Origin of the sequence: Nocardia mangyaensis (assembly GCF_001886715.1) — a bacterium.
Classification (GTDB): Bacteria; Actinomycetota; Actinomycetes; order Mycobacteriales; family Mycobacteriaceae; genus Nocardia; species Nocardia mangyaensis.
This window is the reverse complement of the sequence record NZ_CP018082.1, coordinates 6,604,011-6,658,946: the sequence shown is the minus strand read 5'-3', so window position 1 is coordinate 6,658,946 and position 54,936 is coordinate 6,604,011. Positions and strand designations below refer to the sequence as shown.

The window sequence follows — 54,936 nt, the reverse complement described above, 5'->3', positions numbered from 1 at the left end:
CGGGTTTCGGCGGGTTCCCTGGTGCCGGGCCCGCTCCTGGACTCAACGGTGTTCCGGGGAACGCGCCGAGCTCGGGGCGCAACGGTTTTCCGGGCGGTGAGCCCGCTGCCGGCTTCAACGATTATCCCGGTGCTGACCGGGGCTCCGGGTTCAACGGTTTCCCCGCATCGGCCGCCGATGCCGCCCAGGCTTTTCACCACGCGCCGGGTGTCGATGACCCGCAGGTGCCGGGTGATCAGCGCCCGTCGCTGGAACGCAGGCGTTCGTCGGGCAAGTCCGGTGGGCTGCCGTCGTGGTCGGCGCGCAGGCATCGCCCGGCGACGAAGGCACCGGAGAGCGGTGGTTTCCCGACGGCCGCGTGGTCGCCGGTCAGTCAGGAACAGCCACTGGTCGCCGGGCAGTCGGTCGCCGGTGATCTGCTCCGACAGCAGGCCGACCAGGGCGCCGACGCGCGCACCGAGGTCTACCGCGTCGGTGACAAGCGCGGCGCCGAACCCGATACCGACGACTACGCCGAGTCCGATTACGTCGATCGCGATTACGCCGACAACGACTACTCCGACGCGGACTACGCCGACGGCGAGTACGACGACACCGACTACGACGACTACGACTACGAACCCGAGCCGAAGCCGACCCGGGCGAGCAGGCGGGCCGCGACCAAGGCCGCCGCGTCCAAGGTGGCCCGCCGAGCCAAGTCGCGGGCCGCGCGCGGTATGGCGGGCAGCATGGCGATCTCGCGTCTGCGCCGCGGTGGCGACGCCGACGGTGACGAGTCGACCAGCCGGGTGTCGGGCAGCCGGGCACTCGCGCGTGTGTCCCGCTTGACAGGTGGCGGTTCCGCGGAGTCCGACAACCGCCGCCAGTGGCTGATCCTGGCCGGGCAGAGCGCGGGTGCCGCGGTCGCCGGAATGTTGCTGTTCAAGGGTTTCGAGACCCTGTGGGAGACCATGCACTGGGTGGCGCTGGCCCTGGCGATGGTCGTGATCCTCGGTCTGGTGGCGCTGGTTCGGGTGCTGCGCCGCACCGACGACATCCTCAGCACTGTGATCGCCGTCGTCGTGGGCGTCTTCGTGACACTGGGACCGCTAGCCTTTCTCCTCAGTACCAGCTGAAGGCAGGGAGTGGGCTGTGGGGAACGCGCGGGTTGACATCGGCATCGGGTTGTCGACGGCGTCGGTGTATCCGGAAAACACCCAGGCGGCGTTTCGCTACGCGGCCGAATTGGGTTACGACGGTGTGGAATTGATGGTGTGGGCCGAACCGGCCAGCCAGGACATCGCGACGGTGCAGTCCTATGCCAAGCGCTACGGGGTGCCGGTGCTCGCCGTGCACGCGCCGTGTCTGCTGATCTCTCAACGGGTGTGGGGTGCCGACCCGGTGGCCAAGCTGGAACGCAGTGTGCGCACGGCCGAGGCGCTGGGTGCCGACACCGTGGTGGTGCATCCACCGTTTCGCTGGCAGCGCCGCTACGCCAAGGGTTTCGCCGAGCAGGTCGGCGAGCTCGAGGCGCATCATCCGGTGAAGGTCGCGGTGGAGAACATGTTTCCGATGCGCGCCGACACACTGTTCCGGGAGGGTGCGGTGCGCAGGCTGGAGCGACGTTCCGGGCCGGGCCCCGCGGTGAGCGCGTTCAGTCCCTCCTACGACCCGACCGATATCGGGTTCGACCACTACACCCTCGACCTGTCGCACACCGCGACCGCGGGCACCGATGCGCTCGAGCTGGCCCGGCGGATGGGGGAGGGCCTGGTGCATCTGCATCTGGCCGACGGGCGCGGCGCCGCCCACGACGAGCATCTGGTCCCCGGTGAGGGCACCCAGCCCTGCGCGCAGCTGTGTGAGCACCTGGTGCACACCGGTTTCACCGGGCACGCGGTGGCCGAGATCAACACCCAGACCGCGCGCACCACCACCGAGCGCGCCGCCCAGCTGGCCCGCACGCTCGACTTCGCCCGGCGGCACCTGACCGGTGCCACCCCCGACCCCGAGCCCTCGCACGCCGATCTGACCTGACTCCATCCCCAGCGCGGAACAGCGGGCGCGACGGCATGCTTGTACGCTGTACGAACTGCCGGGAAACTCGACCAGGAGTGACGATGACGCGAGAACTCGCGACCCACGCGCCGTTCAGTCAGGTTTGTGACCTGACCGAGCTCACCACCACCGATGCCGAGACCGGCCGCTACGTCGGCGTCATCGACGCCGCCTGGACCATCGGTTCCAAGGTGCACGGCGGCACCATGGTCGCCGCCAGCGCCGCCGCGGCGACCCGCTGGCTCACCGAAGCAGACGCCTCGCTCGCCCAGATGGCGCCCATCGCGGCCAGCTCCGACTTCCTCGGCGCCCCCGAGCCCGGCGAGGTCGAGTACGCGGTGCGCATCCGCAAGAAAGGCCGCCAGATCTGCCTGGCCGACGCCGACCTGATCCAGGGCGGTCGCACCCTCGTGCGCACCGCCTTCACCTTCGGCCACCTCGACGTCACGGCGACCCGCTGGAGCGACACCGAGACCGACATGCCCGCCGAGCCCGACGCGACTGCGCTCGAGTACACCCCGGACACTCCGATGGGCAAGATCGTGCACGTCGGCCAGGTGGCGCGGGTTCACCTCGACGCGGCCTGGGCCGACTTCGCCCGCGGCGAGACCGGCGCGCCCCGTGCGCGCCTGTGGATCCGCCCGCTCGACGGCGACGAGGCCGATCCGCGGGTGCGTGCCGCCTTCGCCATGATGGCTGCCGACATGAGCCCGCCGGTGCCGATCAACCTCGGCCACTTCGGCTGGTCGCCGACCGTGCAGATGACCACCTACCTGCGCCGCGTGCCCGCCCCGGGCTGGCTGCGGGTCATCGCGACCGCCCGTGAGGTCGGTGAGCGCATGTTCGACGAGGATCAGCTGGTCATCGACTGCACCGGTGCGGTCGTCGCGCAGAGTCGCCAGCTGGCGCTGATCCCGGCGGCGCGCTGAGTTTCCCGGCACCACTAATCTTGTCCGCATGACGAGAATTGCGGTGGTCGGTGGCGGTCGGATCGGTGAGGCGCTGGTCGCCGGATTGCTGGAATCCGGCCGGGCGACGAAGGATCTGGTCGTCGTCGAGCCGTCGGCGCCGCGGGCCGCGCAGCTCGCCGAGCGCTTCAAGGTGCGGGTGAGCGGATCGGTCGCCGAGGCGGTCGTCGGCGCCGACATCGTCGTGGTCGCGGTCAAGCCCGGCGTGGTCGACTCGGTGCTGACCGACCTGTCCAAGGCCGATCTGGACAGCGGCAGCGACCAGGTGCTCGTCTCGCTGGCCGCCGGTGTCACCACCGCCAGGCTCGAATCCAAACTGCCCGCCGGGTTCGCCGTGGTGCGGGTCATGCCCAACACTCCGATGCTGGTCGGACAGGGCATGAGCGTGATCGCGCCCGGCCGCTACGCCGATGACGAGCAGCTCGAGCAGGTCGGCGCGATGCTCGAAGCCGTGGGTAAGGTGGTGACGGTGGCCGAATCACAGATGGACGCGGTCACCGCGGTGTCGGGTTCGGGACCGGCGTATTTCTTTCTCGTCGTCGAGGCGATGATCGATGCCGGTGTCGGCCTGGGGCTGACGCGCGATGTGGCCAGCGAACTGGTCGTGCAGACCATGATCGGTTCGGCCGCGCTGCTGGACGAGACCGGGCAGAGCGCGGTCGATCTGCGGGCCGCGGTCACCTCGCCCGGTGGGACGACGGCGGCGGCCCTGCGTGAGCTCGAGCGCGGCGCGCTGCGCTCGACGTTCATCGAGGCGTTGCAGGCCGCCAGGCATCGTTCCGCCGAACATGGCGCGTCGAACGAATGACGATCGGGTACCCGGGATGAAAACCGATTTCTCACACCCGTCGCAGTAATCCCACTGGTCCCGCTAAGCTCGTAGAAGCACGTGCGTGTCTGTTCCGCCGGTGGGGAAGCCGGTGGCGCGGACGTGCCGGAGGTCAATGGTGCCATGATGTCTGCGAACAGAATGTCTGCAAGTAATCCCTCGGCGTCGGGCGGTGGTTCGGGATCACCCGGACCGCGGGCCACGCAGGGGCAACCCGTGATCGGCGGTGGCACTCATTTTCTCACCGTCGCCGAAGTCGCCGATCTCATGCGGGTGTCGAAGATGACGGTGTATCGGCTCGTGCACTCGGGTGAACTGCCCGCGGTGCGTGTCGGCCGGTCGTTCCGGGTGCACGCGAAGGCGGTGCACGACTACCTGGAGACGTCGTACTTCGACGCCGGTTAGGTTCTCGGCCGCCTCGATCTGGACCGACCGGAGGGCGCGACGAAGGAGTGCCCGCAGGGAGGGAAGATCGAGGGAACAGGCCGAGAACCCGCGGCGCCAGCCGCCACGAATACAGCGAACCCGCGGGCGCCAGCCCGCAGGCGGCTCTGTAGCATGAACCCTTGGTTCGTGTCCGCCTGCCGGTGGCACCGCTTTGTGGTGTCCGGTGCGCCCCGGCGGCGCGGTCACCAGACGACGCACGCGAACCGCGTGTGGATGCCGAGTAGAGAGAACGCGAGGAAACCCTATGGGTTCTGTGATCAAGAAGCGCCGCAAGCGTATGTCGAAGAAGAAGCACCGCAAGCTGCTTCGCCGCACACGTGTTCAGCGACGCAAACTCGGCAAGTAAGCCCGCGTGCCCTACGAGAGCCCGCCACCTTCGAGGTGGCGGGCTCTCGTTTTGAAAAGATCAGGTTTGTGAATCTCACCATGCGATGACGGGTCGTCATCGTTAAAAGCTTGTTGATCGTGGCGGCGGGTGGCGTGAATGCGGCTACTCTGGTACGCGAAACATGAGAAGCAGGGGGCTTTGAGTGGGGTCAGGTCCAAGTTCCGACACGCGAGAACCACACTCGCCGAAGGTAGTGCTGGTCACCGGTGCCAGCCGGTTCTTCGGCGGCAATGTCGCGGCCCGGCTCGCCGCCGAGCCGGGCGTCGAACGCGTCATCGCGGTCGACATCATGACCCCGAGCCGGGAGCTGCGGCGACGGATGGGCAGTGCGGAGTTCGTGCGCGCCGACATCAGGAATCCGCTGATCCGCAAGGTCGTCGAGGGCAACGACGTCGACACGGTCGTGCACGCGGCCGTGCTCACCCGGCCACCGGCCGGCGGCGGGCGTGCGGTGATGAAGGACCTCAACGTCCTCGGCGCGATGCAATTGCTCGCGGTCTGCCAGAAGGCGCCGTCGGTGCGGCGCGTGGTCGTGCGGTCCTCCTCGGCGGTCTACGGCTGCAGCGCCAAGGACCCGGCGAAATTCACCGAGGAAATGGGTGCGCGCACCCCGCCCGCGGGCTGGTTCGCGCGCGACATGATCGATATCGAGGCGCTGGTGCGCGGAATGGCGCGGCGCAGGCCCGACATCTCGGCGTCGATTCTGCGATTCGCGCCGATCGTCGGTCCGCGAATGGCCGATCGCGGGGTGCAATATCTGCGGTCGCCGATCACCCCCACCGTGCTCGGTCGCGAGGCCCGGCTGCAATTGCTGCACGAGGAGGACGCGGTCGCGGTGCTCGTGCACGCGGCTCTGCGTGCCGGCGGTGGCACGGTCAATGTCGCGGGTGACGGCGCGCTGGCCATGTCGCAGGCCATCAGACGGGCCGGGCGCATCGCCGCGCCCGTGCCGCTGTTCGTCTTCCGTTCGGTCGGGCGCACGCTGATGGGCCCGGTCATGCGCGGTTTCAGTGGCGAACAACCCGACTACTTCTACTTCGGCTGCGGGCTCGATACCACCCGCATGCGCACCGAACTCGGCTTCACCCCGCGCTGGACCACGGTCCAGGCATTCGACGACTTCATCGCGGGCGCAGCGTTGCGGCCCGTCTTCGATCCGGCTTGGATCGATGCCGCGGAAAACAAACTGCTCGGCCTCATCGGGGCCAATTCAGGAGCGCGTACATGAACGAGGGAGCGAAAGTCATTCGTCTCGACGTGAACGTCGAGACCCGACAACGACCACCGGCCCGGCGCTGGCCGGATCAGCCGATGCAACCCACCCCGGTCACCTCGCTGAGCGACCACCGGCCCGGCATGCCGGCCGCGGCGCCCAAGACCCTCACCGACATCCTGCGCGATGCCGTCGGCGAGCAGATCGAACGCACCGCCGAGTTCGCGCGTCGACGGATGACGGGCGATTACCAGGTCGACGAGTTCGGTTATGACCGCCACCTGCTCGAATCGGTCATCCTGCCCGCCCTGCGCCCGCTGTCGGACTACTGGTTCCGCGTCGAGGTCGCCGGGATCGAGAACATCCCCACCACCGGTGGCGCGCTCATCGTCGCCAACCACGCGGGCACCGTCCCGATCGACGGACTGATGCTGCAACTGGCCATCCACGACAAGCACCCTGCCCACCGCGCACTGCGACTACTGGCCGCCGACCTCATCTTCGAACTGCCCGTGCTCGGCGCGCTGGCTCGCAAGGCCGGGCACACGCTGGCCTGTCATCCCGACGCCGAGCGACTGCTGCGCTCCGGCCAGATCGCCGGTGTGTTCCCCGAGGGCTTCAAGGGCGTCGGCAAGAACTACGCCGACCGCTACAAGCTGCAGCGCTTCGGTCGCGGTGGTTTCGTCTCCGCCGCGGTGCGCACCGGCGTGCCGATCATCCCGTGCTCGATCGTCGGCTCGGAGGAGATCTACCCGAAGCTGGCCGACATCAAGCCGCTGGCCCGCCTGCTCGGCCTGCCGTACTTCCCGGTCACCCCGCTGTTCCCGCATCTTGGCCCGCTCGGCGCGATCCCGCTGCCGTCGAAGTGGTACATCGAGTTCGGCGAGCCGATCGTCACCACGCCCTTCGAACCCGAAGACGCCGACGACCCGATGACCATGTTCGAGGTCACCGATCAGGTCCGCGAAACCATCCAGCAGACCCTCTACAAGCTGCTCGCCAAGCGCCGCAACCCGGTCTTCGGGTAGCTGCTCAGTGTTCGCGGTGGCGGGCCACGGCGGCCGCCACCGCGCCACCGGCGGCACCCAGCGCCAGTGCGGTCGGGACGCCGATCTTGGCCGCCTTGCGGCCGGTCCGGAAGTCGCGGATCTCCCAGCCCCGGTTCTTGGCGACCTCACGCAGGTCGGAATCGGGGTTGATCGCCACGGCGGTGCCGACCAGTGACAGCATCGGGACGTCGTTGTGGCTGTCGGAGTAGGCGGTGCAGCGCTTGAGATTGAGGCCCTCGCGGATGGCGAGGGTGCGGACCGCGTGCGCCTTGCCGAGTCCGTGCAGGATGTCGCCGACCAGGCGACCGGTGAACTTGCCGTCGACACTCTCGGCGACCGTGCCCAGCGCGCCGGTCAGGCCGAGGCGCTTGGCGATCACATTGGCCAGTTCCACCGGGGTGGCGGTCACCAGCCAGACCTGCTGGCCGGCGTCGAGGTGCATCTGGGCGAGCGCGCGGGTACCGGGCCAGATCTTGTCGGCGATGATCTCGTCGTAGATCTCCTCGCCGAGCGCGGCGAGTTCGGCGGTCGGGCGGCCCGCGATGAAGCTGAGCGCCTTCTCCCGGCCCGAGGCCATGTCGGAGGAGTTCTCCTTGCCGGTCACCCGGAACTTCACCTGCTTCCAGGCGACATCGACCAGGTCGGAGGTCTTGAAGTACTTGCGCGCGGCAAGGCCACGGGCGAAGTGCACGATCGAGGCGCCTTGCACCAGTGTGTTGTCGACATCGAAGAACGCCGCGGCGGTGAGGTCTCGCGGGACCTCGGCGCCCGCGTCTGCGCCCTGCTCGGCCAACTCGGCATCGTGGAGGGTGAGCGCGGCGTCGGCACTGGCCTCACCGGCCAGATTGGCGCGCAGCTCCTCCTCGCTCGGCCCGAACGGGCTGCGAGGCAGCCGTGCGAACTGCTCCTGCAATTCCTGACCGAGGCGGCTGGGTTGCCACCGTGCAGGGAACTCACCGAATCGCCCTGCGACGAATCCGGCCCTAGTCACCTTCGAACGTTCCGGCACCAGTACCCTCCGCTAGTCGCGCGAACCATGTCCACAGTAACCGGCTTCACCGACAACCCGCGGCGGGCTCGAGGATTAAATAATGGTCATGACGAATCCCACACCCACAGTGACACTGTTGACCCGCGCCGGTTGCGGAATGTGCACCACCGCACTGGCGCAATTGCAAACGATCTGTGGTGATTTCGGTCTCCCTGTCGCCACGGTCGACGTCGACGCCGCCGTGGCCACCGATCCCAGCCTGCGTGCCGAGTACGGCGATCGGCTGCCCGTGGTCCTGTTGAACGGCCGCGAACACAGCTATTTCGACGTCGACGAGCCACGTTTGCGAGCAGACCTGAGCCGTTTCGCTGGTCGCGACGGAAAATGAGGCCAATTTCACCGACTTTGTGAACGCCTGCACAAGCGGTTACGGTGGTGGCACGCAATCCGCACCGCCGCCCTCAGCAGCGGCGGTGACCGGGTTTGTACAGCCCCCCATGGCACCGGTCGCTCTCTCGCAACGCAGCGACCCACACCGGTGAACGAACAACCAGGAACCGGACCGCGATCAGGCCCGGAACGAGGAGCCGACGACGTGACAGAGCAGCACGAGACGCCCGGTGGCGTCTCCGGCAAGGCTCTCGCGCGGGACATCCCGCAAGCCACGGTGACTCGTCTCGCTACCTATCTCCGGGTTCTCGCCGGGTTGGCCGACGAGGGTGTAGCCATCGTATCGAGTGAGGAACTGGCTGTCGCGGCGGGTGTCAATTCGGCCAAGCTGCGCAAGGATCTTTCCTTCCTCGGACCGAACGGCGTGCGGGGTGTCGGCTATGACGTAGCCAAGTTGCGCACCAGGATCGAAGATGTGCTCGGTCTGTCGCAGGGACATCGGGTGGTGCTGATCGGTGCGGGCAATCTTGGCCGCGCCCTGGTCGGCTATGGCGGTTTCGGGGTACGCGGCTTCACTGTGGTCGGGATCTTCGACAACGACACGGCGGTGATCGGTCAGTCCTACGCCGGTCTCGTCGTGCGCGATGTCTCCCAGCTCGGTACGCAGATTCCGGCGCTCGCGCCGACCATCGCCGTACTCGCCGTTCCCGACGAGGCCGCCCAGGACGTGTGCGATCGCCTCGTCGCCGCCGGGCTGCCGTCGATTCTGAGCTTCGCCCCGTGTGAACTGCGCGCTCCCGCCCACGTGGAGGTCCGTCGCGTCGATCTGGCGATGGAACTGCAGATGCTGTCCTTCGATGCCGCCCGCAACGACGCGCCCGCCCTCCCGGAGGCCGCCAGCGCCGGGTCGGGCCGGATCGCGCGCCGAGTGCCGCCGCAGAACCACCTCACGCACCCCGCGCCGGTCGAACCGGCGCGCGGCAGGCCGCAGCGGCGCACCGCGCCGCACTCGGCCACCCCCCACTCGGCAACGGAGCCAAGCACCAAGGGATCGGTGATCACGCCATGAGCGAGCGCCAGCGAGCGAATCAACAGTGCAGCGCGCCTACGCGCATGACGGAGCCGAGCGCTAGCGAGGTGCAGTCATGAGCGTTTTGTTGGTCGGGATTTCGCATCGGAGCGCCCCGGTCTCGGTGTTGGAGAAGGTCGCGATCAGTGAGGCCGACCGGCCGAAGCTGGTCGACCGGCTGCTCGAATCCAGTCATGTGTCGGAGGCGATGATCGTCTCCACCTGCAACCGGGTCGAGGTCTACGCCGTCGTCGACGCCTTCCACGGCGGTCTCGGCGAGGTGGGGGAGTTGCTCACCAAGCATTCCGGGCTGCCCCTGCCGGATCTGACCAAGCACGCCTACGTGCGCTACAGCGAGGCCGCCGCCGAGCATCTGTTCGCGGTCGCCAGCGGGCTCGACTCGATGGTCGTCGGCGAACAGCAGGTACTCAGCCAGATCCGCAGCGCCTACGCCAGCGCCGATGGCCAGCAAGCGGTCGGGCGCACGCTGCACGAGCTGGCTCAGCACGGCTTGCGGGTCGGTAAGCGGGTGCACTCCGAGACCGGTATCGACCGGGCCGGTGCCTCGGTGGTGTCGGTGGCGCTGGACCGGGCGCGCGGCGTCGTCGGTGATCTGGCCGGCCTGACCGCGGTGGTGCTCGGCGCCGGTGCGATGGGCGGTCTGGCCGTCGCGCACCTGTCGCGGGCGGGGATCGGCCGGATCCTGGTCGTCAACCGCACACTGGACCGTGCGCAGCGCCTCGCCGAGACCGGACGCGTCATGCACGGTGTCGACGCCCAGGCGATCGAGATGTCGCGGCTCACCGAGGCCTTGGCGAGCGCCGATGTGGTGATCACCTGTACCGGCGCGGTGGGTGCCGTGGTCACCCTGGCCGACACCCACCGCGCGCTCGCCGGTCGCCCGCGCACCGAACTCGCCGAGCGGCCGCTGGTCTTCTGCGACCTCGGCCTGCCTCGCGACGTGGAGCACGCCGTGGCCGGACTGCCCGGCGTCGCCGTCATCGACATCGAATCGCTGCAGCGCGATCCGGCTGCGGGCGCCGCGGCCGACGACACCGCCGCCGCGCGGCTCATCGTCGCCGAGGAACTCGCGAAATACCTTGCCGGGCAACGTATGGCGGAGGTCACCCCGACCGTGGCCGCGCTGCGTCAGCGTGCCGCCGATGTGGTGGAGGCCGAACTGCTCCGCCTCGACTCGCGGCTGCCCGACCTGGCCGACCCGGCTCGCGACGAGGTGGCGCGCACCGTGCGCCGCGTCGTCGACAAGCTGCTGCACGCGCCGACGGTGCGGGTCAAGCAGCTGGCTTCCACGCCGGGCGGCGACAGCTACGCCGAGGCGCTGCGTGAGCTGTTCGAACTGAAACCCGGTGCGGTGCAAGCGGTTGCCGCGCCCATGGAGGTCGCAGCGGCCGAATCCGCACTGGCCGACGACTTCACCGTAGGACACCTCGGCGATGGGCAGGACTCATGACCACGACAGTGCAGGAAGAGGACACCGTGACCGCAGGCAGCATTCGTGCGCCCTGGCGGATCGGCACGCGCGGCAGCTTGCTCGCGCTGACACAGGCGGGGACCATCCGTGATGCGCTGATCGCGGTGGGCCAGCCCGCCGAGTTGGTCGTGATCAAGACGCCCGGCGACCTGGCTCCGACGGCCCCGGTTCAGACGATCGGCGTCGGCGTGTTCACCTCCGCGCTGCGCGACGAGCTGGCCCTGGGTGGCATCGACATCGCGGTGCACTCCTACAAGGACCTCCCCACCGCGCAGGACCCGCGCTTCACCATCGCCGCCATCCCGCCCCGCGAGGACCCGCGCGACGCGCTGGTCGCCCGCGACGGTCTGGTCCTGGGTGAATTGCCCGCCGGCGCCAAGGTCGGTACCTCGGCGCCGCGCCGCGCCGCGCAGCTGCGTGCCCTCGGCCTCGGTCTCGACATCGTCCCGCTGCGCGGCAACATCGACTCCCGCCTGCGCAAGGTGAGCGAGGGCGAACTCGATGCCATCGTCATCGCGCGCGCCGGGCTGTCGCGGATCGGGCGTACCGCCGAGATCACCGAATCGCTCGAGCCGGTGCAGATGCTGCCCGCCCCCTCACAGGGTGCCCTGGCGGTGGAATGCCGGAGCGACGACCCGCAGCTGATCGAGGTGCTCTCCGGCCTGGACGACGCGGCGACCAGGGCCGCGGTCCTGGCCGAACGTTCGTTGCTCGGCGAACTCGAGGCGGGCTGCACCGCTCCGATCGGCGCGATCGCCGAGGTGGTCGAGTCGATCGATGAGGACGGCCGGATCTTCGAAGAGCTGTCGCTGCGCGCCTGTGCCGCGGCGATCGACGGCTCCGACACGCTGCGCGCCTCGATCGTCGGCGCGCCCGAGGACGCGGCGGAGCTCGGTCGCACGCTGGCGCGCGAATTGCTGGATCTGGGTGCTCGCGCACTGCTGAGCGCCGCGGACGAGCCGGAACCGGAGGACGGTTCCCCCACACAGGCGGTGAACGCTCCCGCCCAAGACTTCACCAATACCAGCCCGATGGAGAACAACCGATGAGCAGCCGAGCCACCAAGAAGCAACCAGGGCGGATCCTTTTCGTCGGATCCGGCCCCGGCGACCCGGCCCTGCTGACCGTGCGCGCCCGTGAGGTGCTCGAACGGGCGACGCTGGCGTTCACCGACCCCGATGTCGACAAGGGCGTGCTCGCCCTGATCGGCGCGGCAGTCGAGCCGGGCGAGGACGGCGAGCGTCCGGTCGACGTGCGGCCTGCCCTCGGCGAGCCCGCCGAGGTCGCCAAGACGCTGATCGCCGAGGCCCGCAACGGCCACGACGTGGTCCGCATCGTCACCGGCGATCCGTTGACCACCGACTCGGTGATCAACGAGGTGAACTCGGTGACCCGCTCGCACGTGGTGTTCGAGGTGCTGCCCGGCCTGCCCAACGGCTCCGCGGTGCCCAGCTACGCCGGTATCGCGCTCGGCTCCGGGCACACCGAGGCCGACGTGCGCGGCGAGGTCGACTGGTCGGCGCTGGCCGCCGCGCCCGGCCCGCTGGTGCTGCACGCCACCTCCGGGCATCTGGCCGAGACCGCGAGCGCGCTGGTCGAGCACGGGCTGGCCCCGCAGACTCCGGTCGCGGTGACGGTGCGTGGCACGACCCGGCAGCAGCGCACCATCGAGGCCACGTTGGCCTCGCTGAACAACGCCGCCTCCGAACTGGTCGGCCCGCTGGTCGTCACCGTCGGCAAAGAGGTCGACAAGCGGTCGAAGATGTCGTGGTGGGAATCGCGTGCCCTCTACGGCTGGACCGTGCTGGTGCCGCGCACCAAGGATCAGGCGGGGGAGATGAGCGAGCGGCTCGTCACCCACGGCGCGATCCCGATGGAGGTGCCGACCATCGCCGTCGAGCCGCCGCGCAGTCCGGCGCAGATGGAGCGGGCGGTGAAGGGCCTGGTCGACGGTCGCTACCAGTGGGTGGTGTTCACCTCCACCAACGCGGTGCGTGCCGTATGGGAGAAGTTCGCCGAGTTCGGCCTGGACGCTCGCGCGTTCTCCGGGGTGAAGATCGCCTGCGTGGGCGAGGCCACCGCGGAGCGGGTGCGCTCCTTCGGCATCAACCCCGAACTGGTGCCCAGCGGCGAACAGTCCTCCGAGGGCCTGCTGGCCGACTTCCCGCCCTACGACGACGTGTTCGACCCGGTGAACCGGGTGCTGCTGCCGCGCGCCGACATCGCCACCGAAACCCTCGCCGAGGGCTTGCGCGAGCGCGGCTGGGAGATCGACGACGTCACCGCCTACCGCACCGTGCGCGCCTCGCCGCCGCCGGCGGAGACCCGCGAGATGATCAAGACCGGCGGTTTCGACGCGGTCCTGTTCACTTCGTCCTCCACGGTCCGCAATCTGGTCGGGATCGCGGGCAAGCCGCACGCGCGCACCATCGTGGCCTGCATCGGCCCCAAGACCGCCGAGACCGCGATCGAGTTCGGCCTGCGCGTGGACGTGCAGCCCGAGACCGCGCAGGTCGGTCCACTGGTCGAGGCGCTGGCCGAGCACGCGTCGCGCCTGCGCGCGGAGGGCTTGCTGCCGCCGCCTCGGAAGAAGAGCCGCCGCAGCAGCCGCTAGGCCGCCGAGATACCTCGAAAGCCCGCCCGCAACGGCGGGCTTTCGGGGTATCAGGATCATCGGCTGTAGCGCAGCAAAGTGCGCACGAGCCGACAGGTGGCATCCGAGGGCGGGCGCAGCTCGATCTGTTCGGCGGTGCGCCGGATCGTCTCGTTGGTGGCCTGATTCGGTAGGTACACACCGGAATCCAGCAGCGCGATCGTCAACCGCATGGCCTTGAGCCGCCGGTTGTGCGCGACATACCACCGCCGCGGTCTGCCCGCGGGCAGCCGCTTCTTCTCCAACGGCACATACGGCCCCGTGATGAGCCTGGACTTCGGCGTTACGGCCATGGCGTTCATCGGCGTCCTCCCGTCGCGAACGGGTTCCGCCCCCACCGGCGGAACCCTCGAACACGCTTTCGATTATAGCGAGGGACACCGACAAGTTTCGTGAACATCTCGCGGAAGCCACTGGGCTCCAGTGTGATTCGATGTTATCCACAGGCTCGTCACGATCGACCGCGGGGTTGCTGTCGGACGGTGTGGTCGTCCGGATCTCGTCGATGGCCAAGCCGTGCACCGCCATGGCCACCAACCACCTCACCGCCGAACAGCTCGCCCGCGGCGGGCCGGGCCCGGATGACGGCGAGGCGATTCTCGGCGAGCCGTCCCGCGAGTCCGACGCTGTGTAGTCGCCGTGATGACGAATCGGGCACAGGCGTATTCTGCGGGCTATGACCGCTTTCGACCGCCCACGGCGGTTGCGCAGGACGCCCGCATTGCGTCGACTCGTCGCCGAGACCACGCTCGAACCGCGTCAGCTGGTGTTGCCGATGTTCGTCGCCGATGGCATCGATGAGCCACGGGCGATCAGCTCGATGCCGGGGGTGTATCAGCACTCGCTGGACTCGCTGCGCAAGGCGGCCGCCGAAGCGACCGCCGCGGGCGTCGGCGGGCTGATGCTGTTCGGTGTGCCGCTGCCCGAGGACAAGGACGCCACCGGCAGCCAGGCCAGCGATCCGAACGGCATCCTCAATCGTGGTCTGCGCGCGCTCGCCGAGGAAGTCGGTGACGCGACCGTCGTCATGGCCGACACCTGTCTGGACGAGTTCACCGACCACGGACACTGCGGCGTGCTCGCCGCCGACGGCGCGGTCGACAACGACGCCACCCTGCATCGCTACGTGGAAATGGCACTGGCCCAGGCGGAATCGGGCGCCGATCTGCTCGGTACCAGCGGAATGATGGACGGCCAGGTCGGCGCGATCCGGCGCGGGCTGGACGCGGTGGGGCGTACCGACACCGCCATTCTCGCCTATGCCGCCAAGTACGCCTCGGCCTTCTACGGCCCGTTCCGAGAGGCCGTCGGCTCATCGCTGGAAGGCGATCGCCGCACCTACCAGCAGGACCCGGCCAACCGTCGCGAGTCGCTGCGCGAACTCGACCTCGACCTGGCCGAGGGCGCCGACATCGTGATGGTCAAGCCCGCGATGTCCTATCTCGACATCCTGCGTGATGTGGCCGACCGCTCGACGGTCCCGGTCGCGGCCTACCAGATCTCCGGGGAGTACGCGATGATCACCGCCGCCGCCGAGCGCGGCTGGATCGATCGCCAGGGCGCGGTTCTCGAATCGCTGATCGGTATCCGGCGCGCTGGCGCGGACATCGTGCTCACCTACTGGGCGACGGAGGCGGCACACTGGCTGTCGTGATCGTTCCACCGAACAAACCTGAACCCCTTCCGATGCCGGAGGATGTCGGCACCGCACGGCAACTGTGGTGGGCGATCGCCGGACTCGGTGTCGTCTACACCGCGGCCGGGATCGTCACCATGACCGGGCAGCGCGAGGAACTGCGCACGCAGTTCCTCGACGAGATACACAAGACCGACCCGAACATCGCCGCGTCCACTGCCGACCTGATGGTGTTCGCCGCTTACGGCCTGGCCGGCGTGCTGGGCGTGCTGCTCGCGGGTCTCACGGTGCTGATCGCGCACCAACTCGGGCGCGGCAAGCGGTGGGCGCGTACGGTGCTGACGATCGTCTCGGTCTGGCTGGTGCTCGGCGCGATCACGACGATGTTCGCCTTCTCCAGCGTGTCCGGCGTCGCCACGATGGTGGCAGGCGGTACGGCGATCGTGCAGGGCGTGCTGGCCGCCGGCGCCGCGTATCTGAGTTACCGGCCCGAATCCACGAAGTACTTCGAGCTGAATCGTCGGTGAACAGCCGGTGGCGGTGGGGTGTCTTTGGTCACCGACCTGTCACCGTGTATGGTGAGGATGGTCACAGCGGGTGGGGTAATCGCCGTGACGTAACCGGTTATGGGCCGGGAGAGCGGAGGCAATGATGCGCGTGGTGATCCAGCAACCACACAGCCTGCGACGCGACCTGTTGGTCATCGGCCTGATGGTCCTGCTCGGTCTCCTCACCATCGCCCTCATTCTGCTGCCGAGCCTGGTCGGTTGACCAGCGGCGCTCCGGCGCCCCACGGTATCCCCATGGTGTTGTTCGTCGAACCCGGTGCGCGCTGGCGCGCCGTCGCCTACGGCCCTGCCCTGTGCGGGGGCCTCCTGCTCGTGGAATGGCTGACGGGCAGCACTCTGCACGGGTTCGCGCTCGGATTCTGCGCCCTCGCGCTGGGCGGATTCACCGCGCTGCAGGTGTTCGCCGGACGGACGCACGCCGGGGTCGAACTGACCGAGGACGCCTTGCGGCAGGGCACCGAGACGCTGTTGCTGTCCCAGATCGCCGAGGTCCTGCCGGCCGACGACGCCGAAGCCGGGGACGGCCGCGCGCTCGGCGACCTCAGTGGCGTGCCGCGTCGCCGCCGTGCCATCGGCTTGCGCCTGCTCGACGGACAGATCGTGCGGGCTTGGGCGATCGACCACACCGGCCTGCGCGCCGCGCTGACCTCGGCCCTGGCAGGATCGCAGAGATGAAACGCTGGATCGTCACGGCGCTGTCCGAGCTCGGTCTCGCCGTCGTCTGCCTGGTCGGTGCGGTGGTCAGTTGGGGTGATGCCCGGCGCACCACCGAGTTCGCCACCGGCGACGATCAGCCCGGATTCGTCGCGGTGCGGTACCTGCCGCCGCTGTTGATGCTCGCCACCGTGCTGGTGATCGTCGCCGGGCTCCTGGTGATCGACGCGGTCGCCAGGATCTGGACGGCCCGCCCTGTAGCGCCGAGACCGGTCGAACCGATGCGCTGAGTGAACTCGAATTCCGATGTGCGCGTCGGGGTTCGCCGATTACATCGACAGCTCGTCCACTGCGGGCGCATCGAGGAGGAACCGATGACCAGGCTCTTTGCCGGACTCTGTACCGCTGCCATCGCCACGGCGACGATCGCTCTGGCCGCTCCCGCCCAGGCCGCTCCCGCCGTGGTGCCGGTAGCCGAACCGGTCGCCGAGTTCGCCCCGGAGACCGGTTCCAGCGCGATCTACAACCTCCTCATGTGCCACCTGCACACGATCTCGGCCGAAGTGCCCTGCCGGTACACCTAGTCCGGCCACTGCTGATAGACGTCGAGAAGGCGCCCACCGCGGGCGCCCGGCGCGTTGAGGTAGACGGTGACGGTGCCGTCGGGATGACTCGCCGCCTCCGTCACCACCTGCCGGAGGGTGGCGCGGACGCCGCCGTCGGCATCGCGGCGCAGGGCCGTGTCGCTGTGCAGGCCGGCGCCGATCCGGTTGGCGGGCACGAACATCGAGGTGATCGCCGGAATCGGACCGGCACCGAGGGCGACGGTCTCCTCGCGACTGAGCTGGGCGCCGATTCGATCCGGCTGCGCCAGCGGTGTGAAGGCGGCGGCCGAGCCTGCCCCGAGGGCTAGCCCCGCCGCGGTGAACCCCGTGCACAGGGCAGTACTGGTGACGCCGAAACGCATGAAAACCCTCCCGCAGATTGCCGATGTCGAGACGCCCAGGGTCTGAGCCGCCCGCAGCGTAGCCGCAGGCCAATCGGCCCAGATCGAATTCGTCGGCGGATAGGGGCGGCGTGTCGGGCGTGTCGTCGGTGGGTCGCTGCGGTCTGGGTCACTGTGCTCCACCCTGTTGTCCGGCGCGCCGAGGCGAGCTGAGAGACTGGAATCCGTGAGTTCTTCTCCGCGCGCGATCCCGACCGGCTCAACGAAGGTGCCGGTTTCGGCCCAGCTCTTCGAGCGGGCTGCTTCGGTGATCCCGGGTGGTGTCAATTCCCCGGTCCGTGCGTTCAATTCGGTCGGCGGTACCCCGCGCTTCATCGCCTCCGCGAACGGCTACACCCTCGTCGACGCCGACGGTAACGACTACGTCGACCTGGTGTGCTCGTGGGGCCCGATGATCCTCGGCCACGCCCACCCCGCCGTAGTCGAGGCGGTACAGCAGGCCGCCACGAGCGGACTGTCCTTCGGTGCGCCCACCGAGGCCGAGATCGAGCTGGCCGAGGCGATCGCCGCGCGCGTCGATCCGGTCGAGCGGGTGCGACTGGTGAACTCCGGCACCGAGGCCACGATGAGCGCGGTGCGCCTGGCTCGCGGCTGCACCGGCCGGTCCAAGATCATCAAGTTCTCCGGTTGCTACCACGGTCACGTCGACGCCCTGCTCGCCGACGCGGGCTCGGGTGTGGCGACGCTCGGCCTGCCGACCTCGCCCGGTGTCACCGGCGCGCAGGCCGCCGACACCATCGTGCTGCCCTATAACGGCCTCGCCGCCGTCGCCGCCGCATTCGAGGCCCATCCCGGCCAGATCGCGTGCGTCATCACCGAAGCCGCCGCGGGCAACATGGGCGCGGTCGCCCCGCTGCCCGGGTTCAACGAGGGTCTGCGCACGCTGGCGCACGACAACGGCGCGCTGCTGATCATGGACGAGGTGATGACCGGATTCCGCGTCAGCGCCGCGGGGTGGTACGGACGCGAGGGCGTCGCCGGTGACCTCTACACCTTCGGCAAGGTGATGAGCGGTGGGCTGCCCGCCGCCGCCTTCGGTGGCCGCGCCGAGATCATGAACAACCTCGCTCCGCTGGGGCCGGTCTATCAGGCGGGTACCCTCTCCGGGAACCCGGTGGCCGTCGCGGCCGGGCTGGCGACCCTGCGCGCCGCCGACGCGGCGGTGTACGCCGCGCTCGACCGCAATGCCGATCGCCTCGGCGCGCTGCTGGCAAAAGCCCTGACAGAGGCCGGTGTCGAGCATCAAGTGCAGTTCGCAGGCAATATGGTGAGCGTGTTCTTCGCCGAGCGTCCGGTGACCGACTATGCCGCCGCCAAGGCGAGCCAGACCTGGCGCTACCCCGCCTTCTTCCACGCCCTGCTCGACGCGGGCGTGTACGCGCCGCCGAGCGCGTACGAGGCATGGTTCGTCTCCGCGGCACTCGACGAGGACGCGTTCGACCGTATCGCCGCCGCTCTGCCCGCCGCCGCCCTCGCGGCCGCGGCCGCCACCCCAGAAGGATCCCCAGCGTGAGCTCCGACCAGCCCGACGCAGAATTCGTCACCGCCCCGCCCGCGGACGGTGACGAGGCGCCCCACCCCGCGCCCGCCGCCGCGCCCCCCGCGCTCGACGATGTCCCGGACTCGGTGGAAACCATCGTGCATGTGCTGCGCCACGGTGAGGTGCACAACCCCAACGGCATCCTCTACGGCCGCCTGCCCGGGTTCAGCCTGTCGGTGGCCGGGCGCGGGCAGGCCGGTGCGGTCGCGCGGTCGCTGGCCGATCACGACATCTCGATGGTGATCGCCTCCCCGCTGCAGCGCGCCCAGGAAACCGCCGCCCCGATCGCGGGCGCCCACGACCTGATCGTGCGCACCGACGAGAACCTCATCGAAGCCGGCAACACCTTCGAGGGCCTGCGGGTCTCGGTGGGCGACGGCGCGCTGCGCAAGCCCCGGCACTGGTGGAAGCTGCGCGATCCGTTCACCCCGTCGTGGGGCGAGCCGTACCTGCAGATCGCCCATCGCATGCTCGCCGCGGTCAACAAGGCGCGTGTCGAGGGGGCCGGTCACGAGGTGGTGCTGGTCTCGCATCAGCTGCCCGTGTGGACGCTGCGCCGGTTCCTGCAGGGCCAGCGCCTGTGGCACGACCCGCGCAATCGACAGTGTTCGCTGGCGTCGTTGACCTCGCTGGTCTATCACGGCGATACCCTGGTGGACATCGTGTACTCCGAGCCCGCGGGCGCGTCGGATCCGTCGGTTCACGGCGCATGACCGCTCTGTCCGCATCGGGATCCGCCCGTGGCCATCGGCTGCGGGCGGTGAGCGCCGTTGTGTCCGCGCTGCTGGTGATCGCCGCCGCGGCCGGGTGCGCCACCGGTACCGACGCGGTGGCCACCGGCGGCGGGACCTTCGAGTTCGTCTCGCCCGGTGGCAAGACCGACATCTTCTACGATCCGCCCGCCTCGCGCGGCACGATCGGTCCGCTGTCGGGGCCCGATCTGATGAACGAGGGAAAGACCATCTCGGTCGACGATTTCCCGGACCAGATCGTGGTCGTCAATCTGTGGGGGCAGTGGTGCGGTCCGTGCCGTGCCGAAGCGCCCGCATTGGAAGAGGTTTACGCGGCGACCCGAGACAAGGGCGTCGCGTTCCTGGGCATCAACGTCCGCGACCACCAGCGCGACAAAGCCCAGGACTTCGTCGTGGACAACAACATCGAATTCCCGTCCGTCTACGACCCGTCGATGCGAACTCTGCTCGCGCTCGGCGGAAACTTTCCCACAAGTGTCATTCCGACCACGTTGATCCTGGATCGTCAGCACCGGGTCGCCGCGGTCTTCCTTCGCTCGCTATTGGCAGAAGATCTGCAGCCTGTGGTCGAGCGCATCGCCGCCGAGGAGAAGCAGTGAGCCGTCGTCGTCCCGGAAATCTGACCGCGTGCCGCCCCCGCCAGGGCGCCCGCCGCCATGGCGCGGGCTGGACCGTCGACGATCGTTGGGCGGGCATCGCGACCGTCCCACGCAGCGTCGCCGGTGCCGGTCTGTTCGACTTCGGTCCGGCCGAGCCGGCCGAGTCCGAGCGCACCCTGGCGTTGCCCCGCGACGAGCAGCGTGACGAGGACAGTACCGAGTGATCGTGCTCGCCGCAGTCGGGGATTCCTTCCAGCAGACCGCGGCATCGGGACCGTTGCTGTTGGCGCTGGGTGCCTGCCTGCTCGCGGGCCTGGTGTCGTTCGCTTCACCGTGTGTCGTGCCGTTGGTGCCTGGCTACCTGTCGTACCTCGCCGGATTGGTCGGTGCCGAGGCACCGCCCGCCACCGCCGCGCAGGCAGGCACGCTCACCCTGCAGCGTCGCAGCGCGAAGCTGCGCGTTGCCGGTGCCGCCGGACTGTTCGTCGCAGGTTTCACGGTGGTGTTCGTGCTGGCCACGGCCACCGTGTTCGGCCTGATCCAGACCCTCAATGTGAACCGGGAACTGCTGCAGCGCGTCGGCGGCGTGGTGACCATTCTGATGGGTTTGGTGTTCATCGGCCTGGTGCCTGCTCTGCAGCGCGACACCAGGATGGAGCCGCGCCGGATCACCAGCATCGCGGGCGCGCCCTTGCTCGGTGGCGTTTTCGCACTGGGCTGGACGCCGTGCCTCGGCCCGACGCTGTCGGGCGTGATGGCCGTGTCGGCCGGAACCGAGGGCACCACCGCCGCGCGCGGCGTCGTGCTGATCGTGGCCTACTGCCTCGGGCTCGGCCTGCCGTTCGTCGTCCTGGCGTTCGGGTCGGCGGGCGCGCTGCGCGGAGTCGGTTGGCTGCGGCGCAATTCGCGCACCATCCAGGTAATCGGGGGAATCATGCTCGTCGCCGTCGGTATCGCGCTGGTCACGGGGGCATGGGACCAGTTCGTCAGCTGGGTGCGTGACGGGTTCGTCTCCGAGGTGACTCTGCCGATCTGATGACCGAAACACTGATTCCCCCGACATCCCCCGCACCGCCGCGCAGACAGTCGCTGCCCGGCCGCGCGTTCGCCTTCGTCCGTAACACCTGGCGTGGCCTGACCAGCATGCGCACCGCACTGGTGCTGCTGTTCCTGCTCGCCTTGGCGGCGATCCCCGGCGCGTTGCTGCCGCAGCGCAGCCTGAACACGCAGAAGGTCGAGCAGTACATCCGCGACCGGCCGACGCTGGGCCCGTGGATGGACCGGTTCGAGCTGTTCGACGTGTTCGGCAGCTTCTGGTTCACCGCCATCTATGTGCTGCTGTTCATCTCGCTGGTCGGCTGCATCCTGCCGCGCTGCTTGGACCACTACAAGGCACTGCGCACTCCGCCGGTCCCCGCGCCGCGCAACCTCGGTCGGCTGCCGCACCATTTCGACGAGACCGTCGACCGTGGCGCCGACGAGGTGATCGAGCAGGCCCGCGGTCAGCTGCGTGGCTGGCGCACCGAGGTGCGGCCGGGCCAGCGCGACGGCGAGATCACGCTGTCGGCCGAGAAGGGCTACCTGCGCGAGTTCGGCAACCTGGTCTTCCACCTGTCGCTGGTGGGGCTGCTGGTCGCGATCGCGCTGGGCAAGCTGTTCGGCTACGAGGGCAATGTCATCGTGATCGCCAACAACGGGCCCGGTTTCTGCACCACCTCGCCCGCGGTGTTCGACTCGTTCCGCGCGGGCAATGTCAACGACGGCACCGGGATGACGCCGTTGTGCGTCAGGGTCAAGGACTTCAAGGCCGACTACCTGCCCACCGGCCAGGCCGAGATGTTCACCTCCAACATCGACTACCAGGCCGGCGACGACCTGCGCACCGATACCTGGCGCAGCACCGAGCTCCGGGTGAACCATCCGCTGCGGGTCGCCGGTGATCGTGTCTACCTGCAGGGCCACGGCTTCGCGCCGACCTTCACCGTCACCTTCCCGAACGGGCAGACCCGCACCGAGACCATCCAGTGGCGGCCCGACGACGCGCAGACCTTCCTGTCCAGCGGCGTGCTGCGGATCGACCCGCCCGGCGGCATGTACGCCACCGAGGAAGAGCGCCAGCAGAATCAGATCGCGATCGAGGGCCTGTTCGCCCCGACCGCGATGTTCCACGGCAGCCTGCTCACCTCTTCGTTCCCGCGGATGGACGATCCGGCCGTCGCGGTCGACATCTACCGGGGCAACACCGGCCTGGACACCGGCCGTTCGCAGTCGCTGTTCGCGCTGGATCAGGAGATGATCACGCAGGGTCGGCTGACCAAGGAAGCGCGGGTCAACCTGCGTCCCGGCGAGTCGACCACCCTGCCCAGCGGCGCGACGGTGACCTTCGACGGCGCGCAGGAGTTCGTGAACCTGCAGGTCTCGCACGACCCCGCCCAGCAGTGGGTACTGGTGAGCTCGCTGACGATGATGGCCGGGCTGCTGGTGTCGCTGCTGGTGAAACGTCGACGGATCTGGATCCGGGCGTACCCCGCCGAGACCGCGACAGGTACCGTGAGTCAACGACGTACCGTAGTAGAGATGGGTGGCCTCGCCCGCAGCGATCAAGCGGGCTGGGGCGGCGAATTCGATCGACTGCGGGCACGCCTGCTGACTGCGGGAACGGAGAACTGATGCCGATCGACGAGACGCTGGCACGCTACAGCGACTTCGCCTTCATGTCCGCCATGGCGATCTACGCCCTGGCCACGATTCTGCTGATCGTGCAGTACGCCTCGGCGCGCGCCAAGCAGGTGTCCGAGCGTGAGCTCGTCACCGCGGGCGCATCCGCCGACCCCGCGCTACCCGGCCGAATCGAGCCACCGGCGGCCAAGTCCACCGGCGAGCGGTTCGGCAACATGGCGTTCGCGGTGCTGCTGGTCGGCACGGTGCTGCACGTGGCATCGATCGTCTTCCGCGGTTTCGCCACCAGCCGCTTCCCGCTGGGCAACATGTACGAGTTCACCACCATGGCCACCGCGGCCGCCGTGGTGATCGGCCTGTATCTCCTGCGCGCGCAGCGCTACCGGGAGATGTGGGTCTTCCTGCTGGTCCCCGTGCTGATCCTGATGTTCCTGGCAGGCACGGTGCTCTACGCCGACGCGGCGCCCGTCGTACCCGCGCTGCGCTCGTTCTGGCTGCCGATCCACGTCACCATCGTGAGCATCGGCAGCGGCGTGTTCCTGGTCTCCGGTGTGGCCAGCGTGCTCTACCTGTTCCGCATGCGTCAGCCCGCGGGTGAAGAGTCCACCAGCCTCTTCGGCACCATCGCCCGCCGCCTCCCCGACGCCCGCACCCTCGACCAACTCGCCTACAAGACCACCATCATCGGCTTCCCCCTCTTCGGCGCGGGCGTCATCCTCGGCGCCATCTGGGCCGAAGCAGCCTGGGGCCGCTTCTGGGGCTGGGACCCCAAGGAAACCTGCTCCTTCATCGCCTGGGTCCTCTACGCCGCCTACCTCCACGCCCGAGCCACCTCCGGCTGGCGCGACACCAAGGCGGCCTGGATCAACATCGCCGGCTTCACCGCCATGTTGTTCAACTTGTTCATCATCAACATGGTGATCAGCGGGTTGCACAGCTACGCCGGGCTGAACTGAGCAGCTTCTGCCTGCGTGTCCGGGTCACCTTCACGCTGGGAGGTCGCCCGTGGTCGCGTGGCCCTTCGGTCGTGGCGTGACCTAGGCTTTTGCGGTACCCAAGCTCGTGTTGTCCCACCCTCCCGCTGACAAGACGCTCGTTGTCTGGCTCGAGCCGTTGGGTGAGGACACCGGGAACTTCCTGGTGTCGTGGCTGGACGAGGGCTTCGTGGTCTGGCCAGCAGCCCGCTGTGGCAGCGCTGTCCGCGTGGGCTGGGTGGGATCTCCGACTGCGTCGTGCTGGTGGATTGAGCGGATGGCTGTGGCGCGCTCGTCTAGACCGACGGTGCGGTCGGCGAGGTGCTCTGCACCGCCAACGCGAGCTGACGTCGGAGCGAGACAAGGCTCAGACCCTCGAGCGGAGTGTTCGGACCTCGTGTGGTCGGGGCCTCAGCAGTAGTAGCAGACCTTGTTGGCTGGAAGTTCTACGTGGCAGTTCAGGCAGACGGGTTTGCGGACCGGTTCCGGCTTGGGGACGGTGACTGCCTGGCGGGAGGTGGCGGTGCGCTTGGATTCGACCGCTTCGGCGGCCTCGGTGGCGGCCAGGTCCTGGGAGGTGCGGTGGCGGACGGCGGCGACCTTGGGGGGCAGGGTGGGGAGGCCGCCGTCGGCGGGCAGGTCGGTGGCGTAGTGCTGGTAGCACTGCCAGCGGGCGGCGGCGGCGTGCATCTCGAGGTCGTCGGGGATGGGCAGGCCCGCGAGTTCGAGGATGTAGCGGTAGCCGGTGCCGACGGTCTGGTTCTTGCGCACGCACAGCGCGCTCAGCGGCGGTTCGTTGTTCTTGTGACAGTGCTCGGCGACCTTGTCCAGCACGACGGGTAGCCAGTGCTGCCACTTCACCTGGGTCCGGATGCCGGACTCCTCCTGCACCAGCTCGGCGAGCTCGGTGTTGACGATGAAGTTGTTGAAGCGGCTCGCGGTCGCGGCCAGCACTTCGTGTGCCGCGCGCGTCCACGCCGACCGTGCCTCGGTGAACGTCACGGCGCTGCCGTCGGCCGCGCGCCAGGTGGTCGGGACGGAACTCTGCTGCACATCGATCACCGGAATACGTTATCTACCCGGCTGTTTCGATGCGCATCGGGGGTGTGTGCGTCAGCTCACGCCCGGCCATGGATCAGTGGTCGTTCGGGCCGGAGTCGTCGCGGTGCTGCTTGCCCAGCCGCCACAGGAACTCCGGATCGTCGTCGGGGCCGAGGACCGGTCTGCGCGGGGGCGGTCCGGAACCGGCTCGGGGATTCTCGGGGCCGAACGCCTTCCAGCACAGCACCGCCACGGTCACGATCGCGATGAGTGCCAACAGGTACGTCACGTCGCTCACCTCCTGCTATCGAGGGTAGCCGTGTCCGCCCCGTGTGCACATCCGCAACGGAAGGGAAATTTCCGGCAAACGCGAGCCGAGTGGCTCGCGTCGCCCGAAAGGTGAGTCAGCGGGGTGCTGCCTCGGTGGTGAGCGATTTCAGCAGCTGCAGAACTTCGGACTCGCGGAATCGGCGGTGTCCGCCCGGCGTTCGCAGCGAACCGAGCCTGCCCGCATGAGCCCACCGAGTGACGGTCTTGGGGTCTACGTGGAACATGGCCGCCACTTGGCCTGGTGTCAGCAGAGTGTCCTGGCCGCCGACGGTGATCGCAGTCATAGCTAACCTCTCCGTTCTCGACAGTTCCCTCATCAGATGGCGTCATCGTCGCACTGCGACCCCCATGTAGTCGAACCACCTACTGTTGGTAAAGGGGAAGTAATAGACAAAAGCCGCGAACGGGGCCGCAACGAGCGATTCGGTCCGGGTTAGGCTGGGGTGGTGAGCGAAGCAACTGGTCAGCAAGGTTCTGGCGCGGGGAAGCGGCTGGTCCGCAATCTGGCCCTCTACACGCTGGCCCGGCTCGGGCTCGTCGTGCTGATCGCGGGCGCGATCATCGGCGTCGCGGCACTCATCGGGGTCGAGGTCCCGATCATCGTCGCCGCGCTGTTCGCGCTGCTCGTCGCGATGCCGCTGTCGCTGACCCTGTTCAAATCGCTGCGCACGAAGGTGAACGAGGACATCGCCGTCGTCGACGCGCGCCGCCGCCAGGACAAAGCTCAGCTACGAGCCCGGCTGCGGGGTGACGACGACGGAGCGTCGGCGTGAAATACCTCGACCGCAGCGCGCCACGTGACTGGGTCGACAACGCCGTCCGGCTGATCGACGCCGACAGCCAACGCTCCGCCGACACCCACCTGCTGCGGTACCCGCTACCCGCGGACTGGCCGGTGCAGCTCTACCTCAAGGACGAATCCACCCACATCACCGGCAGTCTCAAGCACCGGCTGGCGCGCTCGCTGTTCCTGTACGCGATCTGCAACGGGTGGGTCACCGAGGGCACGACGGTGGTCGAGGCGTCCTCGGGGTCGACGGCGGTCAGTGAAGCCTATTTCGCGAAGCTGCTCGGTCTCGACTTCGTCGCGGTGATGCCGGCGAGTACCTCGCCGCAGAAGGTGGCGCTGATCGAAGCTCAGGGTGGCCGATGCCATTTCGTCGAGCGGCCGCCGGAGATGTACACCGAGGCCAAGCGCCTGGCCGCCGAATCCGGCGGGCATTTCATGGACCAGTTCACCCATGCCGAGCGGGCCACCGACTGGCGGGGCAACAACAACATCGCCGAATCGATTTTCGAGCAGTTGACTCTGGAGACGAACCCGGTGCCGGAATGGATCGTGGTCGGCGCGGGCACCGGCGGGACCAGTGCGACCATCGGCCGCTACATCCGCTATCGCAGGCATGCCACCAGGCTGGCCGTGGTCGACCCGGAGCACTCGGCGTTCTACGGCGGCTATGAGACCGGTGACGCGGGCTATGAGACCGGAATGCCCTCACGGATCGAGGGCATCGGCCGTCCGCGGGTCGAGCCGTCGTTCGTCGGCCAGGTGGTCGATCGGATGATCATGGTCCCCGACGCCGCCTCGATCGCCACCGCTCGACATGCCAGCGAGGTTCTCGGTCGCCGAGTCGGCGGCTCGACCGGCACGAATCTCTGGGGCGCGTTCCACCTCGTCGCCGAACTGGTCGAGGAGGGCCGCACCGGCAGCGTCGTCACGCTGCTGTGCGACGGCGGTGACCGGTACGCGGGCACCTACTTCGACGACGACTGGGTCGCCGCGCGGAACCTCGATCTCGCCGCTCCCACGGAAGTGCTCACGGAATTCGCCGCGACCGGTCGCTGGAACGGTTGAAACTCGCCGCGTAACCCTGACGCTGGGTGTCAGGTTCCGGTGTGAGGATCGACGCCCATGACGACCCGCTACTACACCGCCACCAGCCTCGACGGCTATATCGCCGACCCGGACAACTCCTTGGATTGGCTGTTCGCCGTGGCCGAGGCCGACGACGCGACCGATGACGTCGGCGAGTTCCTGCGCGAGGTCGGTGCCCTGGGCATGGGCGCGACCACCTACGAGTGGATAGCGGCCAACGACCCGCCGGGGCACTGGCGCGAGAACTACGGCGACCGGCCCTGCTGGGTGTTCACCCATCGCGAATTGCCCGCGATTCCCGATGCGAACCTGCGGTTCGTCGCGGGTGCGGTGGAGCCGGTGCACGAGCGGATGGTCGCGGCCGCGGGGGAGCGTGACATCTGGATCGTCGGTGGTGGCGAGCTGGCGGGGCGATTCGCCGATGCGGGCCTGCTCGACGAGGTGATCGTCGGCATCACGCCGGTGACGCTGGGTGGGGGTGCGCCGCTGCTTCCGCGCCGGATTCTGTCCGATCGGATGACGCTGGTCGAGGTGGCACGGATGGGGCAGTTCGCCAAGCTCACCTATCGCTTGGGGTGATGCGTCGTCAATTTTTATTGACAAAATCCGAATCGTCAATAAAAATTGACAACATGACCGATGCGACAACCCTCGCCTCCGCGGCGGGCAACCCCGACCCGGCGGTCGGCCTGCGAGCGGTACTCGCGCTGCGCAGGCTGGCCGACCGGCTCGAAACCATCCAGGTGGCCAACGCCAGGGCCAATGGATGGTCGTGGCAGGCGATTGCCGAGGCGCTCGAGGTGAGCAAGCAGGCGGTGCATCAGAAGCACAATCGGAAGGGCGGTACCCGCTGATGTTCGAACGATTCAGTCGCAATGCCAGAGTGGCGGTGGTGACGGCGCAGGAAGAGGCCAAGGAGCTCGGGGCGAGCCGGATCGGGCCGGAGCACCTGCTGCTCGGGGTTCTCGCCAACGCCGAAACCGACCTGGCGGCCGTCCTCGCGAACCGCGAGATCACCGTCGAGGGCGTGCGGGCCGTGCTCGCCGAGCGGGCGACACGGACTCCGCTCGGTACCGACGACGCCGAGGCGCTGCGCTCGATCGGCATCGACCTGGACGCCGTGCAAGCCAGCGTCGCCGAGAACTTCGGCCCCGATGCCTGGGACCGGGCCGAACCGGCACCCAAGCGTGGGATGTTCGGCCGGATCACCGGCGCGAACTGGGGGCACATCCCGTTCGCCGCCGAGGCCAAGAAGTCACTGGAACTCGCGTTGCGCGAGGCGGTTCACCGCAAGTCGCGTGAAATCGACTCGGCGTATCTGCTGCTCGGCATCCTGCGGGCCGCCGAACCGGCCACCGCCGACCTGCTCGGTGGACGCGAGGTGGTGGCGGGTCTGCGCGACGACATCTACACCACGCTTGACTGGGCCGCGTGAATTCGGCCCTGCCGAATGCGCCAGACCCGCCGCAGTGTCGGTTCCTCGGCTTAGCATGGCGGGTATGCAGCTAGCAATACGGTTGGTCATCAACGCCATTGCCCTCTGGGCGGCGGCCGCGTGGATCGACAAGATCTCTGTCTACGTGCCGCCCGAGTGGTCCGCGGAATGGGGCAACTGGGGCAAGGCCTTGGTCCTGCTCATCGTCGCCGCCGTGTTCACCGCCGTGAACGCGGTGATCAAGCCGATCGTGAAACTCCTGTCCCTGCCGTTCGTGATCCTCACGCTCGGCCTGTTCCTCCTGGTGGTCAACGCGGCGATGCTGTGGCTCACCGCCAAGATCACCGAGATCACCGACTACGGCCTTCGCGTCGACGGTTTCTGGGCCGCGGTGTGGGGTGGCGTGATCATCATGCTGGTCAACTGGGTGCTCGGCATCCTGGTCCCGGACCGCGACTGACGCGGTATCGGGCTCAGCCGAGGCCGACGGCCAGCGCGCTCAGCGCCGACCAGGCCAGCAGCGCGAGCCCGGAATCACGCAGGGCGGGAATCAGTTCCAGCCCGCCCTTGCCCGTGCGTACCGGGGCGTTGGCCCGGACCGCCAGCGGCAACGCCAGCAGTCCGGCCAGCGCCCACGGCGTGCGGGCGATCAGCGCGAGGCTGATCACGAATGGTGCGACGAGCAGCGCCAGGTGCAGGGTGCGGGTGCGGGCGTCGCCGAGTTTCACCGCGAGGGTGACCTTCCCGGACTCGGTGTCGGTGGGGATGTCACGCAGGTTGTTGGCCACCAGCACCGCGCTGGAGAACACGCCGACGCCGATCGCGAGCAGCAGCCCTACCCAGTCCACCCGCAGCGCCTGCACGTACTGGGTGCCCAGCACCGCGATCAGACCGAAGAACACGAACACCGCGACCTCGCCGAACCCGCTGTAGCCGTAGGGCTTGCTGCCGCCGGTGTAGTACCACGCACCGGCCAGGCACAGTGCGCCGATCAGCACCAGCCACCAGGCGGTGGTCGCGGCCAGGACCAACCCGGCGACGGCGCCGATCGACAGGCTCAGCACGGCGGCGGTGCGAACAGCGGTGGGCGAGGCCAGCTTCGACCCGACCAACCGCAGCGGGCCCACCCGCTCGTCATCGGTGCCGCGGATGCCGTCGGAGTAGTCGTTGGCGTAGTTCACGCCGATGATCAGGGCCAGCGAAACCAGCAGGGCCAGTATCGCCTTCCACCAGAGGGCCCCGTCGATCGATGCGGCCGCGCCGGTTCCGGCGAGGACCGGTGCGATCGCGTTGGGCAGCGTCCGCGGCCGGGCGCCTTCGATCCATTCCGCTGCTGTTGCCATGGATCGAAGCGTAGCCCCGCGCTCAGGACTCGGCGGATTCGGCGATCGTCTTCAGCCGGGCCAGGCCCTTGTCGAAATCCTTGCCGACGAGGTTGTCCATCGGGAACACCTTGCCGAGCACGCCCATCAGCCCGGTCTGCGTGCCGGTCATCTTCCAGGTGACCTCGGTGCCGGTGGAGGTGGGCTCGAGGGTGAAGGTGACGAAGTTGGTGGCCTTGAACGGTTTCTCGAAGGTCAGCTCGATGCCGATCTCCCGCTCGGCGTCGGCCTTGATCTCCATCGAGCCCGCACCGGCCTTGCGGTTGCCACGCCAGTTGTAGCGGGCGCCGACGCCGGATTCGGGACCGGCATAGGTGCGGGCCAGCTGGGGGTCGGCGTCCTCCCACGGCGACCACAGCCGCCACTGCCGGAAATTGTCGATCAGTGCGTGGAGACGTGCCGGTTCTGCCGCGATGGCCGTACGCCGGGTCACCTCGAAGTTGCCCATGATGGTGAGCCTAGGCCGGGGTGGTGACAGTTTCCGGTTGCGCGCGGGACCTACGATTGCTTTCGGCATGTCTGCACAGCATCTCGGGCCCGATGGGCTCTGCGCCGCCACCGCGGTCACCTCGCGCATCGTCGTGGGGGTTCTCGGCGTGATCGCGATCCGCCGGGACGACACGCTGGTCGCCCTGCCGGGGAACCGCGCGCGACTGCTGCTCGCCGCGCTGGCCGTGCGGCCCGGCCGGGCCCGTAGCGCGCAATCGTTGATCGATGAGGTCTGGGGCGAACAGCCACCCCGTGCCCCGATGAACGCCCTGCACACCCAGGTGTCGCGCTTGCGTGCCGCACTGCCCGAGAACGCGCTCGAGATCGGCCCGGCCGGATACCGGCTGACCTTGCCCGCCGACACCGTCGACCTGACCGCGGCGACCGCCCTCGTCCGCCGCGCTGACGAACACCTCGCCATGGGCGAGACCGCCGACAGCATCGCCGCGATCGCCACCGCCCGATCACTCTGGCGTGGCGAACCCGGCGCCGACCTACCCGATTCCGGGCCCGCCGAGGACCTGCGCGCGGCCGCCGAGCAACTCGGCCACGAGATGCGTCGCGTCGAACTCGCGGCCCACACCGCGCTGGGCGACCTGGCCACCGCCGTCCCGCTGGCTCGCGCCGCGTGCACCGCGCAACCCCTGGACGAAACCGCCCACGCCACCCTGATCCGTCTGCTCGCCGCCGCCGGGCGAAAAGGCGAAGCGCTCGAGGTGTTCGCGACCTACCGACTGCGCCTGATCGAGGAACTCGGCGCCGACCCCGGCCCCGCCCTGCTCGCCTTGCACACCGCGGTCCTACGCGGCGACCCGATCGAGCCACCGGCCGCCGGACAGTTCACGCGCCACGACGGCCGCGCGCGGTCCGTACCGGCCCGCAACGGCGCCGATTCCACGCAGGTCGAACGGGTGGGTGCCGATCCTGCGTTGGCCGGGCGAGTCGACGGCGGCTCCACGTTGGCCGGGCGGGCGGGCGAGGGTCGCGCGTCGGCCAGGCCGTTGGATGACGGCTCCGCCCTCGGCCTGCGCGCCGCGCCGAACGAATTACTCGGCCGGGCAGCCGATCTCGACGCCATCGCCGACATGGTGCGGCGGTCGCGGGTGACGACCGTCCTCGGACCCGGCGGCACCGGCAAGACCAGGGTCGCCAACGCGGTCGGGGAGCGACTCGCGCGTTCGGTACCGGTGGTGCTGGTCGAGTTGGCGCCGATCCAGGCCGCGGGAGCCGACGCGCGTGCCGAGATCGAGAGCGCGATCGGGCATGTCATGGGGCTGGGTGAGGTGGTGCGGGAGCCGGTCGGGATCCGGCAGGGCAGGCAGTTCGACGCGGGCAGGCGGCTGCGCGAGGCACTGGCGGCGCGCCCGACGCTGCTGATCCTGGACAATTGCGAGCACCTCATCGACGCGGCCGCCGAGGTGGTGGCCGATCTGGTCGGGGCGTGTGCCCAACTCGCGGTGCTCACCACCAGCCGTTCGCCGCTGGCGATCACCGCCGAGACCGTCTATCCGCTGGCACCGCTGGCCATCGACGCGGCGGGTTCGCCGGCGACGGAACTGTTCTCGGTCCGGGCCCGCGCGGTGCGTCCTGACGCGCGGCTCGACCCCGACACCGTGGCCCGGCTGTGCCGGACCCTGGACGGCTTGCCCTTGGCCATCGAGCTGGCGGCGGCGCGGGTGCGCACGATGAGCGTGGCCGAGATCGAGACCGGGCTCGAGCATCGCTTCGCGCTCCTGCGCAGTGGTGACCGGTCCGCGCCGCCACGGCATCGCACGCTGCACGCGGTGATCGCGTGGAGCTGGAATCTGCTCGAACCCGATCAGCAGGTCGTGCTGCGCAGGCTGTCGCGCTTCGCGGCCGGATTCACCGCGGCCGCCGCCGAGATCGTCGCGGCGGGCGCGCAGGTGCCCGAGATGGCCGCCGCGGTCGACGGACTCGCCGCGCAGTCGCTGCTCACGGTGCTCGACGACCCCGACGGCGCGGGTAGTAGATATCGCATGCTCGAGACCGTCCGCGAGTTCGGCGCCGAACAGCTCGCGGCCGTCGACGCGCGGACCGACGGCGCCGAGTCCGCCCTCGTCCAGGAGCGGATGGCCTGCTGGGCGCGGGAATTCACCACCGCGGCCGCTAGGAGGTACCGCACAGGCGACCAGGTCGCCGCCGTGCTCGCGGTGACCGCCGAGCTCGACAACCTGGTGGCGGTGCTGCGCACGGCCACCGAGCACGCCGACGCGCACACCGTCCACACGGTGTTCCCGGTCGCTGCGACGGTCTGGGTGATGCGCGGTGCGCACCTGGACTTCACCGGATGGGCGATGCGGGTGGCACGGGTCCCACCGCCGACTCCGTCCCCGGGCCTCGCCGCCGATCTGCAGATGATCACCCACCTGCTGACCTGGCTGCACCTGATGTTCCTCAACGACGGCGACCTGCGCCTCACCGCCACCTTGCGGACGCGGGCCCGGCGTCTGCTCGCCACCGACGAACTGGATCCGGGCCTGCGCTTCCTCGGCACACTGATCACCGGTCCGCTCACGCCGTCTCGACTGGCGCGACTGTTCGCAGACGGTGTTCGCGCGCCCGAACCGCAGGTCAGGGCCAGTGCGCTGATCGCGCGCGCCAACTTCTGGGAGAACGCGGGCAATGTCGCTGGTTCGACCAGAGACGCGAGGCAGGCGCTGGCCGTGGTCGAACCCGAGGACATCTGGGGCGCAGCGTTGGTCTGCCAGCATCTGGCGCAGCTGAGCGGACAGTCCGCGCGCTACGACGAGGCGGTGGGGTATTACCGGCGGGCGATCGAGCTGATGGGCCGGTTGCAGATCCATGACGAGGTCATGGAGATCCGGTGCTACCTGGTGGCCGCGCTGGTCGGTGCCGGGGAGCTCGAGCAGGCTCGCGCCGAACTCGAATTCGCCCTGCGCCGCGACGAATCGGGAATCCGCCAGGTGGACGACCCGGCCATCCGCCGCAATCACCGGCTCGCCGCCGTGGCCACCGCGGTAGCCGAACTCGAACTCGCGGACGGCGACATCGACGCGGGACTGCGCCACCATCGCCGCGCCCTCGATCTGCTCGGTTGGCCCGAATTCGAACTCACTCCCGGTCCCGGCGCGCACATGGTCGCGGCAGTCACGATCGACGCGTTCGTGCTGCACGGCCGGGCGCACGAGGCCGCTGACGTAGTCGAGGTGCTGACGACGATCGCCACACAGCGATTCGCTCAGTACAAGGACCTGCCCCAGATCGGTGGCGTCGCGTGTGCGATCGGCTCGTATCTGCTGGCCTCGGGACGCGAAGTCGGCCTCGAACTCCTTGCCCTGGCAACGGTCTCGACGGCCCGCCAGGACAACCCGTCGATGGAATCGTCCCGTCACTTCGCCCTGCACCGGCCCACGGTCGGCGCGGCGGCCATCGACCGAGCGCTGCGCCGAGCCGCGGGGTTGCGCCGCATCGACGCCGCCACCGCGCGCTCGAAATCATCGGCACCGTGGCAACGGCATCCAACCCGCTCGGATCGAATGCCGTTGCCACGCCACCGGTTCAGGCCCGGCGCATATAGGCCCGCACGGTCAGCGGCGCGAACACCGCGATGACCACCAGCGAGCCGACCAGCGACCAGATCAGATCCGCGCCATAGCTGTTGGCGTTCATCAGCGCCCGGCAGGTGTTGACCATGTAGTACACCGGGTTGACCTGGTTGAGCCCCTGCATCCACCCCGGCATGGTGCTCACCGGGGCGAACGCGCCGGACATGAACGTCAGCGGGAACATCACCATCAACGAGATGCCCTGCACCGACGCGGCGCTCTTGCCGGTGACCCCGACCAGCGCCCACACCCAGCTGATCGCGAACGAGCACGCCACGATCACCAGGCAGGCCGCCACGACCCCGGCCAGGCCGCCGCCGGGCCGGTAGCCCAGGCACAGGCCGACGATGACCGTCAGGGTCGAGGCGATGCCGTAGCGCACCATGTCGGCGATCAGGGCGCCCGCCAGTGCCGAGACCCGGGCGATGGGCAGGGATTTGAAGCGATCGAACACGCCCTTGTCCATGTCCTCCCGCAATTGGGTGCCGGTGACCACGGAACTGAGCACCACGGTCTGCACGAGGATGCCGGGGATCAGCACGGGCAGGTATTCGGCCACGCTGCCCGAGATCGCGCCGCCGAAGATGTAGGTGAACAGCGCGGTGAACAGGATCGGCTGCACCGTCACGTCGAAGAGCTGCTCGGGGTTGTGCTTGATCTTGAGCAGGCCGCGATGGGCCATGGTGAACGAGGTGGAGATGGTCTCGCGCACGCCGATCCGGTCGCTGACCTCGGCGATGTCGGTGGGCGCTGGAGCGATGAGTGCTGCGGTCATGCCGCGCTCCGTTCGGTGTCGTCGGCCGGGTGGCCGGTGATGGTGAGGAAGACCTCGTCGAGGGTGGGCTTGCTGACCGTGATCTCCTCGATCTCGATCTCCCAGTCGCGCAACCGGATCAGCAGGTCGGCGGTGAGGTTCGGGTCGGGCAGTGCCGCGGTGAGACGGCCTGCCTCGGGGCTGGTCTGCACGCTCACGTCGAGGAAGTCGCCGATGATGCGGCGCGCCTCGTCGAGCTGGTCGCGGTCGACCAGTGTCAGGTGGACCGAGGACCCGCCGACGGAGGCCTTGAGCTGGTCGGCGGTGCCGTCGGCGATGACCCGGCCGTGGTCGATGACCGCGATCCGGTCGGCCAGCTGATCGGCCTCGTCGAGGTACTGGGTGGTGAGCAGCACGGTCGCGCCCTCGGCGACCAGTGTGCGGATGGTGTCCCACATCTGGGCGCGGGTGCGCGGATCGAGGCCGGTGGTCGGCTCGTCGAGGAACAGCAGCGGCGGGGTGGCGATCAGGCTGGCGGCCAGGTCGAGGCGCCTGCGCATGCCGCCGGAGAAGTTCTTCAGCGGCTTGTTCGCCGCCTCGGCGAGGGCGAACTCCTCGAGCAGCTCGGTGGCCCTGCGACGGGCATCGACCCTGCTCAGGCCGAGCAGCCGGGCGAAGATGATCAGGTTCTCGGTGGCGCTGAGTGCCTCGTCGACCGAGGCGTACTGCCCGGTGACGCCGATCAGCGAGCGCACCGCGTTGGGCCGGGCAACCACGTCGTGGCCGAAGATCCTGGCGCTGCCGCCGTCGGGGTCGAGCAGGGTGGCCAGCATCTTGATGGTCGTCGTCTTGCCCGCGCCGTTGGGTCCGAGCACGCCATAGACCGAGCCGCGTGGCACCGCCAGGCTCACCCCGTCCACGGCGCGCTGCTTGCCGAACACCTTGACCAGGCCATCCGCCTCGACGGCGAGTGCTGAAGTGGGTGTGAAAGTCATGCGAGCCACGGTGCCCGTCCACACTTGCACCGCTCTTGCACGGCGATGACACGGCCCGGGCAAGGCCGTGCAAGAGGTCAGTGCGGAGTGTTCGCCAGCAGGTGCTCGCGCAGGGCCGCGCGGTCGGGTTTGCCGGGCCCGCGCAGCGGGATCTCGTCGAGTACGGCCAGTTCGCGCGGTGCCGCGATCGAATCGAGTTCGGCGACCACGTGGACGCGCAGTTCCTCCAGCGTCGGCGGCGTCGCGCCGGGCGTCGGCACGATCGCCACCGCCACCCGCTGACCCAGCCGCTCGTCGGGCAGGCCGAGCACGATGCACTCCCGGATACCGGGGTGATTGGCCAGCACGGCCTCCACGACCTGCGGGATCACCAGCAGTCCGCCGGTCATGATGGCCTCGTCGAGGCGGCCGGTGATCGAGAGGACACCGTCGTCGAAGGTGCCCGCGTCCTCGGTGCGGAACCAGCCGGGCTCGGCGAAGGCGGGATGATCGGGCAGATTGCGATAGCCGCGTGCGATCATCGCCCCGCCGAGGATCACCCGGCCGTCCTCGATGCGGATCCGCGCGCCGTGCAGCGGTACGCCATCGTAGACGCAGCCGCCGCAGGTCTCGCTCATCCCGTAGGTCCGCACGACGTTGATCCCCAGCGCGCGTGCCCGGTCGTAGACGGGCAGCGGCGTCGCCGCCCCGCCGACCAGCACGGCGTCGAGTTCGGCCAGCGCCTTGGCAGCCACCGGCGAATCCAGCGACTTGATCAGCTGCGTCGGCACCAGCGCGGTGTAGCGCCGTGGCCCACGCATCGCGCCGACCGCGCCGGCCAGCGCCTCGGGCAGGAATCCACCCGACACGTCGAGCACGGTCGGCTCGGTCCCGGCCAGGATGCTGCGCAGCAGGACCTGGATGCCCGCGATGTGGTGGGTCGGCAGTGCCAGCAGCCAGCTGCCCGGCCCGCCGAGGCGGTCGTGGGTGGCGTTGCCGCTGGCCCGCAGGGCTTCGGCGCCGAGCAGGGCGCCTTTGGGGATGCCGGTCGTTCCCGACGTCGTCACCACCAAGGCGACATCGTCGTCGATCGGATCGCCGGGCTTGAGCGCGTCGGAGAGCCTGCGTGCCTCACGCCGATCGGTGGTCGGGATCGGCAGCCAGGCCGGACCGCTGCCGTCGAGGGCTTGGCGCAGATGGGGAAGCACTTCGCCGACACCGGAACCGGTCGGCATCTGCAGCGTCCGCAGGGTCCTGCTCACGCCAACACCTCCGGATACAGCTTCCTGCGCGCCCTCACGGCTTCGATCGTGTCATGCGACCGACCAGACCCGGCCGACGGGTCTGTTTGCGCTTGCTCGCAGCTATCGTGCGCGGCCGGACCCGCATCGGCAACTCGGGTCGACCGCGCCCGATCGCCACTCACTCCGCCGACCAGCGCTGATCCCGCCGGATGGGATGTTCGGCAGGCACCTGGACCAGCACGATCGGGATCCCGTCGGGGTCACGCACCCACATCTCCCACAGTCCCCACGGTTCGAGCTCCGGCGCTCGCTCGATCGCAATTCCCTTGAGCGCCAACTCCGCTGCCGCGTCGCTGACATCGCGGACCTGCAGCCAGATCGCGCCGTCGAAGCGACCGGGCTCCCCGCCGCCGTGTGCGGCGACCTCGACCAGCGACTGCCCGGCGAAGAACACCGTGCCGCCCGGGTACTCGCGCGAGATCGCCAAACCGAGCCCGTCGCGGTAGAACTCCAGCGTGCGCGCGTAGTCGCTGGGGCGCAAGATGATCCGGCTGTTGAGAATTTCCATGGGGGAGTCCGTTCTCAGAAGTACCAGGGGTAGGGCGCCCAGTCGGGCTTGCGCTTCTCCAGGAACGCGTCGCGGCCCTCGACCGCTTCGTCGGTCATGTACGCCATTCTGGTCGCCTCACCGGCGAACAGCTGCTGGCCGACCAGGCCGTCGTCGAGCAGGTTGAACGCGTACTTCAGCATGCGCTGGGCCTGCGGGGATTTGCCGTTGATGTCGGCGGTCCACTCCAGCGCGACGTTCTCCAGCTTGTCGTGGTCGACGACCTTGTTCACCGCGCCCATCTGGTGCATCTCCTCGGCCGTGTAGGGCCTGCCGAGGAAGAAGATCTCGCGGGCGAACTTCTGCCCGACCATCTTGGCCAGATACGCGCTGCCGTAACCGCCGTCGAAGGAGCCCACATCGGCATCGGTCTGCTTGAAGCGCGCGTGCTCGCGCGAGGCCAGCGTCAGATCGCAGACCACGTGCAGGCTGTGCCCGCCGCCGGCGGCCCAGCCGTTCACCAGCGCGATGACGACCTTGGGCATGAACCGGATCAGTCGCTGCACCTCGAGGATGTGCAGGCGGCCCGCACGCGCGGTGTCGACGGTGTCGGCGGTCTCGCCCTCGGCGTACTGGTAGCCGTTGCGCCCGCGGATGCGCTGATCGCCGCCAGAGCAGAACGCCCAGCCGCCGTCCTTGGGGCTCGGCCCGTTGCCGGTGAGCAGCACCGCGCCCACATCCGGCGACATACGCGCGTGATCGAGCGCGCGGTAGAGCTCGTCGACGGTGTGCGGGCGGAACGCGTTGCGCACTTCGGGCCGGTCGAACGCCACCCGGACCGTGCCCTGCTCGATGTGCCGGTGATAGGTGATGTCGGTCAGGTCCTCGAACCCGGGGACGGGTCGCCACAACTTCGGATCGAAAGTCACGACCACGATTATTGCCCTACCGTCGGGCGCTCCGGTACGAGGTCGTAACACCGCAGGTGGAGCGGTCGCCGCGTGTTCTCGAGACCCGATGCGTATAGTTGCGCCTGCTCGTTCATCGAACCGATCCGGAGGAACCTGAAAGTGGTTGCAGCACTGTCTGAATCCCTGCTCGACGACACCAAGCGTCCTGCTTTCCTTGCTGACGCCGTCGAGGTTCTCGACGCCGAGGTCTCGGACAAAGGTGGTGCGTCCGGCCTGGCCGTGAAGGGTGGATACGCGGCGGTCAAGAAGATCAGCCCGACCATCGTTCCCGATGCCCTCGCATCGCTGGCGCCGAAGCTGCTCGACCAGCTCCAGCCGTACTGGGCCGAATTCACCGCGTCGGGCACCGGCACCTTCGCCGATCTGCTGACGGCGAAGTCCGACGAGGCGGCCGAGGCTCTGCTGGCCGTCACCGATGCCCGTGCCGAGGCGTCCACTCGCCCCGCGCTCAAGAAGGTGTATTCGTCGATGCGTGGTTCGGCCAAGAAGCACGTCATCGAGGCCCTGCCGCGCGTGGCCGACCTGGTGCAGAAGCACGCAGGCTGATCGTTTTCGCGTTCGACGGCGAGTCCGAGCTCCTTCGGCTCGCCGTCGGCCGCGGCTGGTAGTTCTCCAGGCCGCACACCGCCCGACGGTGTGCGGCCTGGAGTGTTTCCGAGCCGCTGAGGCCGGTCCGAGATCTCCGCTGTGCCGTGGGTCACGGATCGGCGATTAACATTCGTAACCTTCGTGTGGCCCTTCCGCCGGTGCGCTGCTGAGGGTTTGCCACCGCGTTCCCCGCCGATAGCGGCCTTTTTGCGCGCGAGCGTCACATGCGAGTTTCGCGATGATTTAACATTCTGAAAACATCTGGTTTGCGCAGAATTCACGGTGATTATCGCCACGTATAACGGATTGGATAATTCGATCTGGAATCGATTAGCTTTCGGTTGTCCGCAAGAAAGTCAGCCTGCCCCGGCGGGCCGAAAGGAATTCTCATGATGCGCAAGTCTCTCGTCGTCGCCGGTGCTGTCGCGTTCGCTCTGGCCGGTCCGGCCGCCATGGCCAACGCCGTCACCGGTTCGGCCAGCGGTTCGGCTGCTCTCGGTGCCGCGGGTTCCGCCGCTGCCGGTGGCTCGGGTTCGGCTGCCGCCGCAGGTGGCACCGGTTCGGCCGCTGCGGGTGCCCCCGTCCTCGCCACCGCGCTGGGCACCGGTTCGGCCGCCCTCGCCGGGCTCGGCACCGGCTCCGCCGCGCTGGCCGATGGTGTCGGCATCCTCGACACCGGCAGCTCGGCCCTGAACAACCTCACCTCGACCGGTGTGAACATCATCGACATCATTCTCGGTGTCAACGATCTGAACGCTCCCGCCGAGTAATTCAGCGGAACTGCGCGATAAAGCGGTGGCGGGCCCAATGGTTCGCCACCGCTTTTTTGTGTGTTCTTTCGTTCTTGATTTGCCGCATCGATAGCGACAAGATTGCTGACTGGTCATGCTGGGTGTCGTTGCGACTTCGCTTGCGGCGCACTGGATTGCCGTCGCATCGCTGTAATCGGCGCCGAGTGCGTGTTCCGGTTAACAGGGGGCAGCGGCAGCGCTTCGGTGGCAGGTCTGTCAGGCTGGTAATCGTGAATCCGTCAACAGCACAGGCGCGCGTGGTTGTCGATGAACTCGTGCGCGGGGGTGTGCGCGAGGTCGTGCTGTGTCCCGGATCGCGCAACGCCCCGCTGGCCTTCGCCCTGCAGGCCGCGGACGTGGCCGGGCAGTTGCGGCTGCACATGCGTGTCGACGAGCGCACCGCCGGATTCCTCGCGGTCGGGCTCGCGGTGTCCTCGGGGCGGCCGGTCCCGGTCGTGATGACCTCGGGTACCGCCGTGGCCAATCTCGGTCCCGCGGTGCTGGAGGCCAACTACGCGCGGGTGCCACTGATCGTCGTGAGCGCGAACCGCCCCTACGAGATGCTCGGCACCGGCGCCAACCAGACAGTGGAACAGCTCGGTCTGTTCGGCAGCCAGGTCCGCGCCACCATCAGTCTCGGTCTGGCAGAGGCCGAGGCGGGAGAGTCGGTGTACCCGCGCCAGAACAGTGTGTGGCGCTCGGCGGTCTGCCGGGTGCTCGCCGCCGCGCGCGGTACCCGTTCCGGCAACGCGGGGCCGGTGCAGTTCGATATTCCGCTGCGCGAACCGCTGGTCCCCGAGCTGTCCGAGGACCCATTGCCCAGGGGCCGCGACGGGGAACGGCCGTGGACGGCGACCCAATACGCCACCCTCGACGTGCCCCTAGACATCGATCTCACCCCCGACACCGTCGTCATCTCCGGCCACGGCGCCGGTCTGCGTCCCGAACTGGCCGAGTTGCCGACCGTGGCCGAGCCCACCGCCCCCATGCACGGTCCCGCGCTGCATCCGCTGGCGCTGTCGCTGCTGAAGCCCGCCCAGGCGATCATCACCGGCCGGCCGACCCTGCATCGCCAGGTCTCGCGGGTGCTGGCCGATCCGAACGTCACCGTGTTCGCCCTCACCACCGGCCCGCGCTGGCCCGATGTTTCCGGCAACGTCGTGGGCACCGGTACCCGCGCGGTCACCACCGGCGCGCCGCGTCCCGAGTGGCTCACCCGGTGCGCGGAACTGAACGACCGGGCCGAGGCGGTGGTGCGCGCCGAGCTGGCGGCGCACCCCAAGGCCACCGGTCTGCACGTCGCCGCCGTCGTCATGGGCGCGCTGCGCGCGGGCGACCAACTGCTGCTCGGCGCCTCGAATCCCGTGCGCGACGCGGCACTCGTCTCCAGTCCGCGCCCCGGTGTCAGAGTGCTGTCCAATCGCGGTGTCGCCGGGATCGACGGCACCGTCTCCGGTGCGGTCGGCGCCGCGCTGGCCCATTCCGGTCGCACGGTGGCCCTGATGGGCGACCTGACCTTCCTGCACGACGCCTCCGGCCTGCTGATCGGTCGCGGCGAACCGCGCCCCGACAACCTCACGATCGTCGTCGCCAACGATGACGGCGGCGGCATCTTCGAACTGCTCGAGCAGGGCGATCCGCAGTACGCGGGGGTGTTCGAGCGGGTTTTCGGCACCCCGCACGGGATGGACCTGGCCGCGCTGTGCGCCGCCTACCGGATCCCGCACCGCCAGGTCGATCCCGCCGAACTGGCCGTGGAACTGGCCTCGGACGCGCACGGGCTGCGGGTCCTCGAGGTCGCGACCGAGCGGTCGAGCCTGCGCGAACTGCACACCACCGTGCGGGCGAAGATCACCGGCTAGGGCTCCTCGGCGACGAATTCCTCATCGAACGGGACCGCGATGGTCTGCTCGATCACATCCGCCGGATCGGCGTGGTCGGCCTCGCGGGCGACGCTGGCCGCCATCTCGTCGTCGGCGGCGAAGAAGTCCGGATCATCGGGGTCGTCGTCGCGGAAGGCCGATCGCTGCTGTTCGACGCGATCGGCCTCGGGAACCTCGTCCAATGGTGTGGATTCGTTGTCGATCATCGGTGCTCCTGTTCGTCGTCGTCGCCTCGGACGTGGTGCCACTGATCGGGCCTTGCACGTCCAGGGTGCGCCGATCCGGTCCGCGCGGCAACCCGCGCCGATGAGTTCGCGCGCCGAACATCGTCTGTACTGGTGCCGCAGTTCGTCGCCGAAGGAGCGCTCATGGAAACGCAATTCGATTTCGCCCCCGCCGCCCGGTCTCTCGCCGCCGTCATCGACGGCATCACCGAGGACCAGTTCACCGACCCGACGCCGTGCGCCGGCCTCACCGTCCGTGACCTGCTCGCGCACGTCGTCGGTCTGAGCGAGGCATTCCGCCAAGCGGCGACCAAAGAGGCGATCGGCCACTCCGCACCGCCGCCCAGCGGCGCCGACAGCCCGCTGCCCGACGATTGGCAGACCCGTATCCCGGTCCAGCTCGACGCGCTGGCCGCCGCGTGGTGTGCCCCCGAGGCATGGGAGGGCGAGACGGAGGCCGGTGGGGTCACCATGCCCGCCGTGGTCATGGCCACCGTGGCGCTCGACGAACTCGTCATCCACGGGTGGGATCTCGCCGTCGCGACCGGGCAGAATCTGTCCGTCACCCTTGATGATCTAGCGATTCTGTCCGACTTCCTGGGCGAGACCGATCCAGCGGGCACCCCTGGCCTGTTCGGTCCCGTCGTGTCCGTCGCGGCCGACGCGCCCGCGCTCGACCGCCTCCTCGGCCTCACCGGTCGCGACCCCGGCTGGCGCTCGGTCGCCGCGGCCGACCGGCGGGTCTGATCGGGAGAATCGCCTGGCTCCGCTCGACTGTGTCAACGCCCGCGATCTCGGTGGCGGTCGGTCATCACGGCCCATCGGTCGATTGTCCGGCGCGCTCGACGGTCCGGTGATGGCCTGCTGGGTGTGCTTGCCTGGCCAGACCATGCGCGATCCCGGGCGCCCGCGGCGGCGTTGGTCGAACGAGCCACGGCTCCTGCCCCGGCGGCCAGGCGGTCGACCTCCGGCCGTGGTGGCGGTTCAGCTGACGAATGTCCCGGCGACTGTGGCGAGAGCGGCTGCCCTGGCCGATCGATCGGCCGCGTCCTGGTCGATCGGGTCGCCGCTGGCCAGTAGGCGGTAGTAGAGCGGGGCCGAGACGGCGGACAGGACCGCGCGCGGATCGGTGCCGACGGGTGCCTCGCCGCGGACGACGGCGTCCTCGACGCACGGGGCCCACTCGGCGAGGCGGGTGTCGTAGAAGGTGTGTAGCGCGGTGGCGGTCAGCTCGTCGCCGGCGGCCGCGGCGATGACCGCGCGGAACAGGTTGCCCTGTCGAGGGTCGGCGAGGGTCTTCGCGACCAGTCGGGCGTTGGCGGTGAGGTCGTCGAGCAGTGTGCCGGTGTCGGCGCGGGGGAGCGACTGTTCGGCCATGTCGACGAGCAGGTCGGCGACCAGGCCGGCCGGGGTCCGCCAGCGGCGGTAGACGGTGGTCTTGCCGACGCCGGCGCCCGCGGCCACCTCGGCCAGGTCCAACTGCGCGAAACCTCGATCGGCGAGGACGTCACCGGCCACCTCGAGGACTGCTTCGCGCACCCGTGCGGTGCGCCCACCTGGGCGAACAGAGCCGGGCCAGGCAATGTCGTGCTCCATAACGGAACTCCTGTTTCATTTAAGGCGAATCGCGTGTACTGTCGATCATGTTAACGGAACTATAGACCCCTTAGGAGTTCTCATGGAGTATCGGCGGCTCGGCGCATCCGGTCTGCTCGTTCCCGCGCTCGGTTTCGGTGCGGGCACCTTCGGGGGCCGCGGCGCCTTGTTCAGCGCATGGGGCGATACCGATGCCGCGCAGGCGCGGCGGCTGGTCGACATCAGCCTGGAAGCCGGCGTCTCCCTGTTCGACACGGCTGATGTCTACTCCGATGGTGCCTCGGAGGAAGTGCTGGGCGCGGCGATCAAGGGCAGGCGCGACCAGGTGATCCTGTCCACCAAGTCCGCGCTGCCGACAGGGCCGGGCGCGCACGAGGCCGGTTCCGGCCGGGCCAGGTTGATCCGCGCCGTCGATGCGTCGCTGCGCCGACTCGGCACCGACTACCTCGATCTGTTCCAGCTGCACGCCTTCGACGCGGGCACCCCCCTGGCGGAAACCCTGACGGCCCTGGGCGATCTGGTGCGCGCGGGCAAGATCCGCTACCTCGGTGTCTCCAATTTCGCGGGCTGGGAGCTGATGAAAACCCTGTCCACCGCCGAGGCCCTCGGCCTGGAAAGGCCGGTGGCCCATCAGGTCTACTACTCGCTCGTCGGCCGCGACTACGAATGGGAGCTGATGCCCCTCGGCGCCGACCAGGGCGTCGGCGCGATCGTCTGGAGCCCGCTCGGCTGGGGCAGACTCACCGGGAAAATCCGTCGTGGGCAGCCCCTTCCCGCCGGGAGCAGGCTGCACGAGACAGCGCAGGCCGGCCCACCCGTCGACGACGAACACCTGTACACCGTGGTCGAAGTACTCGATCGCATCGCCGCCGACACCGGCCGCAGCGTCCCGCAGATCGCCCTGAACTGGCTACTCACCCGCCCCACCGTCGCCACCGTCCTCCTCGGCGCCCGCAACGAGCAACAGCTACGCCAGAACCTCGGCGCCGTTGGCTGGCAACTCGACCCGGCGCACCTGGCCGCGCTCGACGCAGCGAGCGCCACCACACCCCCGTACCCGTACTACCCGTACCACCGGCTCCCGGACTTCACCCGCCTCAACCCGCCAGCCGTCCGGGCGGCCTGAGTCAGTACACGTCGCGCACGTATCGCTTCTCGGCGACCAACTGCTTCTTGAAGGCCAGGGCGGCCGGTTCGTCCAGTTTGCCGTGGATCCGCGCGATCCGCAGCAGGGTGTCGTCAACGTCCTTGGCCATCCGGGCAGCATCGCCGCAGACGTAGAAGTGAGCGCCGTCGCGCAGCCACGACCACAGTTCGGCGCCGTGCTCGATCATCCGGTGCTGCACATAGACCCGTTCGCGCTGATCACGGGAGAAGGCCAGGTCCAGGCGAGTGAGGAAGCCGGAGCGGAACATGTCCTCCAGTTCGGTGCGGTAGTAGAAGTTCTGCTCGGAGTACTGATCACCGAAGAACAACCAGTTGCGGCCGGTCGCACCCAGTGCCTGGCGCTCGTGCAGGAAGCCGCGGAAAGGAGCGATGCCGGTGCCGGGGCCCACCATGATCATCGGGGCGTTCGGATCGGCGGGCGGGCGGAAATGCGGTGCCCGCTGCAGGAAGATCGGCACCGCGGCGCCTGCTCTGTCGGCCAGGAAGGTCGAGCACACCCCGCCGCGGCGGGCCGCGTTGCCCACCGGGTCGCCGTAGCGGAGGACGCCGACCGTCAGCTGCACCTCGTCGGGGGTTGTCAGCGGGCTGGAGGAGATCGAATATTGGCGCGGCTGCAGCTTTTTCAAGACGCCGAGCCAGTCCACGAGGTCGGTGCGCACCGGGAAATCGCGCAGCACGTCCACGGCCTGGCGGTCCCACAGGTAGCTGGCGAGTTCGTTGCGGTTGTCGCGGCGCAGCAGCTTGGCCAGCTGCGGGTTCGGGTTGCGTTCAGCGATGAAGCCGAGCAGGTCCTGGCTCACCTTGGTGATGTCGTAGTGGGTGCGCAGGGCGTCGGTGAGGGTGAGCTCGCGGTCATCGACGTCGAGCACGCGGCGACCGTCCAGGCCGGTCGAGGTCAGCCATTCCTCGACCAGTTCGGGGCTGTTGGCGGGCAGTACGCCCAGAGAGTCGCCCACGTCGTAGTCGGCTTCGAGGTCGCGCAGGTCGAAACCGAAGCGGCGCACCTCTTTCGTCGAGCCGGGGGCGCTGAGCGTCTCGTTGCGGACGAGAGTGGCGCGGACCGGCGCGTGCCGGGTGAAGGGTGCGGTGGTGCGCTGGACTCGGCCGGGAGCCGGCGCAGCGGCACGATCGAGCACGATGGCGCCGCCACCGCGGCCGATGGGGGACGTGCGGACCGGATTCGACTGGGGCGCGGCACTGTTGGCGGACACGGGTGAACCGCCGTGCGGAGGTGTGACGTCGTGCGGTGCGCCCCCGGGGTCGGTGGGCCCGGTGGTGAGCACGGCCAGCACCTCGTCGAGCCACTGCTCGGCGGTGTCGAGGAAGTCCGGTTCACTGTCCACCCGCGGCAGCAGCCGCTGCGCGCCACGCTCGGCGAGCAGGGTGTCGAGCTTGCGGCCGTGGCCGCAGAAGTCGTCGTAGGAGGAGTCGCCCAGGGCGAAGACCGCGTACCGCACCCCGGTGAGCCGAGCGGCGCTGTCCGCGAGCCTGGTCCAGAAGTCGGCGCCGTTGTCCGGCGGCCCGCCGTCGCCGAAGGTACTGGTGACGACGAGAACATCGCCCGACAGCGAGGTGAGCTCACAGGAGTCCATATCGAGCACCGACGGGATGAGTCCCGCCTCCGACAGTCGCGTGGCGACGGTGGTGGCCAGCTCCTCGGCATTCCCGGTCTGGGAGGCCCACAGCACCGTCACCGGCGGCGCGGTCGGCACGGTGCCGACGGTCTCGGCCGCGCCGCCGGTACCGCGGGAGTACATGCCCGCCAGCAAGCCATCGACCCACAATCGCGACTGGATGGACAGCGGCGCGCTGGGAGGCAGCACCGGCTGGCCGGTCACCGGAAGTGACTGCAGTGCGGCGAGAAAGCCGCTGAGATAGACCAGTTCGGTCTCGCTGAGCGACGGCGCGGTGCCTGCGTCGAGGCCGAGGATCGCGGCCAGCGGATGCGTGATCGGCTGCGACGGCGCCTCTTCGGGTTTGGCGACCGGCCCGACCCGGCGCAGCGCCACCGCGCACGCCTTGAACTCCGGTTGCAGAGAAGCCGGATCGACCGCGTCGTTGGTGACCGCGTTGATCGTCAGGTATTCACCCTGTTCGTCGTTCCAATGGAAGGGGGCGAAGCAGTCACCCGGGCGGACCCGGTCGCTGATCTGCACCGGCAGCACGGCACGACCACGGCGCGAGGCGATCTCGAGCTCGTCGCCCGCCGCGAGACCGAGGCGCTCGGCGTCTTCGGGATGCACCTCGACGAAGGGCGCGCCGTTGAGCTTGGTCAGCTTGGTGATCTTGCCGGTCTTGGTCATCGTGTGCCACTGGTGTTGCAGACGACCGGTGTTGAGCAGGAAGGGGTAGTCGTCGTCGGGCAGTTCGGCGGCGGGCAGGTGCGGGCGGGCGAAGAACACCGCGCGGCGGCTCGGCGTCGCGAATGCCAGCCGCGGGGTGACGCCGTGCTCGTCGACGTGCAGTGGCTGGTGGACACCGTCGTTGCGATAGCGGATCGGATTGCGTCGCGATTCGCTGTCTCCGCACGGCCACTGCATCGGGCCCTCGCGCAGCAGCTCGTAGCTCATCCCGCTGAGGTCGTAGCCGGTCGCCGGATTGGTGAACTGCTGGATCTCGGCGAATACCTCGGCACTGGAGGTGAAGTCGAAACCAGGGAACCCCATGGCTGTGGCGACCTGCGCGATCAGCAGCCAGTCGGGCCGGGCGTCGCCGACCGGATCGACGGACTGCTGCAGCAGGGTGACGTTGCGCTCCGAGTTCACCATCACCGCATCGGTTTCCGCCCACAGGGCGGCGGGCAGCAGCAGATCGGCGTAGGCGTTGGTGGCGGTCTCGGCGTAGGTGTCCTGCACGACGACCAGCTCCGCCGCTTCCAGCCCGGCGATCACCGTCTTGCGATTGGCCACGGTGGCCACCGGATTGGTGCAGATGATCCAGGCGGCCTTGATCTCGCCGTCGGCCAGGCCACGGAACATGTCGATGGTGCCGGGTCCGGCTTCGGTGCGCAGGGTATCGGCGGGCAGATCCCACGCCGTCTCGACGAAGGCACGGTCGGTGGGGGAGAGCAGGCTGCGCTGGCCGGGCAGACCGGGGCCCATGTACCCCATCTCCCGCCCGCCCATCGCGTTGGGCTGTCCGGTCAGCGAGAACGGGCCACTGCCCGGTCGGCAGATCGCTCCGGTCGCCAGGTGCAGGTTCACCAACGCGTTGGTGTTCCAGGTGCCGTGCGTCGACTGGTTGAGGCCCATCGTCCACAGCGACATCCACTCGCCCGCCTCGGCGATCATGGTCGCCGCGGTGCGGATGTCGGCTTCGGCCAGGCCGGTCAGCTCGGCGACACGGGCGGGCGGATAGTCGGCGAGGAACTCGGGCATGGCGTCCCAGCCCTCGGTGTGCTCGGTGATGAACGCGGTGTCGATCGCGCCGTCGGCGACGAGCAGGTGCAGCAGACCGTTGAGCAGGGCCAGGTCGGTGCCCGGCGCGATCTGCAGGAAGAGGTCGGCGCGGGCGGCGGTCTCGGTGCGGCGCGGATCCACCACGATCAGCTTGGAGCCCGCCTTGAGCCGGTCGGCCATCCGCAGGTACAGGATCGGATGGCAGTCGGCCATGTTCGCACCGCTGACCAGGAACAGGTCGGCGTGCTCGAAGTCGTCGTAGGAGCCGGGCGGACCGTCCGCGCCGAGTGACTGCTTGTAGCCGGTGCCCGCGCTGGCCATGCACAGCCGCGAATTGGCTTCGATGTGTTTGGTCCGCAGGTAGCCCTTGGCGAGTTTCGTGGCCAGGTACTGGGCTTCCAGTGACATCTGTCCGGAGACGTAGAGGGCGATGGCGTCGGGGCCGTGCTCGTCGAGGATCGCGCGCAGCCGGGTGGCGGTCTCGTGCACGGCCTCGTCGACCGGCAGCGTTACCGGGACCTGCCCGCGCTCGGGGCGGCGGAAGGCGGTGTCCATCCGGCCCGGCGCGGCCATCATCTCCGCGTGGGTCGCACCCTTGGTGCACAGTCGGCCAGCGTTCGCCGGGTGCAGTTTGTCCCCGGTGACCTTGGCGATGACCCGCGCGCCGGACTTATCAGTCTTGGACTGGACGCTGATGCCGCAACCGACACCGCAATACGAGCACTGTGTACGCACAGTGTCCGCGCCGCGGATGTCAGCTTCCCCTGTCATACCCACGATCATCCGCACCTGTCGTTGCGCTCGATTTACCGAACGTTATGTCCAGGTGACAATCGACCTCACGTCCGATAATCGGCACTGTGAGGAAACGGTAGCAATATCAGCCCTGATCAGGGCGGGTTCCGCTCTGGAAGATCGAGAGCGGGCGCCCGGCCGGGGTGACCGGATTCACCCGCTTCGCCGGTGACTTCAGCTCAGTTTGTAGCCGCGATGCAACGCCACCACACCACCGGTGAGATCGCGCCACTGCACCGAGTCCCAGCCCGCGTCCGCGATCCGGCGGGCCAGCCTGCGCTGATTGGGCCACGCGCGGATCGACTCGGCCAGGTACACGTAGGCGTCCGGATTGGAGCTGACCGCGCGCGCCACCCGGGGCAGCGCCTTCATCAGGTACTCCATGTAGATCGTGCGGAACGGCCCGAACACCGGCGTGGAGAATTCGCACACCACCACCCGGCCACCGGGCTTGGTCACCCGCAGCATCTCGCGCAGCGCCACATCGATGTCGGCGACATTGCGCAGACCGAAGGAGATGGTCACCGCGTCGAAGGAATCGTCGGCGAACGGCAGCGCCATCGCGTCACCGGCCACCATCGGCACCTGCCGGAACCGGCCCGCCGAGAGCATGCCCTGGGAGAAGTCGGCGGCCACACACCAGGCACCGGACTTGCCGAGCTCCACCGTGGACACCCCGGTGCCCGCCGCCAGGTCGAGCACCCGCTCACCAGGGCGCAGACCGAGCGCGCGCCGCGTGGCCCATCGCCAGTAGCGGTCCTGCCCGCCGGAGATCACCGTGTTGGTGAGGTCGTAGCGTTTCGCCACACCGTCGAACATCGACGCGACCTCGTGGGGTTGCTTGTCCAGCGAAGCCCGAACCGGTTCCCGCTGCTCTGTTGTCGCCACGAATCGAGCTTATCCGGCGGGGGGCCGCGGTGCTCTAGGCCGAGCGCAGCAAGCGCTCGCGCGTCCCGGTGACCTCGGCGTAGTGCCCGATCAGCTCGGTGCAGATCGCGGGCCAGGTGCGGTGCAGCACCGACTTGCGCGCCGCCGCCGAGAATCGGGCGCGCACCGCGGGGTCACGCAGCGCCGAGACCGCGCTGGGCAGCAGTTCGACGAATCGGTCGACCGGCAGCAGGTACCCGTTGCGGCAGTGCGCGATGAGATCGCGCGGCCCGCCCGCGTCCGGTCCGATCACCGCGACACCCGAGGACAGCGCCTCCTGCACGCCCTGGCAGAAGGTCTCGTGCTCGCCGGGATGCACCATGACGTCCAGGCTCGCGTAGTGCTCGGCCAGTTCGCTGCCGCCCAGCTCACCGGTGAACACCGCGTCGGGCAGCAACCGGCTCAGCCGCGCCCGCTCCGGCCCGTCGCCGACCACCACCAGTTGGATCGACGGGTCACCGGCCAGCGCTACCAGCCGCTCCACATGCTTTTCCGGCGCGAGCCTGCCGACGAATCCGACGACGAGCTGATCCCGGCCGTTCAGCCAGCTCGCCCGCAGTTCGTTGCTGCGCGCGCCCGGGTTGAACCGCTCGATGTCGACCCCGCGGCCCCAGCGGTGCACGCGCGGGATGCCGTGCTCGGCGAGGTCCTCGGCGGCCGCCGAGGACGGTGCCAGCGTGCGGGTGGCGCCCTCGTGAATGCGCCGGGTCCAGGCCCAGGCCGCCCTGGCCGCCAGCCCGAGCCCGTAGCTCTTCGCGAACCCGGCCACATCGGTCTGATACACCGCGATCGAGGGCAGATCGAGCCGCGTCGCTGCCGCGAGTCCACCGGCCCCGAGCAGGAATGGCGAGGCCAGATGCACCACATCGGGGTCGAAAGCCGCGATCGCCGCGGTGATCCCCGGTTGCGGCAGCCCGACCGGCAGCGAACTCACCTTCGGCACCATCATCGCGGGCACCCGGTGCACCGGGAAACGGCCGTGGAAGCGCGGCGCGGGCGGTGCGCCGCGCAGCGTGTCGGGCGCGACGATCATCGCGTCGTGTCCGTGCTGGTCGAGGTGGTCCAACACCCGCAGGACGGAGTTGACGACGCCGTTCATGTTCGGCAGGAAAGACTCCGAGACGATGGCTACGCGCACCCTCTCAGGGTGACCCCCGCACCGCGCGACACCCCCACACCGACGTGACGGCCGAACGAACAGCAGACGAAGTTACGCCTCGCGCCGCTTGCGCCGTACCAACCACAGCGCCGGTAGCGCCAGCCCCCAGGCGACCACGATCACCGACGCCGCGGGCACGATCGCCACCCGCGCGTCCCGCCCCGCGACCCGCACCAGATCGGGATCCCGCGTGCTGTACTCCACATTGATCCGCTGCCCCACGGTCAGATTCGTCGGATACAGAATCCCGACCTTCGGATTGTGGGTCACGCTGTCCGGCGTCACATACATCACCGCCGACCGCAACCGCCCCGCCGACAGCACCTCCCCCGAGGTAACCCCCCGATGCCGCTCGATCTCGAAGTCGTTGCGCCAAGCCGCCAGCACCAAGAGCACCATCAGCACACTGACCACCGTCGCGGCACCGATCACCCCCGCCCGCACCCGCCGCAGGCGTCTGATCCGCCTGTCCGACTGGCTGATTTCCGACACGCGCCACACAGTACCGCCCGCCCCTTGCCCCGGGCCTGCGCGCTCGACCAGACCCCCGCACGGGCCGCCGCCGGCCACCGATCCCACACAGATCACTGTGCGAACACCAGCCCGCCGCCCCACCTCCGCGCGCGCTCGACCCCTTGCACCACTGCCGCCCGGCGTTGCCTGCGCCGCGACCCAGCGCCCCGAAGGGACACCCACCCGTGCACCACCCATGCCGGTCTCCACCCTGGCCCACAACGATGGAGGCGCCAGCGCCTCAACTGATCGGCCGTCTCGTGCCGCCATCCGATGTCGGTCTCTGCCGCCCAGGCCGAGAACCCGCGCGCGCCAGCGCCTCGAACTGGTGAATTGTCTTGTGTCGTCATCCGATGTAGGTCTTTGTGGTTCTCGGCCGCCTCGATCTGGACTGACCGGAGGGTGCGACGAAGGAGTGCCCGGAGGGAGGGAAGATCGAGGCCGCCCAGGCCGAGAACCCGCGCGCGCCAGCGCGCCGAAAACACTGCTAGCGTGGGCGCCCATGTCCCGCAAATTCAGCTTCACCGTGCCCTATGCAGTCCCGGTAGAAGAGCTTCACCGGGCACTCGTCGACGATGCGGTCTGGCAGGCGCGATTCGCCGCCGCCGAGACCGCGACCATCGAGCTCTCCCATCCCGACGGGCCGGGTTCGATTCGTCTCCAGATGACGGAGACCCCCGGTCAGGACAGAGTTCCCGGCCTGGTGCGCAAGGTGCTCAAGAGCGATCTGGTGCTCTCGCGCACCGACAACTGGCAGCCGTTGCAGGGCGAGGTGGCCAGGGGCGATTTCACCGGTCGCACCGGCGGGATCAACACCGAGATGTCGGGGACCTACGAGCTGCGGCCCACCGCCGAGGGCAGCGAGATCGAGGTCGTCGGCACGGTCTCGGTCAAGGTGCCGCTGGTGGGCGGTGCGATCGAGCCGCTGGCCGAGCAACTGCACCAGCGGGTGCTCAACAGCGAACGCAAGTTCATCGAAGGCTGGTTCGCGAAGCTGTAGCCCGCGGCGATGGTGCCGCCCGCCGGACCGGGCGGCACCTCGACTCAGTCGCGGTTCTCGACCAGGACCAGCCAGTTGCCCGAGTTGTCGCGGATGACGGCCTCGATGCCGTACGGGCGTTCGGCGGGCGGCTGAATGAATTCCACACCCTTGGCGGTGAGCTCCTCGTAGGTCTTCTGGCAGTCGGCAGTGCGCAGCCCGAGCGCGCCGTGGGTGCCGTCGGCCAGCGAGCGCCGGACCGCGTCGGCCATGTCCTCGGTGAGTGGTGGGCCCGGCACCATCAGGGTCACTTCGAGTTCGCGATGATCGGGGTGCGCGACGGTGACCCAGCGGAAGCCGTTGTCGCCCATGCTCACATCCGCGGTTTCCACGAAACCGAGCTTGTCGATGTACCACTGCTTGGCGGCGTCCTGATCGGTGACGTACACGGTGACCAGGGAAATGTGCGTAATCGTTGGCATGTCCCGAGGCTATGGCGTCGGGTGCTCGTCTGGCTTCTCCGAAATTGCGGTGTCGGGCCGCGCCCGGTCCGAGAGTCCGTGCATGAAGACGTAGCAGCCCGGAATGTGCGGGGCTCCGTCGGCGAACTTCGCCTGGTACTCACGCGGTGAGACCCCGACGAGCTGATGGAACTTGCCGCTGAAGGAGCCGAGGCTCGAATAGCCGACCATCATGCAGACCTCGGTCACCGTCAGGTTGGTGGCCCGCAGCAGATCCTGGGCCCGCTCGATCCGGCGCTCGGCCAGATACACCCCCGGTGTGCGGCCGTAGACGGCGGCGAACGCGCGAAGGAAGTGGTATTTGGACACCCCCGCGGCACCAGCCAACTCGTCGAGGTCGAGCGGTTCGGCGTAGTTCCGGTCGATCAGGTCGCGCGCCCTGCGCAGATGCGGCAGCAGGGCGAGCGCCGGACGGCGCCCGGACGCGCTCATGACGGGTCCTCCGGGTCGGTCACGCCCGTGCGGTTCCGGCCCTCGCCGCGCTCGCACATGCCGTCAGCTGAACGGCGGTCGTTCGTCGGCGCGGAGCGAGGCGCGGCCCGCGACCCGCCAGGCCCGCGCGGTGAGATCGAGGTCCTCGTCGGTCACCAGGTTGCCCATCACCCGAACCGCGGTGCGCTGGAGGTACTTCGACCGCATCACCGGTGGCCCACCCAGCGGTACCATCTTCGGGTGGGTGGCCAGCCCGGCGATCCGGCGGGCCACCGAGAACGTGCGGCCGTACCGCTCACGCAGCAACTGCGGCCACACCCGGCTCAGGTCGGTCTCGTCGAGTAGCCCGGTCACCATGTGCCCGCCTTCCAGGCCGTAGTCGATGCCCTCGCCGTTGAGCGGGTTCACACACCCGGCGGCATCGCCGACCAGCACCCAGTTCGGGCCCGCGATCCCGGAGACCGCGCCGCCCATCGGCAGCAGGGCCGAGGCGACCGCGCGCAGTTCGCCCTCGAGCTCCCATTCCTCGCGCCGCAGCCGGGTGTAGTGCTCGATCAGCGGTTTGAGGGCGATGTGCGAGGGTCGCCGCTCGGTGGCCAGCGAGCCGACGCCGATGTTCACCTCGCCGTTGCCGAGAGGGAAGATCCAGCCGTAGCCGGGTACCAGCTCGTCGGCGGCATTGCGCAGTTCCAGGTGCGAGGAGATCCACTGGTCGTCGCTGCGACCGGACTTGATGTAGGCGCGCGCCGCGGTGCCGTAGGCGTAGCGGCGATGCCAGGTGCGGCCGAGCTGCTTGCCCACGGGGGAGCGCACGCCATCGGCGACGACGAGCACTCGACAGCGCACCGTCTGGGTCGCCTCACCGAGCCGCACCGTCACCCCGGTGACCCGCTCACCCTCGCGCAGCACCTCGGTGACCTTGGCGTTGTCGACCATTCGCGCCCCCGATTTGATCGCGGTCTCGCGGAGTTTGTCGTCGAGTTCGGTTCGCGGAACGGCGCTCCCGTAGGTCGGGAACGACCCTGCCGGCCAGGGCAGCAGTGCCTCCCGGCCGAATCCGGCCATGCGCAGGCCGTGGTTCACGGTGTGCGCGCGTAACCATTCGCCGAGACCGAGATGTTCGAGTTCGGCGGTCGCGCGCGGGGTGAGCCCGTCACCACAGGTCTTGTCCCGCGGGAAGACGGCCGCATCGAGCAGCAGCACCTCGCGTCCGGCCCGGGCCGCCCAGGCCGCCGACGCCGAGCCCGCGGGTCCCGCGCCGACCACCAGCACCTCGACGGCGGTGGGCAGCGGCGCGCCTGCCCCCGGCGGGCCGGAGGCGGTAGCGGAGCGTGACCCCGCAGGCCCTCGAGGGCGGGCGCCATGGGCACTGCGGTCGGCGGGGGTGAGATCCGGTGA

General features: G+C 69.2%; 62 protein-coding genes (2 of these 62 running past the window's edge). 40 read left to right on the top strand and 22 right to left on the bottom strand.

The genetic code is table 11. The features are described from left to right. The 8 genes from BOX37_RS35640 to BOX37_RS30120 all read left to right on the top strand — a co-directional run. Nucleotides 1-1,115, top strand: partial view of a hypothetical protein gene (locus BOX37_RS35640; protein WP_071930569.1) — the 3' portion only. It extends 940 nt beyond the left edge of the window; only the last 1,115 of its 2,055 coding nucleotides appear in the window; its start codon lies off the left edge, out of view; its stop codon occupies nt 1,113-1,115. Nucleotides 1,116-1,158: 43 nt separating this feature from the next. Continuing rightward, entirely contained in the window at nt 1,159-2,016 is an 858-nt protein-coding gene (locus tag BOX37_RS30150) for a sugar phosphate isomerase/epimerase family protein (RefSeq protein WP_071932003.1), read from the top strand. Between the two features lie 83 nt (nt 2,017-2,099). Continuing rightward, a complete protein-coding gene (locus BOX37_RS30145; protein WP_071930568.1) occupies nt 2,100-2,966 on the top strand; it encodes a thioesterase family protein in 867 nt (288 codons plus the stop codon). A 28-nt stretch (nt 2,967-2,994) separates the two neighbouring features. After that, nucleotides 2,995-3,813: a pyrroline-5-carboxylate reductase gene (proC, locus tag BOX37_RS30140; protein WP_071930567.1), complete on the top strand. Its 819-nt coding sequence runs from the start codon at nt 2,995-2,997 to the stop codon at nt 3,811-3,813. Nucleotides 3,814-3,975: 162 nt separating this feature from the next. After that, the gene (locus tag BOX37_RS30135) at nt 3,976-4,239 is read left to right on the top strand and encodes a helix-turn-helix domain-containing protein (RefSeq protein WP_387617689.1); all 264 of its coding nucleotides are present in this window, start codon (nt 3,976-3,978) and stop codon (nt 4,237-4,239) included. Nucleotides 4,240-4,525: 286 nt separating this feature from the next. Then, nucleotides 4,526-4,627: a 30S ribosomal protein bS22 gene (locus tag BOX37_RS30130; protein ID WP_003402602.1), complete on the top strand. Its 102-nt coding sequence runs from the start codon at nt 4,526-4,528 to the stop codon at nt 4,625-4,627. A 235-nt stretch (nt 4,628-4,862) separates the two neighbouring features. Further along, nucleotides 4,863-5,897, top strand: a complete 1,035-nt coding sequence (locus BOX37_RS30125) for an NAD-dependent epimerase/dehydratase family protein (RefSeq protein ID WP_084760389.1) — start codon at nt 4,863-4,865, stop codon at nt 5,895-5,897. Continuing rightward, nucleotides 5,894-6,910, top strand: a complete 1,017-nt coding sequence (locus BOX37_RS30120; RefSeq protein WP_071930564.1) for a lysophospholipid acyltransferase family protein — start codon at nt 5,894-5,896, stop codon at nt 6,908-6,910. Before BOX37_RS30125 ends, BOX37_RS30120 begins: the two co-directional genes overlap by 4 nt. A gap of 4 nt (nt 6,911-6,914) precedes the next feature. Here BOX37_RS30120 and BOX37_RS30115 read toward each other — a convergent pair whose 3' ends face one another. Further along, nucleotides 6,915-7,940, bottom strand: coding sequence for an HAD family hydrolase (locus BOX37_RS30115; protein ID WP_387617683.1), 1,026 nt, complete (start codon nt 7,938-7,940; stop codon nt 6,915-6,917). 88 nt (nt 7,941-8,028) lie between these two features. Between BOX37_RS30115 and BOX37_RS30110 the strand changes: the two genes are divergently transcribed. The 5 genes from BOX37_RS30110 (at nt 8,029) to BOX37_RS30090 (ending at nt 13,487) form a co-directional block, all read left to right on the top strand. Further along, nucleotides 8,029-8,310, top strand: a complete 282-nt coding sequence (locus tag BOX37_RS30110; RefSeq protein WP_071932002.1) for a glutaredoxin family protein — start codon at nt 8,029-8,031, stop codon at nt 8,308-8,310. Between the two features lie 207 nt (nt 8,311-8,517). Continuing rightward, entirely contained in the window at nt 8,518-9,381 is an 864-nt protein-coding gene (locus BOX37_RS30105; RefSeq protein WP_071930562.1) for a redox-sensing transcriptional repressor Rex, read from the top strand. A gap of 76 nt (nt 9,382-9,457) precedes the next feature. Beyond that, a complete protein-coding gene (locus BOX37_RS30100; RefSeq protein ID WP_071930561.1) occupies nt 9,458-10,852 on the top strand; it encodes a glutamyl-tRNA reductase in 1,395 nt (464 codons plus the stop codon). Further along, nucleotides 10,849-11,922, top strand: coding sequence for a hydroxymethylbilane synthase (gene hemC, locus BOX37_RS30095; protein WP_071930560.1), 1,074 nt, complete (start codon nt 10,849-10,851; stop codon nt 11,920-11,922). Before BOX37_RS30100 ends, hemC begins: the two co-directional genes overlap by 4 nt. Beyond that, nucleotides 11,919-13,487: a bifunctional uroporphyrinogen-III C-methyltransferase/uroporphyrinogen-III synthase gene (locus tag BOX37_RS30090; protein WP_071930559.1), complete on the top strand. Its 1,569-nt coding sequence runs from the start codon at nt 11,919-11,921 to the stop codon at nt 13,485-13,487. Before hemC ends, BOX37_RS30090 begins: the two co-directional genes overlap by 4 nt. A 56-nt stretch (nt 13,488-13,543) precedes the next feature. Here BOX37_RS30090 and BOX37_RS30085 read toward each other — a convergent pair whose 3' ends face one another. Continuing rightward, nucleotides 13,544-13,828 carry a hypothetical protein gene (locus BOX37_RS30085; RefSeq protein WP_071932001.1) on the bottom strand — a complete coding sequence of 95 codons (285 nt, stop codon included), beginning with the start codon at nt 13,826-13,828 and terminating at the stop codon, nt 13,544-13,546. A gap of 131 nt (nt 13,829-13,959) precedes the next feature. Between BOX37_RS30085 and BOX37_RS34480 the strand changes: the two genes are divergently transcribed. The 7 genes from BOX37_RS34480 (at nt 13,960) to BOX37_RS30060 (ending at nt 16,969) form a co-directional block, all read left to right on the top strand. Continuing rightward, entirely contained in the window at nt 13,960-14,160 is a 201-nt protein-coding gene (locus BOX37_RS34480; RefSeq protein WP_156910625.1) for a hypothetical protein, read from the top strand. A 42-nt stretch (nt 14,161-14,202) separates the two neighbouring features. Continuing rightward, nucleotides 14,203-15,180 carry a porphobilinogen synthase gene (hemB, locus tag BOX37_RS30080; RefSeq protein ID WP_071930558.1) on the top strand — a complete coding sequence of 326 codons (978 nt, stop codon included), beginning with the start codon at nt 14,203-14,205 and terminating at the stop codon, nt 15,178-15,180. A 32-nt stretch (nt 15,181-15,212) separates the two neighbouring features. Further along, on the top strand, nt 15,213-15,689 hold the full coding sequence (locus tag BOX37_RS30075; protein WP_071930557.1) for a hypothetical protein: 477 nt from the start codon (nt 15,213-15,215) through the stop codon (nt 15,687-15,689). A 121-nt stretch (nt 15,690-15,810) separates the two neighbouring features. Next, nucleotides 15,811-15,933: a hypothetical protein gene (locus tag BOX37_RS35890; protein ID WP_276207223.1), complete on the top strand. Its 123-nt coding sequence runs from the start codon at nt 15,811-15,813 to the stop codon at nt 15,931-15,933. A 32-nt stretch (nt 15,934-15,965) separates the two neighbouring features. Then, nucleotides 15,966-16,406 carry a hypothetical protein gene (locus BOX37_RS30070; RefSeq protein WP_071930556.1) on the top strand — a complete coding sequence of 147 codons (441 nt, stop codon included), beginning with the start codon at nt 15,966-15,968 and terminating at the stop codon, nt 16,404-16,406. Beyond that, a complete protein-coding gene (locus BOX37_RS30065) occupies nt 16,403-16,675 on the top strand; it encodes a hypothetical protein (protein ID WP_071930555.1) in 273 nt (90 codons plus the stop codon). The genes BOX37_RS30070 and BOX37_RS30065 overlap by 4 nt, the downstream gene beginning before the upstream one ends. Before the next feature lie 84 nt (nt 16,676-16,759). Continuing rightward, the gene (locus BOX37_RS30060) at nt 16,760-16,969 is read left to right on the top strand and encodes a hypothetical protein (RefSeq protein WP_156910624.1); all 210 of its coding nucleotides are present in this window, start codon (nt 16,760-16,762) and stop codon (nt 16,967-16,969) included. Here BOX37_RS30060 and BOX37_RS30055 read toward each other — a convergent pair. Continuing rightward, a complete protein-coding gene (locus BOX37_RS30055; protein WP_071930553.1) occupies nt 16,966-17,352 on the bottom strand; it encodes a hypothetical protein in 387 nt (128 codons plus the stop codon). The two genes, BOX37_RS30060 and BOX37_RS30055, sit on opposite strands and share 4 nt — an antisense overlap. Before the next feature lie 205 nt (nt 17,353-17,557). On the opposite strand from BOX37_RS30055, the gene hemL reads away from it, so the two are divergent. The 7 genes from hemL (at nt 17,558) to ccsB (ending at nt 23,917) form a co-directional block, all read left to right on the top strand. Beyond that, nucleotides 17,558-18,904 (top strand): glutamate-1-semialdehyde 2,1-aminomutase, encoded by a 1,347-nt coding sequence (gene hemL / locus BOX37_RS30050; protein WP_071930552.1) that lies wholly within the window; start codon nt 17,558-17,560, stop codon nt 18,902-18,904. A 113-nt stretch (nt 18,905-19,017) separates the two neighbouring features. Continuing rightward, nucleotides 19,018-19,644, top strand: a complete 627-nt coding sequence (locus BOX37_RS30045; RefSeq protein WP_071932000.1) for a histidine phosphatase family protein — start codon at nt 19,018-19,020, stop codon at nt 19,642-19,644. After that, nucleotides 19,641-20,282 (top strand): TlpA disulfide reductase family protein, encoded by a 642-nt coding sequence (locus BOX37_RS30040; RefSeq protein ID WP_084760386.1) that lies wholly within the window; start codon nt 19,641-19,643, stop codon nt 20,280-20,282. The genes BOX37_RS30045 and BOX37_RS30040 overlap by 4 nt, the downstream gene beginning before the upstream one ends. Next, entirely contained in the window at nt 20,279-20,506 is a 228-nt protein-coding gene (locus BOX37_RS30035) for a hypothetical protein (RefSeq protein WP_071930551.1), read from the top strand. The genes BOX37_RS30040 and BOX37_RS30035 overlap by 4 nt, the downstream gene beginning before the upstream one ends. Further along, entirely contained in the window at nt 20,503-21,318 is an 816-nt protein-coding gene (locus tag BOX37_RS30030; RefSeq protein ID WP_071930550.1) for a cytochrome c biogenesis CcdA family protein, read from the top strand. The genes BOX37_RS30035 and BOX37_RS30030 overlap by 4 nt, the downstream gene beginning before the upstream one ends. Further along, nucleotides 21,318-22,952, top strand: coding sequence for a cytochrome c biogenesis protein ResB (resB, locus tag BOX37_RS30025; protein ID WP_071930549.1), 1,635 nt, complete (start codon nt 21,318-21,320; stop codon nt 22,950-22,952). Before BOX37_RS30030 ends, resB begins: the two co-directional genes overlap by 1 nt. Beyond that, nucleotides 22,952-23,917: a c-type cytochrome biogenesis protein CcsB gene (gene ccsB, locus BOX37_RS30020; RefSeq protein WP_071930548.1), complete on the top strand. Its 966-nt coding sequence runs from the start codon at nt 22,952-22,954 to the stop codon at nt 23,915-23,917. The genes resB and ccsB overlap by 1 nt, the downstream gene beginning before the upstream one ends. Before the next feature lie 429 nt (nt 23,918-24,346). Here the strand turns inward: ccsB and BOX37_RS30015 are convergent, their stop codons facing one another. The 3 genes from BOX37_RS30015 to BOX37_RS30005 all read right to left on the bottom strand — a co-directional run bounded on the left by BOX37_RS30015 (nt 24,347) and on the right by BOX37_RS30005 (nt 25,590). Next, nucleotides 24,347-24,997: a hypothetical protein gene (locus BOX37_RS30015; RefSeq protein WP_240505104.1), complete on the bottom strand. Its 651-nt coding sequence runs from the start codon at nt 24,995-24,997 to the stop codon at nt 24,347-24,349. Nucleotides 24,998-25,070: 73 nt separating this feature from the next. Next, nucleotides 25,071-25,265, bottom strand: a complete 195-nt coding sequence (locus tag BOX37_RS30010; RefSeq protein ID WP_071931997.1) for a hypothetical protein — start codon at nt 25,263-25,265, stop codon at nt 25,071-25,073. A gap of 115 nt (nt 25,266-25,380) precedes the next feature. After that, nucleotides 25,381-25,590, bottom strand: a complete 210-nt coding sequence (locus tag BOX37_RS30005; RefSeq protein ID WP_019049435.1) for a BldC family transcriptional regulator — start codon at nt 25,588-25,590, stop codon at nt 25,381-25,383. 162 nt (nt 25,591-25,752) lie between these two features. Here BOX37_RS30005 and BOX37_RS30000 point away from each other — a divergent pair, with 162 nt between their 5' ends. From BOX37_RS30000 to BOX37_RS29975, 6 genes are all read left to right on the top strand, one after another. Then, entirely contained in the window at nt 25,753-26,079 is a 327-nt protein-coding gene (locus BOX37_RS30000; RefSeq protein WP_071931996.1) for a DUF4229 domain-containing protein, read from the top strand. Continuing rightward, nucleotides 26,076-27,161, top strand: a complete 1,086-nt coding sequence (gene cds1 / locus BOX37_RS29995) for an L-cysteine desulfhydrase Cds1 (protein ID WP_071930547.1) — start codon at nt 26,076-26,078, stop codon at nt 27,159-27,161. The genes BOX37_RS30000 and cds1 overlap by 4 nt, the downstream gene beginning before the upstream one ends. A gap of 57 nt (nt 27,162-27,218) precedes the next feature. Further along, nucleotides 27,219-27,761, top strand: a complete 543-nt coding sequence (locus tag BOX37_RS29990) for a dihydrofolate reductase family protein (RefSeq protein ID WP_071930546.1) — start codon at nt 27,219-27,221, stop codon at nt 27,759-27,761. A 53-nt stretch (nt 27,762-27,814) separates the two neighbouring features. Further along, nucleotides 27,815-28,036 (top strand): hypothetical protein, encoded by a 222-nt coding sequence (locus tag BOX37_RS29985; protein ID WP_019049431.1) that lies wholly within the window; start codon nt 27,815-27,817, stop codon nt 28,034-28,036. After that, nucleotides 28,036-28,617, top strand: coding sequence for a Clp protease N-terminal domain-containing protein (locus tag BOX37_RS29980; protein WP_071930545.1), 582 nt, complete (start codon nt 28,036-28,038; stop codon nt 28,615-28,617). The genes BOX37_RS29985 and BOX37_RS29980 overlap by 1 nt, the downstream gene beginning before the upstream one ends. A gap of 64 nt (nt 28,618-28,681) precedes the next feature. Continuing rightward, nucleotides 28,682-29,077, top strand: coding sequence for a phage holin family protein (locus BOX37_RS29975; RefSeq protein WP_071931995.1), 396 nt, complete (start codon nt 28,682-28,684; stop codon nt 29,075-29,077). Between the two features lie 13 nt (nt 29,078-29,090). Here BOX37_RS29975 and BOX37_RS29970 read toward each other — a convergent pair whose 3' ends face one another. Both BOX37_RS29970 and BOX37_RS29965 read right to left on the bottom strand, forming a co-directional pair. Beyond that, nucleotides 29,091-29,960 (bottom strand): 1,4-dihydroxy-2-naphthoate polyprenyltransferase, encoded by an 870-nt coding sequence (locus tag BOX37_RS29970; protein ID WP_071930544.1) that lies wholly within the window; start codon nt 29,958-29,960, stop codon nt 29,091-29,093. A gap of 22 nt (nt 29,961-29,982) precedes the next feature. After that, nucleotides 29,983-30,447, bottom strand: a complete 465-nt coding sequence (locus tag BOX37_RS29965; protein ID WP_071930543.1) for an SRPBCC family protein — start codon at nt 30,445-30,447, stop codon at nt 29,983-29,985. 67 nt (nt 30,448-30,514) lie between these two features. Here BOX37_RS29965 and BOX37_RS29960 point away from each other — a divergent pair, with 67 nt between their 5' ends. After that, nucleotides 30,515-34,081: an AfsR/SARP family transcriptional regulator gene (locus BOX37_RS29960; RefSeq protein WP_071930542.1), complete on the top strand. Its 3,567-nt coding sequence runs from the start codon at nt 30,515-30,517 to the stop codon at nt 34,079-34,081. Here the strand turns inward: BOX37_RS29960 and BOX37_RS29955 are convergent. The 5 genes from BOX37_RS29955 to BOX37_RS29935 form a co-directional block, all read right to left on the bottom strand. Then, the gene (locus BOX37_RS29955) at nt 34,029-34,850 is read right to left on the bottom strand and encodes an ABC transporter permease (RefSeq protein WP_071930541.1); all 822 of its coding nucleotides are present in this window, start codon (nt 34,848-34,850) and stop codon (nt 34,029-34,031) included. The two genes, BOX37_RS29960 and BOX37_RS29955, sit on opposite strands and share 53 nt — an antisense overlap. After that, nucleotides 34,847-35,824, bottom strand: coding sequence for an ATP-binding cassette domain-containing protein (locus tag BOX37_RS29950; protein ID WP_071931994.1), 978 nt, complete (start codon nt 35,822-35,824; stop codon nt 34,847-34,849). The genes BOX37_RS29955 and BOX37_RS29950 overlap by 4 nt, the downstream gene beginning before the upstream one ends. Nucleotides 35,825-35,901: 77 nt before the next feature. Beyond that, complete coding sequence (menE, locus tag BOX37_RS29945) at nt 35,902-37,038, bottom strand: o-succinylbenzoate--CoA ligase (protein ID WP_071931993.1); 1,137 nt, start codon at nt 37,036-37,038, stop codon at nt 35,902-35,904. A gap of 187 nt (nt 37,039-37,225) precedes the next feature. Next, on the bottom strand, nt 37,226-37,615 hold the full coding sequence (locus BOX37_RS29940) for a VOC family protein (protein ID WP_071930540.1): 390 nt from the start codon (nt 37,613-37,615) through the stop codon (nt 37,226-37,228). Between the two features lie 14 nt (nt 37,616-37,629). Beyond that, entirely contained in the window at nt 37,630-38,523 is an 894-nt protein-coding gene (locus BOX37_RS29935; RefSeq protein ID WP_071931992.1) for a 1,4-dihydroxy-2-naphthoyl-CoA synthase, read from the bottom strand. A gap of 141 nt (nt 38,524-38,664) precedes the next feature. On the opposite strand from BOX37_RS29935, the gene BOX37_RS29930 reads away from it, so the two are divergent. The 3 genes from BOX37_RS29930 (at nt 38,665) to menD (ending at nt 41,806) form a co-directional block, all read left to right on the top strand. Further along, entirely contained in the window at nt 38,665-39,111 is a 447-nt protein-coding gene (locus BOX37_RS29930; protein ID WP_071930539.1) for a DUF6918 family protein, read from the top strand. A 431-nt stretch (nt 39,112-39,542) separates the two neighbouring features. Then, the gene (locus BOX37_RS29925) at nt 39,543-39,923 is read left to right on the top strand and encodes a hypothetical protein (RefSeq protein WP_071930538.1); all 381 of its coding nucleotides are present in this window, start codon (nt 39,543-39,545) and stop codon (nt 39,921-39,923) included. A 251-nt stretch (nt 39,924-40,174) separates the two neighbouring features. Further along, complete coding sequence (gene menD, locus BOX37_RS29920; RefSeq protein WP_071930537.1) at nt 40,175-41,806, top strand: 2-succinyl-5-enolpyruvyl-6-hydroxy-3-cyclohexene-1-carboxylic-acid synthase; 1,632 nt, start codon at nt 40,175-40,177, stop codon at nt 41,804-41,806. On the opposite strand, the gene BOX37_RS29915 is transcribed toward menD, so the two are convergent. Beyond that, on the bottom strand, nt 41,803-42,033 hold the full coding sequence (locus BOX37_RS29915; RefSeq protein ID WP_071930536.1) for a hypothetical protein: 231 nt from the start codon (nt 42,031-42,033) through the stop codon (nt 41,803-41,805). The genes menD and BOX37_RS29915 overlap by 4 nt on opposite strands. Nucleotides 42,034-42,195: 162 nt before the next feature. On the opposite strand from BOX37_RS29915, the gene BOX37_RS29910 reads away from it, so the two are divergent. Next, nucleotides 42,196-42,798 carry a TIGR03086 family metal-binding protein gene (locus tag BOX37_RS29910; RefSeq protein ID WP_071931991.1) on the top strand — a complete coding sequence of 201 codons (603 nt, stop codon included), beginning with the start codon at nt 42,196-42,198 and terminating at the stop codon, nt 42,796-42,798. Between the two features lie 237 nt (nt 42,799-43,035). Here the strand turns inward: BOX37_RS29910 and BOX37_RS29905 are convergent, their stop codons facing one another. Continuing rightward, nucleotides 43,036-43,647 (bottom strand): TetR/AcrR family transcriptional regulator, encoded by a 612-nt coding sequence (locus tag BOX37_RS29905; protein ID WP_071930535.1) that lies wholly within the window; start codon nt 43,645-43,647, stop codon nt 43,036-43,038. Between the two features lie 82 nt (nt 43,648-43,729). Between BOX37_RS29905 and BOX37_RS29900 the strand changes: the two genes are divergently transcribed. Beyond that, nucleotides 43,730-44,773, top strand: coding sequence for an aldo/keto reductase (locus tag BOX37_RS29900; protein ID WP_071930534.1), 1,044 nt, complete (start codon nt 43,730-43,732; stop codon nt 44,771-44,773). Nucleotide 44,774: 1 nt separating this feature from the next. Here the strand turns inward: BOX37_RS29900 and BOX37_RS29895 are convergent, their stop codons facing one another. The 4 genes from BOX37_RS29895 to BOX37_RS29880 all read right to left on the bottom strand — a co-directional run bounded on the left by BOX37_RS29895 (nt 44,775) and on the right by BOX37_RS29880 (nt 51,585). Then, complete coding sequence (locus tag BOX37_RS29895; RefSeq protein ID WP_071930533.1) at nt 44,775-48,995, bottom strand: bifunctional nitrate reductase/sulfite reductase flavoprotein subunit alpha; 4,221 nt, start codon at nt 48,993-48,995, stop codon at nt 44,775-44,777. Between the two features lie 186 nt (nt 48,996-49,181). Beyond that, nucleotides 49,182-49,895, bottom strand: coding sequence for a demethylmenaquinone methyltransferase (locus BOX37_RS29890; RefSeq protein WP_071930532.1), 714 nt, complete (start codon nt 49,893-49,895; stop codon nt 49,182-49,184). A gap of 34 nt (nt 49,896-49,929) precedes the next feature. After that, entirely contained in the window at nt 49,930-51,072 is a 1,143-nt protein-coding gene (locus BOX37_RS29885; protein ID WP_071930531.1) for a glycosyltransferase family 4 protein, read from the bottom strand. Between the two features lie 72 nt (nt 51,073-51,144). Beyond that, nucleotides 51,145-51,585, bottom strand: a complete 441-nt coding sequence (locus BOX37_RS29880; protein WP_084761075.1) for a DUF3592 domain-containing protein — start codon at nt 51,583-51,585, stop codon at nt 51,145-51,147. Between the two features lie 523 nt (nt 51,586-52,108). Between BOX37_RS29880 and BOX37_RS29875 the strand changes: the two genes are divergently transcribed. Beyond that, a complete protein-coding gene (locus BOX37_RS29875) occupies nt 52,109-52,606 on the top strand; it encodes a DUF2505 domain-containing protein (RefSeq protein WP_071930530.1) in 498 nt (165 codons plus the stop codon). Between the two features lie 44 nt (nt 52,607-52,650). On the opposite strand, the gene BOX37_RS29870 is transcribed toward BOX37_RS29875, so the two are convergent. From BOX37_RS29870 to BOX37_RS29860, 3 genes are all read right to left on the bottom strand, one after another. Further along, on the bottom strand, nt 52,651-53,067 hold the full coding sequence (locus BOX37_RS29870; protein WP_071930529.1) for a VOC family protein: 417 nt from the start codon (nt 53,065-53,067) through the stop codon (nt 52,651-52,653). Between the two features lie 9 nt (nt 53,068-53,076). Then, a complete protein-coding gene (locus tag BOX37_RS29865; protein WP_071930528.1) occupies nt 53,077-53,538 on the bottom strand; it encodes a helix-turn-helix domain-containing protein in 462 nt (153 codons plus the stop codon). Nucleotides 53,539-53,601: 63 nt separating this feature from the next. Further along, on the bottom strand, nt 53,602-54,936 hold the 3' portion of the coding sequence (locus BOX37_RS29860; protein WP_240505102.1) for a geranylgeranyl reductase family protein. It continues 6 nt past the right edge of the window; 1,335 of the gene's 1,341 nt are visible here — the last part of the coding sequence; the start codon falls outside the window, past its right edge; it ends in the stop codon at nt 53,602-53,604.

Bases quoted from the DNA above. Each gene is read 5' to 3' on its own strand.
- BOX37_RS30145 (WP_071930568.1), top strand. From the start codon at position 2,100: ATGACGCGAGAACTCGCGACCCACGCGCCGTTCAGTCAGGTTTGTGAC.
- proC (WP_071930567.1), top strand. From the start codon at position 2,995: ATGACGAGAATTGCGGTGGTCGGTGGCGGTCGGATCGGTGAGGCGCTG.
- BOX37_RS30135 (WP_387617689.1), top strand. From the start codon at position 3,976: ATGTCTGCAAGTAATCCCTCGGCGTCGGGCGGTGGTTCGGGATCACCC.
- BOX37_RS30130 (WP_003402602.1), top strand. From the start codon at position 4,526: ATGGGTTCTGTGATCAAGAAGCGCCGCAAGCGTATGTCGAAGAAGAAG.
- BOX37_RS30120 (WP_071930564.1), top strand. From the start codon at position 5,894: ATGAACGAGGGAGCGAAAGTCATTCGTCTCGACGTGAACGTCGAGACC.
- BOX37_RS30110 (WP_071932002.1), top strand. From the start codon at position 8,029: ATGACGAATCCCACACCCACAGTGACACTGTTGACCCGCGCCGGTTGC.
- BOX37_RS30100 (WP_071930561.1), top strand. From the start codon at position 9,458: ATGAGCGTTTTGTTGGTCGGGATTTCGCATCGGAGCGCCCCGGTCTCG.
- hemC (WP_071930560.1), top strand. From the start codon at position 10,849: ATGACCACGACAGTGCAGGAAGAGGACACCGTGACCGCAGGCAGCATT.
- BOX37_RS30090 (WP_071930559.1), top strand. From the start codon at position 11,919: ATGAGCAGCCGAGCCACCAAGAAGCAACCAGGGCGGATCCTTTTCGTC.
- BOX37_RS30085 (WP_071932001.1), bottom strand. From the start codon at position 13,828: ATGAACGCCATGGCCGTAACGCCGAAGTCCAGGCTCATCACGGGGCCG.
- BOX37_RS34480 (WP_156910625.1), top strand. From the start codon at position 13,960: ATGTTATCCACAGGCTCGTCACGATCGACCGCGGGGTTGCTGTCGGAC.
- hemB (WP_071930558.1), top strand. From the start codon at position 14,203: ATGACCGCTTTCGACCGCCCACGGCGGTTGCGCAGGACGCCCGCATTG.
- BOX37_RS30075 (WP_071930557.1), top strand. From the start codon at position 15,213: ATGCCGGAGGATGTCGGCACCGCACGGCAACTGTGGTGGGCGATCGCC.
- BOX37_RS35890 (WP_276207223.1), top strand. From the start codon at position 15,811: ATGATGCGCGTGGTGATCCAGCAACCACACAGCCTGCGACGCGACCTG.
- BOX37_RS30070 (WP_071930556.1), top strand. From the start codon at position 15,966: ATGGTGTTGTTCGTCGAACCCGGTGCGCGCTGGCGCGCCGTCGCCTAC.
- BOX37_RS30065 (WP_071930555.1), top strand. From the start codon at position 16,403: ATGAAACGCTGGATCGTCACGGCGCTGTCCGAGCTCGGTCTCGCCGTC.
- BOX37_RS30060 (WP_156910624.1), top strand. From the start codon at position 16,760: ATGACCAGGCTCTTTGCCGGACTCTGTACCGCTGCCATCGCCACGGCG.
- BOX37_RS30055 (WP_071930553.1), bottom strand. From the start codon at position 17,352: ATGCGTTTCGGCGTCACCAGTACTGCCCTGTGCACGGGGTTCACCGCG.
- BOX37_RS30040 (WP_084760386.1), top strand. From the start codon at position 19,641: ATGACCGCTCTGTCCGCATCGGGATCCGCCCGTGGCCATCGGCTGCGG.
- resB (WP_071930549.1), top strand. From the start codon at position 21,318: ATGACCGAAACACTGATTCCCCCGACATCCCCCGCACCGCCGCGCAGA.
- ccsB (WP_071930548.1), top strand. From the start codon at position 22,952: ATGCCGATCGACGAGACGCTGGCACGCTACAGCGACTTCGCCTTCATG.
- BOX37_RS30005 (WP_019049435.1), bottom strand. From the start codon at position 25,590: ATGACTGCGATCACCGTCGGCGGCCAGGACACTCTGCTGACACCAGGC.
- BOX37_RS29990 (WP_071930546.1), top strand. From the start codon at position 27,219: ATGACGACCCGCTACTACACCGCCACCAGCCTCGACGGCTATATCGCC.
- BOX37_RS29985 (WP_019049431.1), top strand. From the start codon at position 27,815: ATGACCGATGCGACAACCCTCGCCTCCGCGGCGGGCAACCCCGACCCG.
- BOX37_RS29980 (WP_071930545.1), top strand. From the start codon at position 28,036: ATGTTCGAACGATTCAGTCGCAATGCCAGAGTGGCGGTGGTGACGGCG.
- BOX37_RS29975 (WP_071931995.1), top strand. From the start codon at position 28,682: ATGCAGCTAGCAATACGGTTGGTCATCAACGCCATTGCCCTCTGGGCG.
- BOX37_RS29970 (WP_071930544.1), bottom strand. From the start codon at position 29,960: ATGGCAACAGCAGCGGAATGGATCGAAGGCGCCCGGCCGCGGACGCTG.
- BOX37_RS29965 (WP_071930543.1), bottom strand. From the start codon at position 30,447: ATGGGCAACTTCGAGGTGACCCGGCGTACGGCCATCGCGGCAGAACCG.
- BOX37_RS29960 (WP_071930542.1), top strand. From the start codon at position 30,515: ATGTCTGCACAGCATCTCGGGCCCGATGGGCTCTGCGCCGCCACCGCG.
- BOX37_RS29955 (WP_071930541.1), bottom strand. From the start codon at position 34,850: ATGACCGCAGCACTCATCGCTCCAGCGCCCACCGACATCGCCGAGGTC.
- BOX37_RS29950 (WP_071931994.1), bottom strand. From the start codon at position 35,824: ATGACTTTCACACCCACTTCAGCACTCGCCGTCGAGGCGGATGGCCTG.
- menE (WP_071931993.1), bottom strand. From the start codon at position 37,038: ATGCCGACCGGTTCCGGTGTCGGCGAAGTGCTTCCCCATCTGCGCCAA.
- BOX37_RS29940 (WP_071930540.1), bottom strand. From the start codon at position 37,615: ATGGAAATTCTCAACAGCCGGATCATCTTGCGCCCCAGCGACTACGCG.
- BOX37_RS29925 (WP_071930538.1), top strand. From the start codon at position 39,543: ATGATGCGCAAGTCTCTCGTCGTCGCCGGTGCTGTCGCGTTCGCTCTG.
- BOX37_RS29915 (WP_071930536.1), bottom strand. From the start codon at position 42,033: ATGATCGACAACGAATCCACACCATTGGACGAGGTTCCCGAGGCCGAT.
- BOX37_RS29910 (WP_071931991.1), top strand. From the start codon at position 42,196: ATGGAAACGCAATTCGATTTCGCCCCCGCCGCCCGGTCTCTCGCCGCC.
- BOX37_RS29905 (WP_071930535.1), bottom strand. From the start codon at position 43,647: ATGGAGCACGACATTGCCTGGCCCGGCTCTGTTCGCCCAGGTGGGCGC.
- BOX37_RS29900 (WP_071930534.1), top strand. From the start codon at position 43,730: ATGGAGTATCGGCGGCTCGGCGCATCCGGTCTGCTCGTTCCCGCGCTC.
- BOX37_RS29895 (WP_071930533.1), bottom strand. From the start codon at position 48,995: ATGATCGTGGGTATGACAGGGGAAGCTGACATCCGCGGCGCGGACACT.
- BOX37_RS29875 (WP_071930530.1), top strand. From the start codon at position 52,109: ATGTCCCGCAAATTCAGCTTCACCGTGCCCTATGCAGTCCCGGTAGAA.
- BOX37_RS29870 (WP_071930529.1), bottom strand. From the start codon at position 53,067: ATGCCAACGATTACGCACATTTCCCTGGTCACCGTGTACGTCACCGAT.
- BOX37_RS29865 (WP_071930528.1), bottom strand. From the start codon at position 53,538: ATGAGCGCGTCCGGGCGCCGTCCGGCGCTCGCCCTGCTGCCGCATCTG.